Source organism: Pseudomonas sp. YA1 (assembly GCF_058680555.1).
Window position 1 is genome coordinate 1 of record NZ_JBZWBG010000030.1, and the last position, 54,249, is coordinate 54,249.

52 protein-coding genes, 2 tRNA genes and 1 pseudogene are annotated in these 54,249 nt (G+C 65.9%); 27 read left to right on the top strand and 28 right to left on the bottom strand.

Annotated features, from left to right (window positions below; genetic code table 11):
• Positions 1-123: 123 nt before the first annotated feature.
• From AC4OR5_RS29580 to AC4OR5_RS29600, 5 genes are all read right to left on the bottom strand, one after another.
• Positions 124-537, bottom strand: a complete 414-nt coding sequence (locus tag AC4OR5_RS29580) for a VOC family protein (RefSeq protein WP_003094957.1) — start codon at positions 535-537, stop codon at positions 124-126.
• Between the two features lie 268 nt (positions 538-805).
• Complete coding sequence (locus AC4OR5_RS29585) at positions 806-1,096, bottom strand: PA4642 family protein (RefSeq protein WP_003094960.1); 291 nt, start codon at positions 1,094-1,096, stop codon at positions 806-808.
• Positions 1,097-1,178: 82 nt separating this feature from the next.
• Positions 1,179-1,664: a hypothetical protein gene (locus tag AC4OR5_RS29590; protein ID WP_003094962.1), complete on the bottom strand. Its 486-nt coding sequence runs from the start codon at positions 1,662-1,664 to the stop codon at positions 1,179-1,181.
• 62 nt (positions 1,665-1,726) lie between these two features.
• Positions 1,727-2,200: a WbuC family cupin fold metalloprotein gene (locus AC4OR5_RS29595; protein WP_003094965.1), complete on the bottom strand. Its 474-nt coding sequence runs from the start codon at positions 2,198-2,200 to the stop codon at positions 1,727-1,729.
• Position 2,201: 1 nt separating this feature from the next.
• Positions 2,202-2,759, bottom strand: coding sequence for a hypoxanthine-guanine phosphoribosyltransferase (locus AC4OR5_RS29600; protein ID WP_003094967.1), 558 nt, complete (start codon positions 2,757-2,759; stop codon positions 2,202-2,204).
• Between the two features lie 167 nt (positions 2,760-2,926).
• Between AC4OR5_RS29600 and upp the strand changes: the two genes are divergently transcribed.
• From upp to AC4OR5_RS29640, 8 genes are all read left to right on the top strand, one after another.
• Positions 2,927-3,565 carry a uracil phosphoribosyltransferase gene (upp, locus tag AC4OR5_RS29605; protein ID WP_003094968.1) on the top strand — a complete coding sequence of 213 codons (639 nt, stop codon included), beginning with the start codon at positions 2,927-2,929 and terminating at the stop codon, positions 3,563-3,565.
• A gap of 2 nt (positions 3,566-3,567) precedes the next feature.
• Positions 3,568-4,851, top strand: a complete 1,284-nt coding sequence (locus AC4OR5_RS29610; protein ID WP_003094970.1) for a uracil-xanthine permease family protein — start codon at positions 3,568-3,570, stop codon at positions 4,849-4,851.
• A gap of 319 nt (positions 4,852-5,170) precedes the next feature.
• Entirely contained in the window at positions 5,171-5,719 is a 549-nt protein-coding gene (locus AC4OR5_RS29615) for a Csu type fimbrial protein (protein ID WP_003099340.1), read from the top strand.
• Positions 5,720-5,749: 30 nt separating this feature from the next.
• Entirely contained in the window at positions 5,750-6,283 is a 534-nt protein-coding gene (locus tag AC4OR5_RS29620; protein WP_003135089.1) for a Csu type fimbrial protein, read from the top strand.
• The gene (locus AC4OR5_RS29625; protein WP_049321232.1) at positions 6,283-6,825 is read left to right on the top strand and encodes a Csu type fimbrial protein; all 543 of its coding nucleotides are present in this window, start codon (positions 6,283-6,285) and stop codon (positions 6,823-6,825) included. The genes AC4OR5_RS29620 and AC4OR5_RS29625 overlap by 1 nt, the downstream gene beginning before the upstream one ends.
• Before the next feature lie 18 nt (positions 6,826-6,843).
• Entirely contained in the window at positions 6,844-7,632 is a 789-nt protein-coding gene (locus AC4OR5_RS29630) for a fimbrial biogenesis chaperone (protein ID WP_058160596.1), read from the top strand.
• A gap of 16 nt (positions 7,633-7,648) precedes the next feature.
• Entirely contained in the window at positions 7,649-10,021 is a 2,373-nt protein-coding gene (locus AC4OR5_RS29635; protein ID WP_058152328.1) for a fimbria/pilus outer membrane usher protein, read from the top strand.
• Positions 10,018-10,965 (top strand): Csu type fimbrial protein, encoded by a 948-nt coding sequence (locus AC4OR5_RS29640; protein WP_003117435.1) that lies wholly within the window; start codon positions 10,018-10,020, stop codon positions 10,963-10,965. The genes AC4OR5_RS29635 and AC4OR5_RS29640 overlap by 4 nt, the downstream gene beginning before the upstream one ends.
• Position 10,966: 1 nt before the next feature.
• On the opposite strand, the gene AC4OR5_RS29645 is transcribed toward AC4OR5_RS29640, so the two are convergent.
• The 3 genes from AC4OR5_RS29645 to AC4OR5_RS29655 form a co-directional block, all read right to left on the bottom strand.
• Positions 10,967-12,340, bottom strand: coding sequence for a spinster family MFS transporter (locus tag AC4OR5_RS29645; protein ID WP_003099328.1), 1,374 nt, complete (start codon positions 12,338-12,340; stop codon positions 10,967-10,969).
• A gap of 279 nt (positions 12,341-12,619) precedes the next feature.
• Positions 12,620-13,642 carry a ferrochelatase gene (hemH, locus tag AC4OR5_RS29650; protein WP_019485344.1) on the bottom strand — a complete coding sequence of 341 codons (1,023 nt, stop codon included), beginning with the start codon at positions 13,640-13,642 and terminating at the stop codon, positions 12,620-12,622.
• The gene (locus AC4OR5_RS29655) at positions 13,639-14,556 is read right to left on the bottom strand and encodes a TIGR01777 family oxidoreductase (RefSeq protein WP_023436300.1); all 918 of its coding nucleotides are present in this window, start codon (positions 14,554-14,556) and stop codon (positions 13,639-13,641) included. The genes hemH and AC4OR5_RS29655 overlap by 4 nt, the downstream gene beginning before the upstream one ends.
• Before the next feature lie 413 nt (positions 14,557-14,969).
• Here AC4OR5_RS29655 and AC4OR5_RS29660 point away from each other — a divergent pair, with 413 nt between their 5' ends.
• From AC4OR5_RS29660 to phrB, 4 genes are all read left to right on the top strand, one after another.
• A complete protein-coding gene (locus AC4OR5_RS29660) occupies positions 14,970-15,953 on the top strand; it encodes an NAD(P)/FAD-dependent oxidoreductase (protein ID WP_003094987.1) in 984 nt (327 codons plus the stop codon).
• A gap of 152 nt (positions 15,954-16,105) precedes the next feature.
• Positions 16,106-17,062 carry a DUF523 and DUF1722 domain-containing protein gene (locus AC4OR5_RS29665; RefSeq protein WP_031638444.1) on the top strand — a complete coding sequence of 319 codons (957 nt, stop codon included), beginning with the start codon at positions 16,106-16,108 and terminating at the stop codon, positions 17,060-17,062.
• Positions 17,063-17,071: 9 nt separating this feature from the next.
• The gene (locus tag AC4OR5_RS29670; protein WP_058160591.1) at positions 17,072-17,971 is read left to right on the top strand and encodes a MerR family transcriptional regulator; all 900 of its coding nucleotides are present in this window, start codon (positions 17,072-17,074) and stop codon (positions 17,969-17,971) included.
• Entirely contained in the window at positions 17,968-19,413 is a 1,446-nt protein-coding gene (gene phrB, locus AC4OR5_RS29675; RefSeq protein ID WP_058160589.1) for a deoxyribodipyrimidine photo-lyase, read from the top strand. The genes AC4OR5_RS29670 and phrB overlap by 4 nt, the downstream gene beginning before the upstream one ends.
• A gap of 125 nt (positions 19,414-19,538) precedes the next feature.
• Here phrB and pagL read toward each other — a convergent pair whose 3' ends face one another.
• The 6 genes from pagL to hemA form a co-directional block, all read right to left on the bottom strand.
• A complete protein-coding gene (pagL, locus tag AC4OR5_RS29680; RefSeq protein ID WP_009316213.1) occupies positions 19,539-20,060 on the bottom strand; it encodes a lipid A 3-O-deacylase in 522 nt (173 codons plus the stop codon).
• 133 nt (positions 20,061-20,193) lie between these two features.
• The gene (gene murI / locus AC4OR5_RS29685; protein ID WP_058160586.1) at positions 20,194-20,991 is read right to left on the bottom strand and encodes a glutamate racemase; all 798 of its coding nucleotides are present in this window, start codon (positions 20,989-20,991) and stop codon (positions 20,194-20,196) included.
• Positions 20,981-21,739 carry a molybdopterin-synthase adenylyltransferase MoeB gene (locus tag AC4OR5_RS29690; RefSeq protein WP_014603555.1) on the bottom strand — a complete coding sequence of 253 codons (759 nt, stop codon included), beginning with the start codon at positions 21,737-21,739 and terminating at the stop codon, positions 20,981-20,983. The genes murI and AC4OR5_RS29690 overlap by 11 nt, the downstream gene beginning before the upstream one ends.
• Entirely contained in the window at positions 21,733-22,563 is an 831-nt protein-coding gene (gene prmC / locus AC4OR5_RS29695; RefSeq protein ID WP_003114694.1) for a peptide chain release factor N(5)-glutamine methyltransferase, read from the bottom strand. The genes AC4OR5_RS29690 and prmC overlap by 7 nt, the downstream gene beginning before the upstream one ends.
• 1 nt (position 22,564) lies before the next feature.
• Positions 22,565-23,647, bottom strand: a complete 1,083-nt coding sequence (gene prfA, locus AC4OR5_RS29700; RefSeq protein ID WP_003099290.1) for a peptide chain release factor 1 — start codon at positions 23,645-23,647, stop codon at positions 22,565-22,567.
• A 17-nt stretch (positions 23,648-23,664) separates the two neighbouring features.
• Positions 23,665-24,933: a glutamyl-tRNA reductase gene (gene hemA, locus AC4OR5_RS29705; RefSeq protein ID WP_003095001.1), complete on the bottom strand. Its 1,269-nt coding sequence runs from the start codon at positions 24,931-24,933 to the stop codon at positions 23,665-23,667.
• A gap of 143 nt (positions 24,934-25,076) precedes the next feature.
• Between hemA and lbcA the strand changes: the two genes are divergently transcribed.
• The 9 genes from lbcA to AC4OR5_RS29750 all read left to right on the top strand — a co-directional run bounded on the left by lbcA (position 25,077) and on the right by AC4OR5_RS29750 (position 32,182).
• Positions 25,077-26,849 carry a proteolytic complex protein LbcA gene (gene lbcA / locus AC4OR5_RS29710; protein WP_003162407.1) on the top strand — a complete coding sequence of 591 codons (1,773 nt, stop codon included), beginning with the start codon at positions 25,077-25,079 and terminating at the stop codon, positions 26,847-26,849.
• A 4-nt stretch (positions 26,850-26,853) separates the two neighbouring features.
• Complete coding sequence (lolB, locus tag AC4OR5_RS29715; RefSeq protein WP_003095005.1) at positions 26,854-27,471, top strand: lipoprotein insertase outer membrane protein LolB; 618 nt, start codon at positions 26,854-26,856, stop codon at positions 27,469-27,471.
• Position 27,472: 1 nt separating this feature from the next.
• The gene (gene ispE, locus AC4OR5_RS29720; protein ID WP_009316211.1) at positions 27,473-28,321 is read left to right on the top strand and encodes a 4-(cytidine 5'-diphospho)-2-C-methyl-D-erythritol kinase; all 849 of its coding nucleotides are present in this window, start codon (positions 27,473-27,475) and stop codon (positions 28,319-28,321) included.
• Positions 28,322-28,357: 36 nt separating this feature from the next.
• Positions 28,358-28,432: transfer RNA gene (locus tag AC4OR5_RS29725), tRNA-Gln, on the top strand.
• Between the two features lie 55 nt (positions 28,433-28,487).
• Positions 28,488-29,429, top strand: coding sequence for a ribose-phosphate pyrophosphokinase (locus tag AC4OR5_RS29730; protein WP_003099281.1), 942 nt, complete (start codon positions 28,488-28,490; stop codon positions 29,427-29,429).
• Positions 29,430-29,545: 116 nt separating this feature from the next.
• Entirely contained in the window at positions 29,546-30,160 is a 615-nt protein-coding gene (locus AC4OR5_RS29735) for a 50S ribosomal protein L25/general stress protein Ctc (RefSeq protein ID WP_003095013.1), read from the top strand.
• Between the two features lie 41 nt (positions 30,161-30,201).
• Positions 30,202-30,786: an aminoacyl-tRNA hydrolase gene (gene pth, locus AC4OR5_RS29740; RefSeq protein ID WP_003099278.1), complete on the top strand. Its 585-nt coding sequence runs from the start codon at positions 30,202-30,204 to the stop codon at positions 30,784-30,786.
• A gap of 40 nt (positions 30,787-30,826) precedes the next feature.
• Positions 30,827-31,927, top strand: a complete 1,101-nt coding sequence (ychF, locus tag AC4OR5_RS29745) for a redox-regulated ATPase YchF (protein ID WP_003099270.1) — start codon at positions 30,827-30,829, stop codon at positions 31,925-31,927.
• A 178-nt stretch (positions 31,928-32,105) separates the two neighbouring features.
• Positions 32,106-32,182: transfer RNA gene (locus AC4OR5_RS29750), tRNA-Met, on the top strand.
• 150 nt (positions 32,183-32,332) lie between these two features.
• Here AC4OR5_RS29750 and AC4OR5_RS29755 read toward each other — a convergent pair.
• The 3 genes and pseudogenes from AC4OR5_RS29755 to AC4OR5_RS29765 form a co-directional block, all read right to left on the bottom strand.
• Positions 32,333-32,638: a HigA family addiction module antitoxin gene (locus AC4OR5_RS29755; protein ID WP_031638452.1), complete on the bottom strand. Its 306-nt coding sequence runs from the start codon at positions 32,636-32,638 to the stop codon at positions 32,333-32,335.
• Positions 32,639-32,649: 11 nt separating this feature from the next.
• On the bottom strand, positions 32,650-32,928 hold the full coding sequence (locus AC4OR5_RS29760; protein ID WP_003113526.1) for a type II toxin-antitoxin system RelE/ParE family toxin: 279 nt from the start codon (positions 32,926-32,928) through the stop codon (positions 32,650-32,652).
• Between the two features lie 52 nt (positions 32,929-32,980).
• Positions 32,981-33,106 (bottom strand): annotated as a pseudogene (locus tag AC4OR5_RS29765) (phage integrase); the annotation flags it as partial.
• Between the two features lie 150 nt (positions 33,107-33,256).
• Between AC4OR5_RS29765 and AC4OR5_RS29770 the strand changes: the two are divergent.
• Positions 33,257-35,485, top strand: coding sequence for a TonB-dependent receptor (locus AC4OR5_RS29770; protein ID WP_058160584.1), 2,229 nt, complete (start codon positions 33,257-33,259; stop codon positions 35,483-35,485).
• Between the two features lie 70 nt (positions 35,486-35,555).
• On the opposite strand, the gene can is transcribed toward AC4OR5_RS29770, so the two are convergent.
• The 8 genes from can to AC4OR5_RS29810 all read right to left on the bottom strand — a co-directional run bounded on the left by can (position 35,556) and on the right by AC4OR5_RS29810 (position 42,553).
• The gene (gene can, locus AC4OR5_RS29775; protein WP_003095021.1) at positions 35,556-36,203 is read right to left on the bottom strand and encodes a carbonate dehydratase; all 648 of its coding nucleotides are present in this window, start codon (positions 36,201-36,203) and stop codon (positions 35,556-35,558) included.
• 61 nt (positions 36,204-36,264) lie between these two features.
• Positions 36,265-37,503 (bottom strand): C69 family dipeptidase, encoded by a 1,239-nt coding sequence (locus tag AC4OR5_RS29780; RefSeq protein WP_034036794.1) that lies wholly within the window; start codon positions 37,501-37,503, stop codon positions 36,265-36,267.
• Positions 37,504-37,701: 198 nt separating this feature from the next.
• Positions 37,702-38,154 carry a ribosomal protein S18-alanine N-acetyltransferase gene (gene rimI, locus AC4OR5_RS29785; protein WP_003095025.1) on the bottom strand — a complete coding sequence of 151 codons (453 nt, stop codon included), beginning with the start codon at positions 38,152-38,154 and terminating at the stop codon, positions 37,702-37,704.
• Positions 38,151-38,852: a hypothetical protein gene (locus AC4OR5_RS29790; protein WP_003141633.1), complete on the bottom strand. Its 702-nt coding sequence runs from the start codon at positions 38,850-38,852 to the stop codon at positions 38,151-38,153. The genes rimI and AC4OR5_RS29790 overlap by 4 nt, the downstream gene beginning before the upstream one ends.
• Before the next feature lie 259 nt (positions 38,853-39,111).
• Positions 39,112-39,648, bottom strand: a complete 537-nt coding sequence (locus AC4OR5_RS29795) for a DUF6160 family protein (protein ID WP_003141635.1) — start codon at positions 39,646-39,648, stop codon at positions 39,112-39,114.
• A gap of 30 nt (positions 39,649-39,678) precedes the next feature.
• On the bottom strand, positions 39,679-40,698 hold the full coding sequence (locus AC4OR5_RS29800) for a hypothetical protein (RefSeq protein WP_003095031.1): 1,020 nt from the start codon (positions 40,696-40,698) through the stop codon (positions 39,679-39,681).
• A gap of 1 nt (position 40,699) precedes the next feature.
• On the bottom strand, positions 40,700-41,746 hold the full coding sequence (locus AC4OR5_RS29805; RefSeq protein ID WP_003095033.1) for a DUF6160 family protein: 1,047 nt from the start codon (positions 41,744-41,746) through the stop codon (positions 40,700-40,702).
• A gap of 204 nt (positions 41,747-41,950) precedes the next feature.
• Positions 41,951-42,553 (bottom strand): hypothetical protein, encoded by a 603-nt coding sequence (locus AC4OR5_RS29810; protein ID WP_003095035.1) that lies wholly within the window; start codon positions 42,551-42,553, stop codon positions 41,951-41,953.
• A gap of 284 nt (positions 42,554-42,837) precedes the next feature.
• Between AC4OR5_RS29810 and mksB the strand changes: the two genes are divergently transcribed.
• From mksB to AC4OR5_RS29835, 5 genes are all read left to right on the top strand, one after another.
• On the top strand, positions 42,838-44,136 hold the full coding sequence (mksB, locus tag AC4OR5_RS29815; RefSeq protein ID WP_052156642.1) for an Mks condensin complex protein MksB: 1,299 nt from the start codon (positions 42,838-42,840) through the stop codon (positions 44,134-44,136).
• Entirely contained in the window at positions 44,126-44,821 is a 696-nt protein-coding gene (mksE, locus tag AC4OR5_RS29820; RefSeq protein ID WP_023126619.1) for an Mks condensin complex protein MksE, read from the top strand. The genes mksB and mksE overlap by 11 nt, the downstream gene beginning before the upstream one ends.
• Positions 44,818-47,664 carry an Mks condensin complex protein MksF gene (gene mksF, locus AC4OR5_RS29825; RefSeq protein ID WP_003106141.1) on the top strand — a complete coding sequence of 949 codons (2,847 nt, stop codon included), beginning with the start codon at positions 44,818-44,820 and terminating at the stop codon, positions 47,662-47,664. The genes mksE and mksF overlap by 4 nt, the downstream gene beginning before the upstream one ends.
• A gap of 111 nt (positions 47,665-47,775) precedes the next feature.
• Complete coding sequence (locus AC4OR5_RS29830) at positions 47,776-48,783, top strand: iron ABC transporter substrate-binding protein (protein ID WP_058160582.1); 1,008 nt, start codon at positions 47,776-47,778, stop codon at positions 48,781-48,783.
• A gap of 20 nt (positions 48,784-48,803) precedes the next feature.
• Positions 48,804-50,342, top strand: a complete 1,539-nt coding sequence (locus AC4OR5_RS29835) for an ABC transporter permease (protein ID WP_079992437.1) — start codon at positions 48,804-48,806, stop codon at positions 50,340-50,342.
• A gap of 87 nt (positions 50,343-50,429) precedes the next feature.
• Here the strand turns inward: AC4OR5_RS29835 and AC4OR5_RS29840 are convergent, their stop codons facing one another.
• The 3 genes from AC4OR5_RS29840 to AC4OR5_RS29850 are packed head-to-tail and all read right to left on the bottom strand — an operon-like array spanning position 50,430 to position 54,043.
• A complete protein-coding gene (locus AC4OR5_RS29840) occupies positions 50,430-52,736 on the bottom strand; it encodes a PqiB family protein (RefSeq protein ID WP_024914530.1) in 2,307 nt (768 codons plus the stop codon).
• On the bottom strand, positions 52,729-53,349 hold the full coding sequence (locus AC4OR5_RS29845; RefSeq protein WP_003107436.1) for a paraquat-inducible protein A: 621 nt from the start codon (positions 53,347-53,349) through the stop codon (positions 52,729-52,731). The genes AC4OR5_RS29840 and AC4OR5_RS29845 overlap by 8 nt, the downstream gene beginning before the upstream one ends.
• The gene (locus AC4OR5_RS29850) at positions 53,336-54,043 is read right to left on the bottom strand and encodes a paraquat-inducible protein A (RefSeq protein ID WP_011666770.1); all 708 of its coding nucleotides are present in this window, start codon (positions 54,041-54,043) and stop codon (positions 53,336-53,338) included. The genes AC4OR5_RS29845 and AC4OR5_RS29850 overlap by 14 nt, the downstream gene beginning before the upstream one ends.
• Positions 54,044-54,249: the final 206 nt, after the last annotated feature.

Below are 54,249 nucleotides of genomic sequence, written 5' to 3' on the forward strand. Positions count from 1 at the left end.
TACAACACAGAGCGGCCTCACATGGCCCTGAAAAACAAAACGCCCGATGCGGTGCATCGGGCGCTTTGAGACCTATCGGCCTACCTGAGCAGGTGTAAACCTATTTCAGGACTAGACACGGAGTCAGGCGCCGGCCTCGCAATTGATCATCCAGGACACCCCGAAACGGTCCACCAGGGTACCGAAACAGGGCGACCAGAAGGTCTTGCCCAACTCCAGCTCGACCCGCCCGCCGTCCTCCAGCAAGGCGTCATAGCAGCGCCGCGCCTGCTGCGGGTCGCGGGTATTCAGCGAAAGGGAAATCCCGGAGATCGGCTGCAACGCCGGCCCGTGCCCGTCCGAGGCCATGATCTGGCTGTCGCCGATCTGCAGGTTGGCGTGCATCACCTTGTCGCACCAGCCTTCCGGCACCACCACCGGACCGGGCGCCTCGTCGAAGCGGAACAGGAAACTCACCCTGGCACCGATGGCGTGTTCATAGAAACGCAGGGCCTCTTCGCAACGGCCGTTGAAGCAGACGTAGGGCTGGACGTACATGGGAACCTCGGCAGGCTGTTTTTCCTGTGAGTGTAGAAAAGCAGCAGCCGACAGGCAGCCTCTCGCAGAGTGAATAACGCAGTCCTGGCCATTCGCCCCTCCCCGCCGCCCTGGCGATCCACGACCGCGGCGGGGCCCGCGCGGCGTCTATCGACCCTTGCCACCGCCAGCCGCCATTCGGATGCTGGCGTTCTCCGACGGGCGTGACTCGGCGGACCGCGCAACGAAAAAACCCGCCGAAGGGCGGGCTTTTCGCTGCATGGCCGGCTCAGGCGCCCTTGGCCGCCTGCAGCGCTTCGATGTAGGGCGCGGCCTGGCGCTGGTCGGCGACCAGGGCGACGAAGTCGTTGCCCTTGGCGTCGCGCGCGTCGAGATCGTAGCCGGCCTCGCGGAAGAAGGTGAGGAAGCGCTCGAAGTCGTCGATGCGCAGGCCGCGATAGGCCTTGATCAGCTTGTGCAGCGAGGGGGGCGTGTCGTCGGCCGGCTCGACGCCGAGGAACAGCTTGATCGACTCGTCACTGATCTCTTCGCCAATGATCTGTTTCTTGTCTTTGCGCATCGCTTTCTCTCAACGGCTCTGGGGCCGGGCTCGCCCGGCGCGGGATAAGGCCAGGCAGTTTACTCCCGGCGCGCGGCGAGGCTCAACGCGCGCGTACCGCGCCGGTGTGCAGGTCGGCCCAGACATGGCCGTTGGGATAGGCGAGGAACTGGCAATAGACCGTTTGGTTGCGCAGCAGGTCGAGCAACGCCGGGTACTGCGCCAGCGGGTAGTTGAGCGTGAGGGTGCGGGTCCCGGCATCGTAGACCGGCTTCTTCAGGCTCTTGCCTTCGCTGTCGAACTGGATCAGCACCTGGGCCAGGGTCGCGCCCTTGCTCAACGGCTTGCCCTTCAGGCGCAGCAGGGTCGGCGTGGTGATCGGGATCGGCTGCTGGTTGGACTGCCGCTGGTTGCCCAGCACCACGCTGTACTCGGTGATCTGGATCAGTTGCTGCTGCTCCGGCGCCTCCTGGCGCAACTGGCCGTCGTCGGGCGGCAGGAAGCGCGCGTGCATCGGGGGATTCTCGGCGGCCAGGCCGGCCAGACTGACGAACAGGAGCAGGGAGCCGCACAGGCTACGGGCGAACATCGGGACCTCCGGACAGGGCGAGCCGGCACTCTAGCATGGCTGCCGACCCGCCGCCGAAGCGCTCAGGCGAACTGGGCGCGCATCCAGTCCCGGTAGGCCGGCGCATCGGCGCTGCCTTCGGCAGGCGCCCAACTGGCGAACTCGCCTTCGCCGAGCGGGCGGTAAGGCCCGGCCTTGCATTCGAACAGGATGCTGTCCGGCTCCAGCACCACCAGGGCATGGAACACCCCGGGCGGCAGGTCGACACCGGGGCAGTCCCCAGCGGCGCTCAACTCGCGCTTGTCGAGGAGTTCCCCGTCTTCGGCGAAGACCAGCAGGCCGAGACGGCCCTTTAGCACGATCAGCGCCTCGGCCTTGCCCGCATCCAGGTGCCGGTGCGGCGGGATGTAGGTATTCGGCTGGAGGCCCACTGCCATGCGGTGGCAGGGCTCCTCCATGCGGTGGAAGTTGTGATGCTGGCGACCACGCGGCGCGTTACCCGCCCCGCTCGCCAGTTCGGCGAACAATTGCTGGTCGAGGTAGCGCGGTCCGGCCATCTCAGAGCCCCTTGACCGCGAAGATGCCCGCGGCGTTGCGCCAGTAGCCCTTGTAGTCCATGCCGTAGCCGAACACGTAGCGGTCGGCACAGTAGAGGCCCGTGAAGCTGGCCTTGAGGTCGGGCCGGGCCTTGCGCTCGTGTTCCTTGTCCACCAGTACGGCGGTGTGCACCGCGCGTGCGCCGGCATGCTTGCAGAAGTCGATGATCGCCGAGAGGGTGTGCCCTTCGTCGAGGATGTCGTCGATGATCAGCACGTCACGGTCGATGAAGGAGATTTCCGGCTTGGCCTTCCAGAACAGTTCGCCGCCGGAGGTCTCGTTGCGGTAACGGGTCGCATGCAGGTAGGACAGTTCGAGGGGGAAGTCGAGCAGCGGGAGCAGCTTGCCGGAGAAGATCAGGCCGCCGTTCATCACGCAGAAGACCACCGGGTTGGTCTCGCCGAGATCGCGGTTGATCGCCTCGGCGACGCGACCGATGGCTGCCTCGACCTCGTCGTTGTTGAACAGGCAGTCGGCTTCCGCCATGACTTGGCGGATGTGCGCGAGATCGACGGACATGGTGCTTCTCCCTGGCTGGGCTGAGAAAAAGTCGGCAAAGGTACTCATCCGGTCGCCATCGGGCAACCCCCGGCGGTCGAGTGCGAATCAGAATAATGGTCCAGACTGTGCGGAATGCATTACGCTAGCGCAATTTTTTTGCCCGCCCCCGTTGGAGACAGTCGCCCATGCCCGTACATGAGATCCGCCACCCCCTCATCCGCCACAAACTGGGCCTGATGCGCCGTGCCGATATCAGCACCAAGAACTTCCGCGAACTGGCCCAGGAAGTCGGCGCCCTGCTGACCTACGAGGCGACCAAGGACCTGCCCCTGGAACAGTACGAAATCCCCGGATGGGCCGGCCCGGTGACGGTGGAGAAGATCTCCGGGAAGAAGATCACCGTGGTGCCGATCCTGCGCGCCGGCATCGGCATGCTCGACGGCGTGCTCAGCCTGATTCCCGGCGCCAAGGTCAGCGCGGTCGGCGTCGCCCGCAACGAAGAGACCCTGGAAGCACGCACCTACCTGGAAAAACTGGCGCCGGACATCGCCGAGCGCCGCTCGCTGATCATCGACCCGATGCTCGCCACCGGTGGCTCGATGGTCGCCACCATCGACCTGCTGAAGAAGGCCGGCAGCAAGGAAATCCGCGCCATGGTGCTGGTCGCCGCCCCCGAGGGCATCGAGGCGGTACGCAAGGCCCACCCGGACGTAATCATCTATACCGCCTCGATCGACGAGAAGCTCGACGAGAACGGCTACATCATTCCGGGCCTGGGCGACGCCGGCGACAAGATCTTCGGTACCAAGCAGAAGGAAGCCTGAACATGGGCGATGCCTTCCAGGAGCCGCTCTGGCGCCAGGTGCTGTCAGGCGCGCAGATGCTGTTCGTCGCCTTCGGCGCGCTGGTGCTGATGCCGCTGATCACCGGTCTGGATCCCAACGTCGCGCTGTTCACCGCCGGCCTCGGGACCCTGCTGTTCCAATTGGTGACCGGGCGCCAGGTACCGGTGTTCCTCGCCTCCAGCTTCGCCTTCATCACCCCGATCATCCTCGCCAAGGGCCAGTTCGGCCTGGCCGCGACCATGGGCGGGGTGGTCGCCGCCGGCTTCGTCTACACCTTCATGGGCCTGGCGGTGAAGATCAAGGGCACCGGCTTCATCGATAAACTGCTGCCGCCGGTGGTGATCGGCCCGGTGATCATCTCGATCGGCCTGGCGATGGCGCCGATCGCGGCGAACATGGCGATGGGCAAGGCCGGCGACGGCAGCGAGCTGCTGCCGTACCGCACCGCGATGATGATCTCGATGCCGGCGCTGCTCACCACCCTGGTGGTGGCGGTATTCGGCAAGGGTATCTTCCGCCTGGTGCCGATCATCGCCGGCGTGCTGGTCGGCTTCGCCCTGTCGTTCGTCTTCGGCGTGGTCGACACCGCCGCGATCGTCGCCGCACCCTGGCTGGAACTGCCGAAATTCACCGCGCCGGAATTCAACTGGCAGGCGATCCTGTTCATCGTCCCGGTGGCCCTGGCCCCGGCCATCGAGCATATCGGCGGGGTCATCGCGGTGGGCGGCGTCACCGGCCAGGACTACCTGAAGAAGCCCGGCCTGCACCGCACCCTCCTTGGCGACGGCCTGGCCACCTCGGCCGCCGGCCTGTTCGGCGGACCGCCCAACACCACCTACGCGGAAGTCACCGGCGCAGTGATGCTGACCAAGAACTACAACCCGAAGATCATGACCTGGGCGGCGGTGATCGCCATCACCCTGGCCTTCGTCGGCAAGTTCGGCGCGATCCTGCAAAGCATCCCGGTACCGGTGATGGGCGGCATCCTCTGCCTGCTGTTCGGCACCATCGCCTCGGTCGGCATGAACACCCTGATCCGGCACAAGGTCGACCTCTCGGAAGCGCGCAACCTGGTGATCGTCTCGGTGACGCTGGTGTTCGGCATCGGCGGCGTGCTGATCGGCAGCGGTACCGGTCCCGACGACATCGGCCTGAAGGGCATCGCCCTGTGCGCCATCGTCGCCATCGTCCTCAACCTGCTGCTGCCGGGCAATGACGGCTGGCAGAACAAGGCGCTCGACGAACAGCACAAGGATTCGCACTGAAACCAACGGGCGGAACACTTCGCTGTTCCGTCCGTATTCCACCCGCCTCGTTATTTTCAAATCATGTAGTCAATCGCTTATTACTTTGTAATTAAACTTCCTTGCATTTCCCAAATAACCACGCCATCTGACTGGCAGAGATCTACTCGCGCTGCTATATAGCCAGTCAAGCATGACTGGCGACCGCTCTGCGCCGTGCCATCCATGAACTTAGAGTTTTACGGACATATAAGGCCGATCATTTAAAGTCGTGGGAACTTTATTTATCCGCCAACATCGTCCTGCGCCACCGACATTCATTATCGACAGGAAGTTAGAGATGAATAAACGCATTCCGGCAGTCTTGTTGTTCTGTGCCTGCGCCAGCCTGCTGGGCACCGCCCAGGCCGCCGGTACGCTGATCGGCCAGGTCGGCGTGCAGATGGTCATCGGTGCCGGCTGCACCATCATCAACGGCAGCGTCAGCGGCGGTATCAACCAGTGGGGAACCCTGGACTTCGGCAGCCATTCCGACCTCACCAACGTGGTCGACGCGCAGACCGTCGGCACCAGCGGCAATATCCAGATCCAGTGCAGCACCGGCCTGACCCCGAGCCTGACGGTGAACGCAGGCCTGCACGCCAGCGGCGGCCAGCGCTACATGCAGAACACCACCACCACCAGCAGCACCATCGCCTACAACATCTATTCGGACGCCGCGCGCAGCGCGCTGATCCAGGCCAACACACCGGTGGACATCTCCTCGGTCTCCACCGGCACCGCGGTCAACATCCCCCTCTATGGCCGCGTGGTGCCCACCGGACAAAGCACGCCCACGCCGACGGCGGGGACCTACACCGACACCCTGCTGGTCACCATCGCCTGGTAAGACGCGCCGCCAGGCGCGGCGCCAGGCAGCATGGTCCTGGGGGGACCGATGAGCCTGAACCGCTACTTCACCGGAGGACTGCTCTGCCTGCTCGGCTGCAACCCGGCAAACGCGCAGACCGCCACCATCGTCCTGAGCGCCACGCTGCTCCCGGCCTGCGAGGCAGGTAGCGTCGGCAGCGGCGGCGCGATCACCTTCGGCACCCTCGACTTCGGCCAGTACGCCTCCCTGAACAACGCCATCAGCGCCACCAGCCAGCAAGGCGCAGGCTCCATCCGGGTCAAGTGCGTCAGCGGCCAGACCTATGCGATCACGCTCGACGGCGGGCTCTACGGCAGCGTCGCCACGCGGCGCATGGCGAACATCGCCAACACCGCCCTCACCCTGACCTACAACCTGTACAGCGACCGCCCCGGCGGCATCGTCTGGGACAACACCACCGGCGTTGCCGCCACCGGCAACGGCAACGACCAGTGGTACCCCATCTACGGCCTGGTGCCGGCACAGACCACGCCGGTCGCCGGGACCTACCGCGACACCGTCAACGTGACCATCAGCTGGTGATGCCGATGTCCAGCCGGCGTCTACTCCTGTCGCTTCTCCTGCTCCCGCTGCCGAGCCTGGTCGCGCATGCCGATCCATCGCCGATCAGCCGCGCCTTCCAGGTCCAGGCGGTGGTCGCCAACGGCTGCGCCTTCGGCACCGCCATCAGCAACAACGCCTATGACCTCGGCACCCTGAGCTTCGGCACCCTCGGCAACCTGGCCAGTCCGGTTAACGTCGCCAGCAGCTCCGGGGCCGGCTCCATCGTCCTGACCTGCACTCCGGGAATGACCGTCTCCGTCGCCCTCGACTACGGGGTCAATGGCGGCAGCAGCAGCCAGCGCTACCTGAAGCGGGTGAGCGGTAACGAGACCCTCGCCTACCAGCTCTACCAGGATGCCGCCTACTCCCAGGTCTGGGGCAACGGGGCACTCGCGCGGACCATCGCCAACTTTCCCGCCAGCACCCAGACCTACACGGTATACGCACGCCTGTTCGCGGTCGGCAGCCTGCCGTCCGCCGGCAACTACCGCGATACCGTCACCGTCACCCTTTCGTTCTGAGCCGTCATGGAGGATCACATGCCCAGTCCACACCTACCTCTCCGCCCCGGCCGCTGGCTTGCGGCGCTGCTGGCGCTGTTCCTGGACGGCCCGGCACAAGCCGCCAGTGCGGTGCTGATCTGGCCGATCAACCCGGCCATCGAAGCCGACCAACCGGCCACCGCGCTGTGGCTGGAGAATCGCGGCAAGCAACCGGTGACCCTGCAGGTGCGCGTGCTCGGCTGGTCCCAGGCGGATTTCCAGGACGTCTATCGCAACCAGCAGGCAGTGATTCCCAGCCCGCCCTTCGTCAAGGTCGAGCCGGGCCGCCGGCAGCTGGTCCGGCTGATCCGCCAGGGCGGCCAGCCCAGCACGCCGGAGGACGCCTACCGGGTGCTGATCGATGAAGTGCCCGACGGCAGCGCGGGGCAGACGCAACGAAGCCCCGGTCTCGCCCTGCAGTTCCAGATGCGCTATTCGGTGCCGCTGTTCGTCAGCGCCGACGGCGTCTGGACCCAGCCCCGCAGCGATGTCGAGCGCGACCCGGCCGACGCGACCCGGCCGAAGCTGGCCTGGCGGCTGGTCGAGGAACAGGGCAAGCGTTACCTGCAGGTGCGCAACGAGGGTAGCGTGCACGCCCGCCTGAGCCATGTCCGCTGGGAGGGCAACGGCCGCAGCCTGGCACTGCTGGACGGCCTGCTCGGCTACGTGCTGCCCGGCCGGCAGATGCGCTGGCCGCTGCCGCCGGGGCTGTTGCCGGACGCCGGCATGACCCTGAAACTGCAACTGGCGGACAACGACGCGCCGATCAGCGTTCCCGGGTACTGAGGCGGACGTCGGTCCCGTGCCTCGCCCGTGTCAGCGGCGCTCTCGCCGCCACCGCTCGCTACTGATCGGCCTGGCGCTGCTCTCCCCTGTCCATGCGGCGGACTACCTGGCCGGACTGCCGCCGCCGCAACCCGCTCCGTCCGGCGGCGGCAACGTCCTCTACTACCTGGAACTGGTGATCAACGGCCGCGACAGCGGCCAGGTGGTGCCGGTCAACGCCGCCGATGGCCATTACCTGCTCGACGCCGCGGCCCTGCGCGAAGCCGGCGTGCGCCTGCCTGGCAACCCCGCCGGACAGGTCGCGGTGGACGCCCTGCCCGAGGTCCGGGCGGACTATGACAGCGCCAGCCAGCAACTGCACCTGCAAGTGCCGCCGGACTGGCTGCCGGAGCAGCGCTTCGACGATCCCGGACTGGTCGCCCGCGCCCCGGCGCGCAGCAGCCTCGGCGCGCTGTTCAACTACGACCTGTACTACTCGGACCCCGCCGACGGCGCCACGCCCTGGCTTTCCGCGCTGCTCGAGCAACGTCTGTTCGACGGCTTCGGGGTGATCTCCAACACCGGCGTCTACACCCGCTATTTCGGCGACGCCGACAACCTCGACAGCCGCTACCTGCGCTACGACACCTACTGGCTGTACAACGACGAACGCAACATGCACAGCTACCAACTGGGCGACTACGTCAACGGCGCGCTGAACTGGACCACCCCGGTACGCATGGGCGGCTTTCGCTTCGCCCGCAACTTCGGCGTACGTCCGGACCTGGTCACCTATCCGCTGCTGCGCTTCGACGGCCAGGCCGCCGTACCCAGCACCGTCGACCTGTTCATCAACGGCTACAAGGCCAGCAGCGCCGACCTGCAGCCCGGTCCCTTCGCCATCAGCAACGTGCCGTACATCAACGGAGCCGGCGAAGCCACGGTGGTGACCACCGACGCCCAGGGCCGACAAGTGGTGACCAGCCTGCCGTTCTACGTATCCAACACCCTGCTGGCGCGCGGCCTGAGCGATTTCGACCTGTCCGTCGGGCGCCTGCGCGACGACTACGGCCTGCGCAACTTCTCCTATGCCGACAACGCCGTCAGCGGCATCTACCGCTACGGCGTCAGCGACCGCCTGACCCTCTCCACCCACGCCGAGGCCGCCAGCGACCTGCGCCTGCTCGGCATCGGCGGCGACATCGCCGTGGCCACCTTCGGCACCCTCAGCCTGGCGGCCAGCGGCAGCGACGGCCAGGGCGACAGCGGCCAGCAATACCTGCTCGGCTACTCCTACTATTCGCGACGGCTCGGCCTCAGCCTGCAACACATCGAGCGCAGCGCCGGCTATGGCGACCTCGGCACCCTGGACGGCGAGTACCAGTTGAGCCGGCGCACCGACCAGGCTACCGCCAGCCTGACCTTCGACGAGCAGGGCACCATCGGTGCCGGCTACTTCGACATCCGCGCCCGCGACGGCAGCCGCACGCGCCTGGCCAACCTCTCCTACAGCCGCCCGGTCGGCAGCCGTAGCAGCTTCTACCTGGCGCTGAACAAGGATCTCGACGGCGACGGCTACAGCGCGCTGATGCAACTGGTGATTCCCTTCGACATCAACGGCCTGCTGAACATCGGCGTCACCCGCGACAGCGACCGGCGCTACAGCGAGCGGGTGATCTGGAGCCGCTCCACGCCGAGCCAGGGCGGTCTCGGCTGGAACCTCGGCTATGGCGGCGGCGCCAGCCGCTACCAGCAGGCCGACCTGACCTGGCGCATGCAGAACGTGCAACTGCAGGGCGGCCTCTATGGCGAGACCGGCAACTACACGCGCTGGGCCGATCTCAGCGGCTCGCTGGTATGGATGGACAACGCCGTGTTCGCCAGCAACCGGATCAACGACGCCTTCGTCCTGGTCAGCACCAAGGGTTATCCACAGGTGCCGATCCGCTACGAGAACCAACTGATGGGCAGCACCGACGACAACGGCCACCTGCTGGTGCCCTGGGTCGCGGCCTACTACCCGGCGAAGTTCCAGATCGAGCCGCTGGACCTTCCGGCCAACGTCAGCGCGCCCGAAGTCGAGCAGCGCGTGGCGGTACGCCAGGGCAGCGGCCTGCTGCTGGATTTCCCGATCCGTGCCGTGGTCGCCGCCAGCATCAGCCTGGTGGACGAGCGCGGCGAACCGCTGCCGCTGGGCAGCCAGGCCGAAGAAACCGGCAGCGGCCAGCGCGCCAGCGTCGGCTGGGACGGCCAGGTCTATTTCGAAGGATTGCAAAGCGACAACCAGCTACGCGTGGTCCGCCCCGACGGCCGGGCCTGCCAGGCACGCTTCCGCCTGGACACGCGCAAACCCACCGTCAGCCAGGTCGGCCCGCTGACCTGCTCGGCCCCCATCGGAGATACGCCATGAGCCGCCACTCCACGTCCGCCTGCCTGCTCGGCTTCGCTACGCTCTGCGCCAGCCCGTTGCTGCTCGCCGCCTGCACCACCAGCTCCGGCACCGGCAATTTCGGCAGCCTGAGCTCGTTCACCGTGGCCAGCACCGCCCAGACCATCACCGGCACCACCGGCTTCAAGTGCACCGGCAGCCTGTTGTCGATCCTCAGCACCAACACCATCGACGCGACCATCGCCAGCACCGCCAATCCGCTGGGCACCACGCCGCGGCTGTACAACGCCGCCAGCGGCACCTACCTGCCCTACAGCATCTGCAAGGACAACGGCTGCGGCACCGTCTACAACGTCGGCTCGACGGTACGCTGGAGCAGCACCACCTTCCTCGGCATCCTCGGCCTGTTCAACGCCACCGACGGCAGCCTGCCGCTGTACCTGCGCACCGCCACCGGGGTGACCCTGCCGGCCGGCACCTATACCGATACCATTGGCCTGAACTGGGCCTGGCACCTCTGCGCCGCCGGTGCCCTGGGACTCTGCGTGTACGACGACGGCACCGCCAGCAGCAGCGTCAACGTTACCCTGACGGTGCTCAAGGACTGCTTCATCGACAGCGCTCCGGACCTCAGCTTCGGCAGCGCCGCGCTGGTCTCGGCCTTCACCGCGGTGAACCAGAACATTGGCGTGCGCTGCACCCTGAACGCCACCTATACCATCGGCTTCGACAACGGCAACAACTTCAGCGGCGGCTGGCGGCGAATGCTCAGCGGCGCCAACGCGATCCAGTACAACCTCTACAAACCGGGCGACTCGACGGTCTGGACCACCAGCAACACCCAGGCAGGCACCGGTAGCGGCGCCGCGCAGAACGTGCCGTACCGGGCCATCGTCAACCCGGCACAGGGCAACGTCCCCGCCGGTACCTACAGCGATACCGTGCGGGTCATCCTCACCTACTGAGTCAGGCCGGCTGCCGGGACGCCTTCCAATCCTCGCCGCCCTCGCCTTCCCGTCGCAGGCTCCAGTCCTTCAGGTGCTCCAGGCTGGCGCGATAGGGCTTGAGGCCGATCCCCAGCAGGACCACCGCGCCGAGCACCGCGGCCAGGGTCACCAGCAGCAGCGAGTAGCGCAGCGCCATGTCGTCGGCGAAGACGAAATCGGTGACCAGCGCCACCGCCGTCGGGCCCACGCCGAGACCGAACAGGGTGACCACGAACAGGTAGATCGCCGAGGCCTGGCCGCGCATCGAGTTGGGCATGATCTCCTGGATCGCCGCCGGGGCCACGCCGAACGGCATGCTCAGGAAGAACACCGTCGGCGCCATCAGCGCCGCCGCCCAATTGGCGTTGTCCAGCAGCGGATAGACCAGGGTGAAGGGAATCACCGCCCAGGCGGCGAGCAGCCCGACGCGCATGTTCGCGTCGCTGCGCCCGCGCTTCGCCCAGTAGTCGGCCAGGCGCCCGCCGAAGACGATGCCGAGACAGCCGAACACCGCGACGATGCTGCCGTAGACCACCCCGACATGACCGGCGTCCCAGCCGTGGGTGCGGACGAAGAAGGTCGGCACCCAAGCGCCGCTGCCGTAGCCGGCGAAGGACAGGCAGGCGAAACCGAAGTTGTGGCAGAGCACGGTCTTGCGGTTGGCCCGCAGGTAGGCGCCGACCTCGCCCAGCGGCACCGCCACGCCTGCGCCGACTCCGCGCCGGGCCGGCTCGCGGATCGCCAGCAGCAACAGGCAGAAGAGCACGCCGGCGGCGCCGAGGATGAGGAAGATCAGTTGCCACGGGCGCACCTCGCCGAACAGCGGCAGATGCACGTCGCCCTGGGCCGAGGCGAACTTGATCACCAGCCCGCCGAGCAGGAAGGCCAGCCCCGAGCCCAGGTAGATGCCCATCGAGTAGACGCTGATCGCCGTCGCCCGACGCTCGCGCGGGAAGCTGTCGGCGATCAGCGAATAGGCCGCTGGCGACAGCGCCGCCTCGCCGACCCCGACGCCGACCCGGAAGGTGAGGAATTGCCAATAGCTGCGCGCCAGACCGCAGGCCGCGGTCATCGCGCTCCACACCAGCACGCCGAACAGGATCAGGCCGCGCCGGCTGCGGTTGTCGGCCATGCGTCCGAGCGGGATACCGCAAAGGGTGTAGAACAGGGCGAAGGACAAGCCCATCAGCAGGCTCATTTCCGTGTCGCTGATGGCCAGGTCGCGGCGGATCGGGCCGACCAGCAGGTTGAGGATCTGCCGGTCGATGAAGGACAGCACATAGGCGACCATGAGGATCGCCACCGTGGTCCAGGCCGCAAGGTTGGAGGGATAGCCGTTATTGTTGTTATGCATGCCGAACTCCTGGACGCCGCCGAAGCGGCGGATGCGAAGGGAGGGTCGACAGGCAGGATAAGCCGGCAACATCCGAGCTTATACCCAGGGCAAGGGACTATAGAACTGCTGAATGCGGGAAGCGGGTTCCGGCGAATGACCGCCAGGTCATTCGCCGCCGCGCGCGCTCAGAGCCTGTCCAGCATCTCGCGAGCTGGGCGAGGAAGCGGAGCTGACGAGCGGCAAATGAGCACTTCAAAGCCGTCATACCGCGCCGCGCAGCGGATCATGAACAGGCTCTCAGAGCGGCCTGGCCAAGCGCCCGCTCATCTCGGCCAGGGCGCCGACCCAGGCGGGGTGGTCGTTGAGGCAGGGAATCAGCACCAGGTCCTCGCCGCCGGCACTGATGAACTGCTCGCGGCCGCGCATGCCGATTTCCTCCAGAGTCTCGATGCAGTCGGCGACGAACGCCGGGCACATCACCAGCAGGCGCTTCACCCCACGCTGCACCAGTTCGTCGAGCTTGGCGTCGGTATAGGGCTCGATCCACTTGGCGCGCCCCAGGCGCGACTGGAACGCCACCGACCAGCGCCCCTGCTCCAGGCCGGCGCGCTCGGCGAAGGCCTCGGCGGTGCGCAGGCACTGGCTGCGGTAGCAGAGGGCGAGGGCTTCGGGGCTGACGTTGCGGCTGTTCTCGGCCAGCAGGTCGTGGGCAGGATCCTTCACCAGCTTGCGGATGTGCCGCTCGGGCAAGCCATGGAAGCTCAGCAACAGATGGTCGTGGGGCTGCTGCAGGTACGGACGCACGCTTTCCACCAGGGCATCGAGGTAGACCGGCTGGTCGTAGAACGGCGGCAGCGTGCTGACCTCCAGCTCCAGGCGATGGGCGGCGATCACCCGGCGCACCTCTTGTTCGGCGGTGGTCGTGGTGCTGTCGGCGAACTGTGGATACAGCGGCGCCAGGGTCACCCGCCGGATACCGCGGCGCGCCAGGTCGAGGAGGACCTTCTCGATGGCCGGCTGGCCGTAGCGCATCGCCAGTTCCACCGGTCCATGCGGCCAGTGCGGCTTCATCGCTTCCTGCAGGCGACGACTGAGGACGATCAGTGGCGACCCTTCGTCCCACCAGATCGAGCTGTAGGCGTGCGCCGATTCGGCCGGACGCTTGATCAGGATCAGCGACACCAGCAGGCGCCGCAGCGGCCAGGGCAGGTCGACCACGTAGGGATCCATGAGGAACTGGTCGAGATAGCGGCGGACATCCTCCACCCGGGTCGAATCCGGGGAGCCCAGGTTGAGCAACAGCAGGGCATTCTCGGTCATGCCTGATCCTTTCGTCGGGCGTCCAGGACATCGGCCAGCGCCACGTCCAGGTCGGTGAATTGAAAACGGTAGCCGGCATCCTGCAAGCGTTGCGGCAAGGCTCGCTGGCCGCCGAGCAGCAATCCGGACATTTCTCCCAGCCCGAGGCGCAGGACGAACCCGGGGGTCGGTATCCGCGCCGGCTTGTGCAGCGCCCGGCCCAGGGCCTTGGCGAAATCGCGGTTGCGCACCGGGTTGGGAGCGCACGCATTATAGGGACCGCTGGCATCGGGCCGCCGCAAAAGAAAATCGATCAGCTCGATTTGATCCTCGATATGAATCCACGGCATCCATTGCCGGCCGTCACCCAGCGGTCCGCCCAGGCCGAGCCGGTAGAGCGGCAACAGGCGCCCGAGGAAGCCGCCCTCGGGGGCCAGCACCAGGCCGGTGCGCAGCAGCACGACACGGGTGCCGAGCTTCTCCGCCTCGCGGGCGATCTGCTCCCAGGCGAGGCATAGCTCGCTGGCGAAATCCTCGCCGGCCGCCGCCCCCTCCTCGGTCACCGGGCGCTCGCCGCTGTCGCCATACCAACCCACCGCAGAACCCGATAACAGAAGGTCCGGACGCTGCTCGCGAGCGTCCAGCCATTCCACCAGGCGCTCGGTAAGGCGTACCCGGCTTTCCCACAGCAGCGCCTTGCGCTTGTGGCTCCAGGGTTTGTCCGCGATCGGCTCGCCGGCCAGGTTGACCACCGCGTCGAGCGGCTGGTCGCCGTACTCGTCGAAACGATCGATGCCGCGCACGCCGGCGCCGCACAGCGATTCCACCTGCTGCGGCCGCCGGCTGAACACGGTCAGCCGGTGCCCGGCCTGTCGCCAGCGGGCGCACAGGCGGCGTCCCATCAGGCCGGTACCGCCGGTCAAGAGAATGTGCATGGCTGTCTCCTCGTTTTGCCTGCGTGCCCTTTCAGTCTGGACCCTGGACATCGATCTGCCCGATGACCGTGCATCCTCCCCCCATTCCGGCGTTATCCTGTGAATGGAAGATCCGTCGGCTCCGGCCGGGGAACCCTGGCGTCGTTTTCGACTCAGCCAAGGAACAGGGCTTGCATCGCATTGGTGCCTTAGTGAACGGCGCCAGCCGTCTATTCTTCAGATAACTCGGTTGATACTTCCGAACGGAACGTCTGAAGGTTCGACAGGCCAGGAAGCGAGCCGTGCGCCGCAAGCGCGCCATCAGCGCGACGCAAGGTGCGCCTCGAAGCACGCGCAACACTGTACATTAAATCAAGCTTGTACAAGAAACCTGATTCGCCTGTCCAGACGCTACACAACCAGAGAGGCATGTCATGAGCGTCCCCATCGCCATCATCGGTACTGGCATCGCCGGGCTTTCCGCCGCCCACGCATTGAGATCCGCCGGCCAGACCGTACAACTGTTCGACAAGGGCCACGGCAGCGGCGGCCGCATGGCCAGCAAGCGCAGCGAGGCCGGCACGCTGGACCTCGGCGCGCAATACTTCACCGCCCGCGACCGGCGCTTCCTCGACGCCTTGCAACACTGGCGCGAGGAAGGCTGGGTGGACGAGTGGAAACCCGCTCTCTACCAATACCGCGACGGCCAACTGAGCCCCTCCCCGGACGAGCAGCCACGCTGGGTCGGCATCCCGCGAATGAGTGCGATCACCCGCGCCCTGCTCACCGATCTGCAAGTGGTCTTCTCCTGCCGCATCACCGAGGTCTTCCGCGGCAAGCAGCACTGGCACCTGCAGGACGCCGAGGGACAGAACCACGGTCCGTTCAACCAGGTCCTGATCGCCATCCCCGCTCCCCAGGCCACGCCGCTGCTGGCCAGCGTGCCGAAACTGGCGGCCACCGCCGCGAGCGTGGTCATGGAGCCGACCTGGGCGGTGGCGCTAGGCTTCCGCGAGGTACTCGACACCCCGGTGCAGGGCTGCTTCGTGCACGGCAGTCCGATCGCCTGGCTGGCCTGCAATCGCAGCAAGCCGGGGCGCGACACCGCCCTCGATACCTGGGTGCTGCACGCCACCAGCCAGTGGAGCCGGCAACACATCGACATGGCCAAGGAAGACGTGGTCGAGCACCTGCGCTGCGCCTTCGCCGAAGTGATCGGCTGCGCCGTGCCGGAAGCCGCCTTCAGCATCGCCCACCGCTGGCTCTATGCACGCCCGGCGGAGGCTCACCAGTGGGGCGCCCTCGGCGATCCCGACCTGGGCATCTACGCCTGCGGCGACTGGTGCTCCAGCGGCCGCGTCGAAGGCGCCTGGCTCAGCGGCCAGGAAGCCGCGCGGCGCCTGCTGGAACATCTCTGAGGGGATCGGGCCGTCGCCTGGCGGCCCGATGTGACAAGAAAATACCTATACAAATAAATTGACCTGTACAAGATAAGTTCTAGGATGTGTCGTATGACCGCCCGGCTGTCGAGCTGCGCGCAAACCTCCTTTCCCCTCGGGAGACGACACCGATGCACGAATCTCACCCTTCCCTGACGCCCCGACTCGGCATCAGCGCCTGCCTGCTCGGCGAACCGGTGCGCTTCAACGGCGGCCACAAGCGATCCGCGCTTTGCGAGGAACTGGCGCGACACGTCGAATTCGTCTCCTTCTGCCCGGAACAGGCCATCGGCCTGGGCACGCCGCGCCCGGCGATTCGCCTGGAAGGCACTCCGGAAGCCGCCGAGGCGCGGAGCCACGACGGCCTGGCGGTCGGCGGAGCGCTCGCCGAATATGCGCGGCGAGTGGCGCAACGGGCGGATACGCTGGACGGGTTCATCTTCATGCAACGTTCGCCGTCCTGCGGGCTGCAACGGGTCAAGGTCTACCCTGAAGGCGGCGGCGCGCCGCGCGCCGAAGGCCGTGGACGCTTCGCCGCAGCCCTTTGCGAAGCCTTGCCGGAGCTACCGGTGGAAGAAGAAGGCCGTCTGCACGATCCGGTCCTGCGGGAGAACTTCCTCACCCGCGTGTTCGCCCATGCCCACTGGCAGGCCCTGTGCCAGCGCGGCCTCAGCCATTCGGCCATCGTCGCCTTCCATAGCCGCTACAAGTACCAGTTGCTGGCGCATTCGCCGGAGCACTACCGCAGTCTCGGCCGCCTGCTCGGCGAAGCCGGCCACTACCAGCCGGAAGCCCTCGGCACGCGTTACTTCGGCGAGCTGATGCAGGGCCTGCGCCGCTGCGCGACCCGCGGCAGCCATGGCAACGTGTTGCTGCACCTGAGCGGCTACCTGAAACGCGACCTCGCAGCCGAAGACAGGCGTGAATTGCGCGAGCTGATCGAGCAATACCGGCATGGCAGCGTGCCGCTGGTGGTACCGCTGACCCTGCTAAAGCACCACTTCCGTCGCCACCCGCATGCATACATCGCCCAGCAGGCCTACCTGCAACCGCACCCGACCGAACTCGGCCTGCGCAACGCGCTCTAGGATTTCCCGATGAACTCGCCCCACCTCGAACGCGGCGGCCTGCCGATCCGCGAAGTCACTCGTCTGACCGGCGTCCATCCGGTCACCCTGCGCGCCTGGGAGCGCCGCTACGGCCTGGTGGTGCCGCAACGCACCGGCAAGGGTCACCGGCTCTACAGCGAAGAGCAGGTCGAGCGCATCCGCCGGATACTCGTCTGGCTCGAGCGTGGCGTCGCCATCAGCCAGGTGCGCGCGCTGATGGAGCGTCCGGAGGAAACCCCAGCGGCGGATGTCGAATCCCCCTGGGAACGCCTGCACGAACAACTGCTGGACGCCATCGCCGCGCTGGCCGAGCGACGCCTCGACGATCTGTTCAACCAGGCCGCGTCGCTCTATCCGGTAGCGACCCTCTGCGAAAAGCTTCTGCAACCCTTGCTGCAGCACCTCGAACGACGCTGGCAGGGACAATTCGGCGCGCGCATGGAGCGGGCCTTCTTCTTCTCCTGGTTGCGCAGCAAGCTGGGCGCCCGCCTTTATCACCAGCAGCGGCTGCAACAGGGCGCGCCGCTGCTGCTGGTCAACCAGTCCGAGCTGTCGCTGGAACCGAACCTCTGGCTGTGCAGTTGGTTGCTCGGCAGCGGCGAGGTGCCGCTGCAGGTCTTCGACTGGCCGCTGCCACCGGCCGAACTGGCCCTGGCCTGCGAACGCCTGGAAGCTCGCGGCGTGTTGCTGTACGCCAGTCATCGCCTCAACCCGGAGCACCTGCCGCGCCTGCTGGCAGGGGTGAGCTGCCCGGTGGTGCTGGTCGGACCGGCCGTGGAGATCCAGCGCGAAGCCTTCGAAACCCTGGCGCTAACTGGCCTGCTGCTGGCGAGCACGCCCCTGGAAGCCCGCCGCCTGCTCGGCGAACGAGGCCTGTTGAACCCATGAACGGACTTCCGATGAACCTGATCTGGTTTCGCTGCGACCTGCGAACCACCGATAACAGCGCGCTCCTCGCCGCCGCCGATGGGCGCCCTTGCGTGGCCCTCTACCTGCTCAGCCCGGCGCAGTGGCGGGAACACGACGATGCGCCCTGCAAGGTCGACTTCTGGCTGCGCAACCTGGGCGAGCTGCAACGCCAGCTCGCCGCGCTGAACATCCCGCTGCTGGTGCGCGACTGCGGCCACTGGCGGCAAACCCCGGAAGTCATCAGCCGGCTCTGCCGGGAGCTGGGAATCGGCGCGGTACACGTCAACCAGGAATACGGGGTGAACGAGGAACGCCGCGACCAGGCCGTCGGCCAACGCCTGCGCGAACAGGGCGTGGCCTTCCACAGCCACCTCGACCAGCTGTTCTTCGCCCCCGGCTCGGTGCTGACCCGAACTGGCGGCTATTTCCAGGTGTTCAGCCAGTTCCGCAAGGTCTGCCACGAACGGCTCTACCAGGCCCTGCCGGGTGTCCGCCCGCGTCCGCAGCCCCAGCCACCGCATGCGCTGGCCAGCGACCCGCTGCCGGATGCCGTGCCCGCCTTCCCGCGGCCGGCCGATAGCTTGCGCCGCCTCTGGCCGGCAGGCGAAAAGGTAGCGCAGGAACGCCTGCGCGACTTCGCCGACCAGCACCTGGCCGACTACCATGAACGGCGCGACTTCCCGGCGCTTCCCGGCACCAGCCAACTGTCGCCCTACCTGGCCGCCGGCGTACTCTCGCCCAGGCAATGCCTGGACGCCGCGCTGGTCGCCAACCGCGGCGAGTTCAGCGGCGGCCAGCAAGGCGCCGCGACCTGGATCAACGAGCTGCTCTGGCGCGAGTTCTACAAGCACATCCTGGTCGGCTACCCACGGGTCTCCCGGCACCGCCCCTTCCGCGAGGAGACCGAAGCCCTGCGCTGGCGCCAGGCCCCGGCGGAACTCGAAGCCTGGCAACAGGGGCGCACCGGCATACCGATCATCGACGCGGCAATGCGCCAGTTGCTCGCCACCGGCTGGATGCACAATCGCCTGCGGATGGTGGTAGCGATGTTCCTCAGCAAGAACCTGCTGATCGACTGGCGCGAAGGCGAACGCTGGTTCATGCGCCACCTCATCGACGGCGACCTGGCGGCGAACAACGGCGGCTGGCAGTGGAGCGCATCCACCGGCACCGACGCCGTCCCCTACTTCCGCCTGTTCAATCCGCTCTCACAGTCCGAACGCTTCGATCCACGCGGCGAGTTCATCCGCCACTGGCTGCCGGAACTGGCCGGCCTGGAGCGCAAGGCGATCCACGATCCGTCCAGCCTGGGGCTGTTCGCCGGGGTCGACTATCCACGGCCGATGGTCGACCTGAAGGCCAGCCGCGAACGGGCGCTGGCGGCTTTCCGCAACCTGCCGCCGCGCGATGGTCGCGCGTAGGGCGCGTCAGCGAGCTATCGCCTCCCGCCAAATGGCTCGCTCTTTCCATGGGGCGATGCGGCGTGGCGGAAGAATCGCAGGCATGAAAAAGCCGGGATGAACCCGGCTTTTTTAGACCGTGCCGACTAGATCGGGATCTTGTAGAACAGGCTGTAGGACTCGATACCGTCGTTCGGCTGTTTCAGGCCGGCGTTGGAATAGTGGATCGCCCGAACGCCGACCGACTGGCCGTTGGCGAACTTCAGGCCGGCACCGATGCGGTCTTCGAAGTTCAGGGAGGAACCCAGGTTCTGGTCGCCGACACGGGTGCCGGAGAACGCCGCCACGCCGATACCGGCCTCGATGAATGGCTTGATCGAGTCGCCGGCGAACTCGTAGACGAATACCGGAGCGAACGACAGCGAATGCTTGCCGGCGCCTTCATCGCCACCTTCCCAATAGGTGTAGCCCGCATCCCAGTAGCCGGTCAGGCGCCCGGTGGAGGACTGCCACCAGCTCTTGTCCCAATCCCAGCTCAGGCCCAGGCGATAGGTCATGCCCGACTGGCCGGTCGCACCGACGGCGGCCGAGACGTCCGCCGCCTGGGCGGAGGCCACGTGGACGGAGGAAAGTGCGGCCAGAACGGCCAGCGGAAGTAGTTTCTTCATTGAAACGTCCTTTTCGAAAGTTGCATGAAAGCCCCCGCATTCAAGCTGCGCATTATAAGAGCGCACTTACTAAAGCAGATACTAGACCAAACGCTTTAGTTCAAAAAATCGCTGTCACGTCTGCCAGGAACGACTAAACGACTAATTTTCCTACGCTTTCCGGGCTTCCCCAGAGGATCGGCAGGATCCTTTCCATCTCCTCCGGCAGCGCGCTGGTCCAGAAACGCGGCGTCGCGGCCTGGCCAGAGGCCAGTAGCGCCCGCGCCGACAATACGCACTCCAGCTGCCGGGCGACAGCCGCTCCCGTATCGATCACCGCCATCTCCGCCGGGATCAGCTCGGCCAGCAGGGGTTTGACGAAGGGATAATGAGTACAGCCGAGGATCAGCGTATCGCAGCCCTGTTCGAGGATGGGCGCCAGCAGGCGTTCCAGCAGTGCCCGGGTTTGCGGCCCATAGAGATCGCCGGCTTCGATGCGCTCGACCAGCCCCGGGCAGGGCTGGGTGAAGACCTGTACGTCGCTGGCGAAGCGGTCGAGCAAGGCGGCGAAACGCGCGCTCTTCAGAGTTCCGGTGGTGGCCAGGACGCCGACCCGACCGTTGCGGGTGGCCGCCGCGGCCGGCTTCACCGCCGGCTCCATGGCCACCAGCGGCACCTGCGGATAACGTTCGCGCAATTCCGCCGCAGCCGCTGCCGTCGCGGTATTGCAGGCCAGTACCAGAGCCTTGGCGCCCTGCTCCAGAAGGAAATCACCGATCCGCTCGCAGCGTTCGCGGATGTACTCCGCGCTCTTCTCGCCGTAGGGCACATGGGCGTTGTCGGCGACGTAGAGCAACGATTCGGATGGCAGGCGCGCACGAATCTCACGCAATACGCTGAGCCCGCCGACCCCGGAATCGAAAACGCCGACCGCGGCCGACTCAACCGCCATGGCGTTGCCCGCAGACGGCACAGGAAGGATCGCGACGCACCCGCAATTCGCGGAAGCGCGTGCCGAGGGCGTCCACCAGCAGCAGGCGGCCCACCAGCGGTTCGCCGAAACCGGCCAGCAGCTTGAGCGCCTCCAGCGCCTGCAGGCTACCGACCAGCCCCACCAGCGGACCGATCACGCCGGCCTCGCTGCAGGTCAGCTCGGCCTCGCTGCCGTGCCCGTAGAGGCAGTGGTAGCAGGGGCTTTCGTCGCGGCGGGTATCGAATACCGAAAGCTGGCCCTCGAGACGGATCGCCGCGCCGCTGACCAGCGGCTTGCCGGCGCGCACGCAGGCGACGTTGACCGCCTCGCGGGTGGCGAAGTTGTCGGTGCAGTCGAGCACCAGGTCGACCGCCGCCACGGCGGCATCGAGGGAGTCCTCATCCAGCGCGGCGCTATGGCTGACCAGGCGGATCTGCGGATTCAGCGCGCCCAGCCGGCGCATCGCCGACTCCACCTTGCCGACACCGACGCTGGCGCCATCGTGGATGACCTGCCGTTGCAGGTTGGTCAGGTCGACCGTATCGAAATCCGCCAGGTGCAGCTCGCCGACCCCGGCCGCGGCCAGGTACAGCGCCACCGGCGAACCCAGGCCGCCAAGACCGACGATCAGTGCGCGGCTGCGCTTCAGGCGCAGCTGGCCCTCGACGTCGACCTGCGCCAGCAGGATCTGGCGACTGTAGCGCAGCAGTTCCTCGTCGCTCAGCATGCCCATTGTCCGAGTGTGATCCGCTCGTTGCCGCCGAGGTCGCGCAACGTATGTACCCCGGCGAAGCCGCGGGCGCCGAGCAGTTCGCGCACCGCCGCCCCTTGATCATAGCCGTGCTCGAGCAGCAGCCAGCCTTCGTCCAGCAAATGCCGCGGCGCCTGGGCGACGATCTGGCGGATGTCGTCGAGGCCATCGCTACCCGCGACCAGCGCGCTCTTCGGCTCGAAACGCACGTCGCCCTCGCTCAGGTGCGGGTCGCTGGCAGGGATGTACGGCGGATTGCCGACGATCATCCGGAAGCGCCGGCCATCGAGGGCGGAGAACCAGTGGCTGCGGCGCACCTCGACGTTCTCCAGGAGCAGCCGCTGGCGATTGCGCTCGGCCAGCGCCACGGCCTCTTCCACACGGTCCACCGCAGTCACTGTCCATAGCGGCCGCTCGCTGGCCAGGGCCAGGGCGATGGCGCCGGTGCCGGTGCCCAGGTCGAGCACCGTAGCGGTGTCCGCCGCGAGGGTCGCCAGCGCGGTTTCCACCAGCAGTTCGGTGTCCGGGCGCGGGATCAGGGTGTGTGGCGCGACCTCCAGGTCCAGGCTCCAGAAGCCCTGGTGGCCAAGGATGTAGGCCACCGGTTCGCCGTTGCGCCGACGGGCGATCCAGTCGTCGAACCGCTCGTTGGCCTCGCGCGGCACGATGCGCTCCGGCCAGGTACGCAGGAAGCTGCGCGGCTTGCCCATCGCCGCCGCCAGCAGCAACTCGGTGTCGAGCCGGGCGCTGGGCGAATCGGGCAGTTGGGAATCCTTGAGAAGGGTACAGATAGTGGTCATGTCAGTCGCCCAGGGCCGCCAGTTGATCGGCCTGGTATTCCTGCAGCAGCGGCTCGATCACCTGTTCCACCGCGCCCTCCATCACCTCGCCCAGGGAGTACAGGGTGAGGTTGATGCGATGGTCGGTGACCCGCCCTTGCGGGAAGTTGTAGGTACGGATGCGCTCCGAGCGGTCGCCCGAGCCCACCAGCAGCTTGCGCGTGCTGGCGATCGCCTGCTGCGCCGCGGCCTGCTGCTGGTCGTTGAGCTTGGCCGCCAGCCAGGCCATGGCCTTGGCGCGGTTCTTGTGCTGCGAGCGCTCTTCCTGGCACTCGACCACGATGCCGCTGGGAATGTGGGTGATGCGCACCGCCGAGTCGGTCTTGTTGACGTGCTGGCCGCCGGCGCCGGAGGAACGGTAGGTGTCCACCCGCAGGTCGGCCGGGTTGATCTCGATCGCTGCCTGCTCGTCCGGCTCCGGCAGCACCGCGACAGTGCAGGCGGAAGTGTGGATCCGGCCCTGGGATTCGGTTTCCGGCACCCGCTGCACGCGGTGCGCGCCGGACTCGAACTTGAGCTTGGCATAAACGTTGTCGCCCTCGACCCGGGCAATCACTTCCTTGTAGCCACCGTGCTCGCCCTCGTTCTCCGACAGCGTCTCGACCCGCCAGCCCTGGCGCTCGGCGTAGCGCGAATACATGCGGAACAGGTCGCCGGAGAAGATCGCCGCCTCGTCGCCACCGGTGCCGGCACGGATCTCCAGGAACACGTTGCGGCTGTCGTTGGGATCCTTCGGCAGCAGCATGCGCTGCAGGCTGTCGCCGAGGGCGGCGAGGCGGCCGCGCGCTTCGGCGACCTCCTCCTCGGCGAGGTCGCGCAACTCCGGGTCGCTGTCCTTGAGCAACGCCTGGGCGCCCTCGAGGTCGGCCTGCACCTTGCGGTAGTCGCGGAACGCCAGGATCACCGGTTCGACCTCGGCGTACTCGCGGGAATAGGCGCGGAAGCGGGTCTGGTCACTGATCACCTCGGCGTCGCCGAGCAGCGCCGTCAGTTCTTCGTAGCGATCGCTGAGGACATCCAGCTTTTTCAGCAGAGAAGCTTTCATGCAGGCATAGGTACCGGTCAGTGGCGCGGCGCGCCCTCGTCGAGGGCGAACAGCTCCTGGGCCAGGGCCAGCGCGTCGATGCGGCCCTCGGCGGACATTTTCTTCATCTGCACGCTGGGCGCGTGCAGCAGTTTGTTGGTCAGGCCGCGGGCCAACTGGGCCATCACCTCGGCCGGGTCGGCACCGTTGGCCAGTTGCCGCTGGGCCTTGCCCAGTTCTTCATCGCGCAGGCGCTCGGCCTGCTGCCGATAGGCGCGCAGCACGTCCACCGCAGCCAGTTCGCGCAGGCGCTGCATGAACTCGGCGACGCCGCTGCCGACCAGTTCCTCGGCGGCCTGGGCAGCGCCCTGGCGGCTCTTGAGATTCTCCGCCACTACTTCGTGGAGGTCGTCGACGCTATAGAGGTAGACGTCGTCCAGTTCGCCGACTTCCGGCTCGATGTCGCGCGGCACGGCGATGTCGACCATGAACATCGGCTTGTGCTTGCGCTGCTTCAGCGCGCGCTCCACGGCGCCCTTGCCGAGGATCGGCAACTGGCTAGCAGTGGAGCTGATGACGATATCGCTGTTGGCCAGTTCCTCGGGTATCTCCGAAAGCAGCACCGCATGGGCGCCGAACTGCTCGGCGAGCAGGCTGGCGCGCTCCAGGGTGCGGTTGGCCACCACGATGCGCTTCACGCCTTGCTCGAACAGGTGGCGCGCGACCAGGGTGATGGTCTCGCCGGCGCCGATCAGCAGCGCCTGGCTGCGGTGCAGGTCGCTGAAGATCTGCTTGGCCAGGCTCACCGCGGCGAACGCCACGGACACCGGGTTCTCGCCGATGGCGGTATCGGTGCGGACGGTCTTCGCCGTACTGAAGGTGGCCTGGAACAGGCGGCCGAGCAGCGGACCGACGGTGCCGGCCTCGCGCGCGACGGCGTAGGCCGACTTCATCTGGCCGAGGATCTGCGGCTCGCCGAGGACCATCGAGTCGAGGCCGGAGGCCACGCGCATCATGTGGCGCACCGCGTCTTCGTCCTGGTGCACATAGGCGCAGGCGCGCAACTCGTCGAGGGTCAGACGATGGTAGTCCGCCAGCCAGGCGAGCACGTCGTCCGCGGTCGGATGGTCGATCTCCAGGTAGAGTTCGCTCCGGTTGCAGGTCGACAGGATGGCCGCCTCGCGGCTGGTGGTCAGGCGGCAGAGCTGCTGCAGCGCCTCGACCATCTGTTCCGGAGTGAAAGCCACGCGCTCGCGGACAGCCACCGAGGCGGTCTTGTGATTGATGCCGAGGGCAATGAAGGCCATGCAGGATCGCTGAGCTAATCGGGGAAACGCGCAATTCTCCTACTTCGCCAAGGGCAGGACAACCATTGCCGATGTATTGACCCCATAGACAGCTTCGTCGACGCCCGTCCCGGCCCCCTTGGGCTTGCCGGACGGCTTATGTCATGATGGCGCCACCCTCGCAGGTTCAAGGCCGGCTTTCTTCCTCTATGAACAAATCCCTTGCGCTGCTGACCGTCACGCTGCTGCTCGGCGGCTGCCAGTCACTTATCCACAAGACTCCCGATGGCACCCCGCCGGTGGAAGACACCGCGGTCGAGACCAAGGCCAAGCCGGAAAAGTACGGCTCCTTCAGCGAGGACAGCCTGTATTCGCTGCTGGTGGCCGAACTGGCCGGGCAGCGCAACCGCTTCGACATCGCCCTGAGCAACTATGTGGTGCAGGCGCAGAAAACCCGCGACCCCGGAGTTTCCGAGCGCGCCTTCCGCATCGCCGAATACCTCGGCGCCGACCAGGAAGCCCTCGACACCTCCCTGCTCTGGGCGCGCAGCGCGCCGGACAACCTCGATGCCCAACGCGCCGCCGCGATCCAGTTGGCCCGCGCCGGGCGCTACGAGGAGTCCATGGTGTACATGGAGAAGGTCCTCAACGGCCAGGGCGACACGCACTTCGACTTCCTCGCCCTGTCTGCCGCGGAGACCGACCCGGATACCCGCGCCGGCCTGCTGCAGAGCTTCGACCACCTGTTGAAGAAATACCCGAACAACGGCCAGTTGCTGTTCGGCAAGGCCCTGCTGCTGCAACAGGACGGCCGCCCGGACGAAGCCCTGACCCTGCTCGAGGACAACTCCGCAAGCCGCCACGAAGTGGCCCCGCTGCTGCTCCGCTCGCGCCTGTTGCAGAGCATGAAGCGCAGCGACGAGGCCCTGCCGCTGCTCAAGGCCGGGATCAAGGAACACCCGGACGACAAGCGCGTGCGCCTCGCCTACGCGCGCCTGCTGGTGGAGCAGAACCGCCTGGACGACGCCAAGGCCGAGTTCGCCGGACTGGTCCAGCAATTCCCCGACGACGACGACCTGCGTTTCTCCCTGGCGCTGGTCTGCCTGGAAGCCCAGGCCTGGGACGAAGCCAGGATCTACCTGGAAGAACTGGTCGAGCGCGACAGCCACGTCGACGCCGCCCACTTCAACCTCGGCCGCCTCGCCGAGGAACAGAAGGACACCGCGCGCGCCCTCGACGAGTATGCCCAGGTCGGCCCGGGCAATGACTTCCTCCCGGCGCAACTGCGCCAGACCGACGTCCTGCTCAAGGCCGGTCGCGTCGACGAAGCCGCCCAGCGCCTGGACAAGGCGCGCAGCGAGCAACCCGACTACGCCATCCAGCTGTACCTGATCGAAGCCGAGGCGCTGTCCAACAACGACCAGCAGGAAAAGGCCTGGCAGGCCATCCAGGAGGGTCTGAAGCAGTACCCGGAGGACCTCAACCTGCTCTACACCCGCTCGATGCTGGCGGAGAAGCGTAACGACCTGGCGCAGATGGAAAAGGACCTGCGCTTCGTCATCGCCCGCGAGCCGGACAACGCCATGGCCCTCAACGCCCTCGGCTACACCCTGGCCGACCGCACTACCCGCTACACCGAGGCGCGCGAGCTGATCCTCAAGGCGCACAAGTTGAACCCGGACGACCCGGCGATCCTCGACAGCATGGGCTGGATCAACTATCGCCAGGGCAAGCTGGCGGACGCCGAGCGCTACCTGCGCCAGGCGCTGCAGCGCTACCCCGACCACGAGGTCGCCGCGCACCTGGGCGAAGTCCTCTGGGCCCAGGGGCGCCAGGACGACGCCCGGGCCATCTGGCGCGAATACCTCGACAAGCAGCCCGACAGCGACGTGCTGCGCCGCACCATCAAGCGCCTGACCGGCGCCGAGACTCCTTGAAATCATGCGTCTACGTCTTTTCCTCGCCGCCTCCGCGCTGGCCCTGCTCAGCGGCTGCGCCGGCCTGACCTCCCACGAAGCCCTGGAAGGCCAGGGCGATGCGCAGACCTGGAAAACCCACAAGCAGCAACTCAGCGAGCTGGATGCCTGGCAGATCGACGGCAAGGTCGGCATCCGCGCCCCGCGCGACTCCGGCAGCGGCACCCTGTTCTGGCTGCAGCGCCAGGGCTACTACGACATCCGCCTGTCCGGCCCGCTCGGCCGCGGCGCAGCACGCCTGACCGGGCGTGAAGGCGCGGTGAGCCTGGAAGTCGCCGGGCAGGGCCGCTACCAGGCGGAGTCCCCGGAAGCCCTGCTGGAAGAACAACTAGGCTGGCGCCTGCCGGTCTCGCACCTGCTCTGGTGGGTACGCGGCCTCCCGGCGCCGGACAGCAAGAGCCGCCTGACCCTCGACGCCGACAGTCGCCTGGCGCGCCTGGAACAGGACGGCTGGCAGATCGAATACACCCGCTACGCCGAACAGAACGGCTACTGGCTACCCGAGCGCCTGAAGCTGCACGGCCAGGACCTCGACGTCACCCTGGTGATCAAGGACTGGCAGCCGCGCCAGCTCGGCCGCTGACATGAGCGTGCGCCTCAGCCTGCCAGCCCCGGCCAAGCTCAATCTGTTCCTGCATATCCTCGGCCGCCGCGACGATGGCTATCACGAGTTGCAGACCCTGTTCCAATTCCTCGACCACGGCGACGAGCTGCATTTCGAAGCCCGCCAGGACGGCCAGGTACGCCTGCACACGGAAATCGCCGGGGTGCCGCACGACAGCAACCTGATCGTGCGCGCCGCGCGCGGGCTGCAGGAAGCCTCCGGCAGCCTGCAAGGCGTCGACATCTGGCTGGACAAGCGCTTGCCCATGGGGGGCGGCATCGGCGGCGGCAGCTCCGACGCCGCCACGACGCTCCTGGCCTTGAACCATCTCTGGCAACTCGGCTGGGACGAGGACCGCATCGCCGCCCTGGGCCTGCGTCTGGGCGCCGACGTGCCGGTCTTCACCCGCGGACGCGCGGCTTTCGCCGAGGGCGTGGGCGAAAAGCTCACCCCGGTGGACATCCCGGAGCCCTGGTATCTCGTCGTGGTTCCGCAAGTACTTGTCAGCACAGCAGAAATTTTTTCAGATCCACTGTTGACACGCGATTCTCCCGCCATTAAAGTGCGCACCGTTCTCGAGGGGGACAGCCGAAACGACTGTCAGCCGGTAGTCGAGAGGCGTTACCCAGAAGTTCGTAACGCTTTGATCTTGCTAAACAAATTTGTTTCAGCTAGATTAACCGGCACTGGAGGTTGTGTGTTTGGGAGCTTCCCAAACAAAGCTGAAGCTGATAAAGTCTCGGCCCTTCTTCCAGACCACCTTCAGAGGTTCGTCGCCAAAGGAAGCAATGTCTCGATGTTGCACCGGAAGCTGGAAACTCTGGTCTGAGAAAGGAATGCCGAAACGGTATTCGAGCAATACCACAGGGGCGTCGCCAAGCGGTAAGGCAGCAGGTTTTGATCCTGCCATGCGTTGGTTCGAATCCAGCCGCCCCTGCCATTTTCCTCTTCTGTATTTCATCCGGATCCCTTCGGTCGACACAGGTACCTGTAGCGTGTCCAAGATGATGGTCTTCACGGGGAACGCTAACCCCGATCTTGCACGACGCGTCGTGCGTCAGCTGCACATTCCTCTTGGCGATGTTTCAGTTGGCAAATTCTCCGATGGCGAAATCAGCGTCGAAATCAACGAAAACGTCCGCGGCAAGGACGTATTCCTGATTCAGCCGACCTGCGCGCCGACCAACGACAACCTGATGGAACTGGTGGTGATGGCCGATGCCTTCCGCCGCTCCTCGGCCACTCGTATCACCGCTGTCATCCCCTACTTCGGCTATGCCCGCCAGGATCGCCGTCCGCGCTCCGCCCGCGTGGCCATCAGCGCCAAGGTAGTGGCCGACATGCTGACCGTCGTCGGGGTCAACCGTGTCCTCACGGTCGACCTGCACGCGGACCAGATCCAGGGCTTCTTCGATATCCCGGTAGACAACATCTACGGTTCCCCCGTGCTGGTGGACGATATCGAAGACCAGCGCTTCGAGAACCTGATGATCGTCTCCCCGGACATCGGCGGCGTGGTGCGCGCGCGCGCCGTGGCCAAGTCCCTGGGCGTTGACCTTGCGATCATCGACAAGCGTCGTCCCAAGGCCAACCAGTCCGAAGTGATGCACATCATCGGTGACGTCGAAGGCCGTACCTGCGTACTGGTAGACGACATGGTCGATACCGCCGGCACCCTCGGTCACGCCGCCAAGGCACTGAAAGAGCACGGCGCCGCCAAGGTCATCGCCTACTGCACCCACCCGGTGCTGTCCGGCCGTGCCATCGAGAACATCGAGAAATCCGTACTGGACGAGCTGGTGGTGACCAACACTATCCCGCTGTCCGCCGCTGCCCAGGCCTGTGGCCGCATCCGCCAGCTGGACATCGCTCCGGTCGTTGCGGAAGCCATGCGCCGGATCAGCAACGAAGAATCGATCAGCGCGATGTTCCGCTGAGGCCCAGCCTCGGCGAACGCGCCTGAACGAAAACGCCCCGCTCCGGCGGGGCCTTTGAAATCGCCCGAACGCTGGTCGCAAGCGTTCGGGCGCATTGTTATTTTTGGAGATACACAATGGTCGACTTTATTCTGAATGCCCAAGTGCGTTCCGATCTGGGGAAAGGTGCGAGCCGCCGCCTGCGTCGTAACGCCGGTCTGGTTCCTGCTGTCGTTTACGGCGGCGACAAAGAGCCCCAGTCCGTAACCCTGGAACTGCGCGAAATCGCCAAGCTCCTGGAAAACGAGGCTGCCTTCAGCCACGTGATCGCCCTGAACGTTGGCGGCGCCAAGGAAACCGTACTGATCAAGGCCCTGCAGCGCCATCCGGCGAAAGGCTTCGTGATGCACGCCGACTTCCTGCGCGTGGTCGCCGACCACAAGCTGACCGCCCACGTACCGCTGCACTTCATCAACGAAGAAGTAGCCGTTGGCGTCAAGCAATCCGGTGGTGAGATCTCCCACACCATCTCCGAAGTCGAAGTTTCCTGCCTGCCGAAAGACCTGCCGGAATTCATCGAAGTCGACATGGCCAAGGTCGAGCTGGGCCAGATCGTTCACCTGTCGGACCTCAAGGCTCCGAAAGGCGTCGAGCTGGTACAACTGGCCCACGGCAACGACCTGGCCGTTGCCAACATCCACGCTTCCCGCGTGGTGAAGGAAGAAGGTAGCGAAGAAGGCGCCGCCGAGTAATTCATTACTCGATCGCCTTTTTATAGAGAGGGGCTCCCGTCGTGACTGCCGTACAACTGATCGTTGGCCTGGGAAACCCGGGTCCTGAATACGACCAGACCCGGCATAACGCGGGGGCCCTTTTCGTTGAGCGCCTGGCGCATGCCCAGGGCGTCAGCCTCGTGGCTGACCGCAAGTATTTCGGCCTGGTCGGCAAGTTCAGCCACCAGGGCAAGGACGTTCGTCTGTTGATCCCGACTACCTATATGAACCGCAGCGGCCAGTCCGTGGCGGCGCTGGCGGGATTCTTCCGGATCGCCCCGGACGCCATCCTGGTGGCCCACGACGAACTCGACATGCCCCCTGGCGTCGCCAAGCTCAAGACCGGCGGCGGACACGGCGGGCACAACGGGTTGCGCGACATCATCGCCCAGCTCGGCAATCAGAATTCTTTCCATCGCCTGCGGCTTGGCATCGGCCATCCGGGGCACAGCAGCCTGGTTTCCGGTTACGTGCTCGGCCGCGCCCCGCGCAGCGAGCAGGAACTGCTCGACACCAGCATCGACTTCGCCCTCGGCGTGCTGCCGGAAATGCTCGCCGGGGACTGGACCCGGGCGATGCAGAAGCTGCACAGCCAGAAGGCCTGAACCACTTTTCTAGCGCCTGTCTGAGCGCGAGGGACATAGCATGGGATTCAACTGCGGCATCGTCGGCCTGCCCAACGTCGGCAAGTCCACCCTGTTCAACGCCCTGACCAAATCCGGTATCGCGGCGGAAAACTTCCCGTTCTGCACCATCGAGCCGAACAGCGGCATCGTGCCGATGCCCGACGCGCGCCTGAACGCCCTGGCCGAGATCGTCAAGCCCGAGCGCGTACTGCCGACCACCATGGAGTTCGTCGACATCGCCGGCCTGGTGGCGGGCGCCTCCAAGGGTGAGGGCCTGGGCAACAAGTTCCTCGCCAACATCCGCGAGACCGACGCCATCGCCCACGTGGTGCGCTGCTTCGAAGACGACAACGTGATCCACGTGTCCAACAGCGTCGACCCCAAGCGCGACATCGAGATCATCGACCTCGAACTGATCTTCGCCGACCTCGACAGCTGCGAGAAGCAACTGCAGAAAGTCGCCCGCAACGCCAAGGGCGGCGACAAGGAAGCCCTGGCCCAGAAGGCCCTGCTGGAAAAGCTCATCCCCCACTTCACCGAGGGCAAGCCGGCGCGTTCGCTGCTGAAGAACCTCGGTGACGAGGAGAAGCGCCTGGTACGCAGCTTCCACCTGCTGACCAGCAAGCCGGTGATGTACATCGCCAACGTCGCCGAGGACGGCTTCGAGAACAACCCGCACCTGGATGTGGTGAAGGCCATCGCCGAGGAAGAAGGCGCGGTGGTGGTGCCGGTGTGCAACAAGATCGAAGCCGAGATCGCCGAGCTGGAAGACGGCGAAGAGAAGGACATGTTCCTCGAGTCCCTCGGTCTCGAGGAACCCGGCCTGAACCGTGTGATCCGTGCCGGCTACGGCCTGCTCAACCTGCAGACCTACTTCACCGCCGGGGTGAAGGAAGTCCGCGCCTGGACCGTCCGCGTCGGCGCCACCGCCCCGCAGGCCGCCGGCGTGATCCACACCGACTTCGAGAAAGGCTTCATCCGCGCCGAAGTGGTCGCCTACGACGACTTCATCCAGTTCAAGGGCGAACAGGGCGCCAAGGAAGCCGGTAAATGGCGCCTGGAAGGCAAGGACTACATCGTCAAGGACGGCGACGTGATGCATTTCCGCTTCAACGTGTAATCCCCTTCCCGTCCCAGGAAAGCCCCGGCCAAGCGCCGGGGCTTTTCGTTCCTGCCCCTCCCCATCGCCCTCTCTCCGGCGATCCGACCCCTTCCGTCTAAACGATTGAAAGATCAGAAAATTATCTAGGCCCAGGGGTTGACAGCCCCGCCCGAGATACGGAAAATGCGCGCCACTCGGCTACATAGCTCAGTCGGTTAGAGCGCAGCATTCATAATGCTGATGTCCCAGGTTCAAGTCCCGGTGTAGCCACCATATTTTTCAAGGGGTTAGCGCAAGCTAACCCCTTTTTGTTTTGGTCGGCAGACTACAAACCGACTACAAACCGTCTACGCCCCCCTTTACCGATTGACGGTTCGCATAAAAAAGCCCCGCATCTGCGGGGCTCTACGATCAACGTCACCGCTATCCGTGGGCAAGCAGCGGCTCAATCTCGTGTTCGATCTGCTCGCCATTCGCCGCATAAGCAGTTGCTAACGAGTACTCACTCTGGAGATTCATCCAGAACTGAGCGGACGTATCAAAGTAACGCCCCAGACGAATCGCCATATCTGCGGAGATACCACGCTGCTCACGAACGATATCGTTCACTGTCGGAGCGGAGACTTTCAAAGCGCGTGCTAGAGCAGCTGGAGAGATACCCAACTCCATCAGAAACTCATCGCGCAATATTTCCCCAGGATGGATGGGGCGCATACCATTGGTAGCCATGGTCCACCTCCTCAGTGGTAATCAACTATTTCGACTTCTTCGGGACCCGCATCCGTCCAGACGAAACAGACACGCCACTGGTCATTGATCCTGATGCTATGTTGGCCCGCCCGCTTTCCCTGCAACGGCTCCAACCGGTTTCCAGGTGGAGAGCGCAAGTCTCGAAGCTCCGTAGCCGCATGAAGCATTGCGAGCTTACGCGTAGCGACTGTGAGGATCGCTCCCCACCGCCTCGAAAGACCCGTCTCAAAAAGCTGACGAGTCTCGTCGCAGCGAAAGGTCAGAATCATTCATTAACCCTTAACGTTAAGCGTTAACTTCACTACAGATTATCACAGATCCTCATGTGGTCAATTTGTAGCCAGACTGAGTAATCGGAGAAAAGCGCATCGCCGATTCCAAGTGCCCCGGCGTTAGGTGCGCATACCGCATCGTCATCGAGGAATGCTCGAGGATCCGCTGTAGGGCCACGCCATGCGCAGCGCCCCGTGTCAGGCATTTCATCTTGCTTTGGAAGCCAGGCATGCCGCATTGAAACAGTTCGAATCATTTGATAATCATTATCGATTTGTTTAGCTTTGCCGCCCATCAAAACAACAGCAACTCGGACATCTCCTCATGCCCCGCTCCATCCCTTCGCGCCCGGCTCCCCTGGCGCTTTCCCTGTCCCTCTTCGCTTCGTTTTCCGCTCCTGCGCTGGCTGCCGATCCGGTGGAGCAGCAGATGGTGGTGATCGGCTCGCGCGCGCCGACCAGCATCAGCGAGTTGCCCGGCACGGTCTGGGTGATCGAGCGCGAGCAACTGGACCAGCAGACCCAGGCCGGCGTGCCGCTGAAGGAGGCGTTGGGACAATTGATCCCGGGCCTGGATATCGGCTCCCAGGGTCGTACCAACAACGGCCAGAACCTGCGCGGACGCAGCGTACTGGTGATGATCGACGGGGTGTCGCTGAACAGTTCGCGGGGCATCAGCCGGCAGTTCGACTCCATCGACCCATTCAACATCGAGCGCATCGAGGTGATGTCCGGCGCCAGCGCGGTGTACGGCGGCGGCGCCACCGGCGGGATCATCAACATCGTGACCAAGAAGGGCGTCGGCGGCGACACTCGCTTCAACACCGAGCTGGGCGCCCGCAGCGGCTTCCAGAGCCATGAGGACCACGACCTGCGCGCGGCGCAGTCGATCAGCGGCGGCAACGACCTGTTCAACGGCCGCCTGGCCATCGCCTACCAGAAGAACGGCGCGGCCTACGACGGCAGTGGCGACCAGGTACTGACGGACATCACCCAGACCGACCTGCAGTACAACAGGTCGGTGGACCTGATGGGCAGCCTTGGCTTCACTTTCGCCAATGGCCACAGCCTCGATCTCGGCCTGCAGTACTACGACTCCGGCTACGACGGCGACCGCGGCCTCGATCTCGGGCGCAACTTCGACGCCCTGCGTGGACGGGCACCCTATTCGATCAAGGGCGGCGTCGACCTCGACCGCGAGCCGGAGAGCAAGCGCCATCAGTTCAACGCCACCTACCACGCGCCGGAAGTGCTGGGTCACGACCTCTACCTGCAGGCCTACTACCGCAACGAGAAGATGGCCTTCAACCCCTTCCCCACCATCCGCTACAGCAATAGTGGCGCAATCAACTACGGCACCTCCTACTACTCGGCCTCGCAGCAGGACACCGACTACTACGGGATGAAACTGGCCCTGGTGAAGACCTGGGAGCGCGCCAGCCTGACCTACGGGGTGGACCTGGACCGGGAAAAATTCACGTCCGACCAGATGCTCTTCAACCTGCCGCTCGCCGCCGCCAGCGGCGGGCTGGTAGCCAGCGAACAGGCCAAGCTGGGCCGCTACCCGGACATCGATACCGACAGCCGCGCATTCTTCCTCCAGGGCAGTTGGAAGGCCACCGACGACCTGACCCTGAGCGCCGGCGTGCGGCGCCAGTCGATGAGCACCGACGTCAGCGACTTCGTGGCGGCGAACCAGCAGATCCTCATCGCCAACGGCCTCGGCAAGTCCGCCGACGCGGTTCCGGGCGGGAGCAAGGACTACGACGTCAACCTGGTCAACGTCGGCGCCATCTACAAGCTGAACCTGCAACAACAGGTCTGGGCCAACTACAGCGAAGGCTTCGAGCTGCCGGACCCGGCCAAGTACTACGGTTTCGGACGCTACGGCGCAGCCGACGGCAATGGCCACTACCCGCTGCTACAGGGGGTCAGCGTGAACGACTCGCCGCTGGACGGGATCAAGACCAAGCAGGTCGAGCTGGGCTGGCGGCATACCGACGGTGCCCTGGATACCCAGGTGGCGGCGTTCTATTCCTGGTCGGACAAGAGCATCAAGTACGACTCGAAGACCCTGGCGGTGCTGCAGCAGGACACCAAGAAGCGCAACTACGGCCTGGAGGGCCAGGCTACCTACTGGCTGGACGATCACTGGCAGGTCAGCCTCAACGGCCTGGCCATCCGCTCCCAGGAGAAGGTCGACGGCCGCTGGCTGAAGCAGGACGTGACCTCGGCCAGCCCGTCCAAGGCCGGCGCCTTCGTCGGCTGGAAGGACGATCAGCGCAGCCTGCGCCTGCAGGGCGTGCGCACCTTCAACCTGAACGACGAGTCGGGCAACAAGATCGACGGCTACGCGCTGTTCGACCTGCTCGGCACCCAGGCGCTGCCGGTGGGCACCCTCACCGCGGGCATCCAGAACCTGCTGGACAAGGACTACACCACGGTCTGGGGACAACGCGCGCAGGTCTACTACGGCGGGCTCGCACCAGCGGGACTGTTCGACTACAAGGGACGGGGACGGACCTACAGCCTGACGTATAGCGTGGAGTTCTGAAGCCCGTCCTCGACAGTTCCCCTGTCCCTCCAGGGACAGGGGAACTCGTGGGAAAGAGCTTCCGCCTCTCTCAGCAGCAACCGCCCAGCGGACTCAAGCGATACTGCGGCGGCAACTGGTCGAGGCCGCTGACGGTGACGTTGAGGTTCTTCCACAGGCCATCCTTGATCCCGTAGATGCAGCCATGCACGGACAGCGACTGGCCGCGGTGCCAGGCGTTCTGGACGATGCTGGTGTGGCTGACGTTGGCCACCTGCTGGATCACGTTGAGCTCGCAGAGGCGATCGACGCGCTCCTCCTCGGTCGGCAACTGCTCCAGGTGCTCGCGGTATTCGTAGGCGAGGTCGCGAATGCTGCGCAGCCAGCCGTCGATCAGGCCGAGCTGGTCGTTGTGCAGGGAGGCGCGCACGCCACCGCAGCCGTAGTGGCCGGTGACCAGGATGTGCTTGACCTTGAGCACGTCGACGGCGAACTGGATCACCGACAGGCAGTTGAGGTCGGTGTGCAGCACGACGTTGGCGACGTTGCGATGGACGAACAGGTCGCCGGGCAGCATGCCGACGATTTCATTGGCCGGCACCCGCGCGTCGGAGCAGCCGATCCAGAGGTACTCGGGGGTCTGCTGGCGGGCCAGCTTGGCGAAGAAGTCCGGGTCTTCCTGCTTGATCGCTTCGGCCCAGCGGACGTTGTTCTCGAACAGTTGCTGCAAGTCGCTCATGGCATGCCCCTCGTTTGACCGGTGCAGCACCTTACGGAAGGCGATGCCCGTTTGACAAGAGTCACAGCGCGGCGTGGCTACGCCACCAGCGCTGCTGCGCCAGCGGCTGCATGGCGACCTGATCATGCCAACAGGCGTGCCAGGCTGCGGCGTCCTCTGCCAGGCGCGGCCAGTCGGGCTGTTCGAGGTCGGCGAAGAGTTCCCGTTCCAGCCAATCGCGGCCGCTGCGCAGGAGCCGGCGGAAGGCGCGGTCGGTGAGCGCGCGGCGGTGCACCGCCTCGAAGCGCCACCAGGGGGACTCCTGTACCACCTCGCGCGGCTGGCTGAGCACGGCGGTGCCGGAGGCCGGATCGAAGGACAGCGGCTGGAACAGTCCCAGGCACGGCGCCGAAGTACCGGTGGCGGCCAGCAGCGGGCCGTCGTCGCGCAAGCGGGCGACCAGACTGGCGGTGGTCTGCGAAGGCCGCCAGAAGCTGCCGGCGTGCATGCATACCTGGCGGTTGTTGTGGCGGCGGAAGTGGTCCCCGCGCGGGCCATGGTGGCGCAGCGCGGCGAACAGCGCGTGCCAGTCCGGCTCGCCAGGCAGACTGTCGAGGAAGCGCTGGTTGATCCGACAGCGCCGGTGCGCACCGCCGACCCAGGGTAACAGGCGGGTGTCGAAGACCCGCGCGAAGTGGAAGTCGCCGCGACCATCCCAGCAGCCCTGGCGGCGTGCCTGGTCCTCGAGGTCGCGGCTGCACAGGTCGAATTCGTGGCCAAGGGTCAGGGCGTTGGAGATGGCCCAGCGCTCGACCTTCTTCGCCGCCCACAGGTTGCCGGCGGTTTCCAGCACCCAGGCTTCGCCGGGGTCGGCGATGAGGAAGCTGTTGTCGTAGCGGATGCGCTTGTCGCGGTAGCCGGCCGGGCCGCCCTGGCCGTAACGCTGCAACAACCCGGTGATCACCTCTAGCGCCTCGCGGGCGCTGGCGCCGCGCTCCAGTCCCAGGCGCAGCAGGTCCATGCCGAGCAGCGCGGTGCCGCGCTGACGGGTCAGCTTGGTGAACACCGCTTCGTTGCCGATGGCCACGCCGTGCTCATTGACGCCCATTTCCGCGCCCCAGATCCAGCTCGGCTGGCTGATCACCAGCGCATGTCGCTGGGCGGCCTGGGGAATGTCGAGGTAGGTGGTGCGCAAGCGCGCTTCCGGATCGTTGCGCACCGCCGGCAGGCGCAGCAGACGCTGCGGTTCGGCGGGCTCGCGGTCGCTGTTCTTGGCGAACCAGGTCTGGCCCTGGTGGCGAAGGATCAGGGTGTCGCACATGGGGGGCTCCAGTCTGCGCATCCTGCCACCGGCCGCTGTCGACCTGACTTCGCACTCCCGCGAAGGGTTACCGCATGAAGGGACCTGCCTGCGGTATGCAGGCGAGAATCGGAATGCTGGTAAGGGTACGGCGGTGCCAGAAGGCCAGCCAGCTACTCCAAGTGATAGCTAGTTGCCGGCAGGGAAGCGGAGCAAGCCTCAGTCGAACAGGGTACAGGCCATGACCAGGGCGTCTTCGCGCCCGCCGACGGCGGGGTAGTAGTCGCGACGGCGGCCGATCTCGTTGAAACCGTAGCGTTCGTAGAGGCGGTAGGCGGCCTGGTTGGAAGCGCGCACTTCGAGGAAGCATTCGCGAGCCTGGTGGCCGGCCGCCTCGCGCATCAGGTGTTCGAGCAGGCGCAGACCGAGGCCACGCCCCTGGCTTTCGGGCTTCACCGTGATATTCAGCAGGTGCGCCTCGTCGAGGATGATCTGGATGACGCCATGGCCGACCTGCTGGCTACCCTCGAACATCAGCCAGCAATGGTAGTTCTTCAGGCCTTCGCTGAAGATGCCACGGGTCCAGGGGTGACTGAAGGCGGCATATTCGATTTTCAGCACGGCATCGAGGTCCGCCTCGGTCATCGGGCGGAAGGAAATCGCATCGCTCATTGAATCTCGCTCGACCAGCGCTGACGGACACGGCGCATGGCGCGCCACAGCTCGCCCTTGAGGGCGGGTTCTTCCATGAGGGCTTCCAGGCCTGGCACGGCCCAGGTTGCGCCCAGACCGTCCACCTGCAGTTCGCGGAACAGGCTGCCCTCGTCGCCCTCGCCGGCGAAGCGGATCGCCGGCAGGCCGACCAACCACAGGCAGCGGCTACGCTCGCTCTCCTCCATGCGCGCGGCGACGAAGCTCTGGACGAACTCCAGGGCCGCCTGCGGCCCCTGGTCGAGGTTGCCGCGCGCCAGCAGCGGCCAGCGTACCGGTTCGCCGATCAGCCGCGGGCTGTCCGGCAGGCCGGCGGCGCGCAGCAGGTCGCGCAGCAGCAGGTAACCCGGATCGCGGCTGGCGAAGGGTTCGCCGGTGGGCAGTTCGACCAGCAGGGTGCAGGAGCCCGCCTGCAGCAGTTGCAAGGCGAAGCGCGGCGGCGGGGCCTGGACCGCCGGCGGCTCGGCCGGGGCCTCTTCGACCGGCGCGACCGGCTCGGCTTTCTTCGCCGCCGGGGCGCCCGGCTTCGGCAGGCTGATCGGGATCCCCCGGCCTTCCACGGGCGCGGCGGGAGCCACGCTCGGTGCGCTGGCCGGCGCCTCGGCTTGCGGGACGCGGGCCTGCGGCGCATCGATCGCGGCGCGCGCACGCACAGGCACCGCCGGCTCTTCCCGGGGCGGGGTCTCCAGCAACTCCGGCCGCGAGGGTGCGGCGAACGGCAACGGCTGGCGGGGCAGCCAACTGGTTATCTGCATCGCGCCCAGGAAGGCGCGGCGACGCTGTTCTTCGATCAAATCTCGGGCACCGGCAATTAGGCGATGCGCGGGGACGGTTTCGCCCCCGGCGTTCAGGCAGGCAATGATAGCGGTTCTTCGACCTCGGCGGAGCGGCTTTGTCCCGCCATGCGACGGTTCGCCCTCAACGCGGGGCGACGGTGAAGATGTTGACGTTGCCCTGCAGCTTGAGGGTGCCGTCGATGCGTGCGCTGACCAGGTTGGTCTGCACCAGCCCAGGATCGGTACCGCGCGCCTTGTTGGCGCCAGCGATGGTGAAGCGCAGGTCCTGGAAGCTGGTGTCCTTCAGGCCGACGCGCAGCACCGGGCGGTTGAAGGCGGCGCCGTCGCCGCCGAAGCCGTCCTTGATGGTCACCACGTCCAGGGTGACTTCGTCGAAGCTGAACTTGCCGCTGATATCGTCGATCACCAGGTAGTTGTTGCCGCTGCCGGCCGGCTGGATCGCCAGGCGCGCGCCGCAGCCGCCGGCGCAGCGCGTCTGCGAAGGATTTTCCTGGAGATTGAGCGAGGCGCTGATGCTGATCCCGGCCTGGCCGACCACGTCGTCCAGATCGCTATCGCCCAGCGAGCGCAACTCGGCCCCGGCCGAAGCGCTGAACAGCAGCGCCAGCGCCGCGAGGATGCCGATGCCGCCTGCCAGTGGATGAGTCTGCTTGGCCATGTGCTGCGTACCTCGTTTCGCGCCGCCACCTCAGAGGTTGTGCGACGTCACCTTCAGGTAGTTGAAGCTGAGCCCGGATATCTCGTTGCGGCCCATGTTGTAGCCGCCGGTCGGTACCTGCCCGTAGCCTGGCCGGGTACCGCCGATGTTGAGGTTTTCGATCACCAGGCTGGTGCGCGGCGCATTGGCGTAGAAGTCGGCGGCGTTGGCCAGGGTCAGCTTGGGCAGTTCGAAAGTGAAGTTGCCGTCGGCGGTGACCGAGAACAGCAACGGCTGCGACTTCCCGTAGCCAAGCGCGACGCTGGCATAGGCGTTGGTCAGGTAGACGGTGCGCGCGGCCTGCTCGGCGGCGCTGACGCAACTGGGCGAGCCAGCACCGCAGGACATGATCTCGAAAGTCTTGGCGTAGAGGTTCAGGCGCATCTCGCCAACCAGTTGGCTGCGCGCGTTGGCGCCCCAGAAGCGCAGGTAGGACCCGTCCATCGCCAGTTCGGAGAAGTCCAGGTTGAGCACATCGGTGCGCGTGGAAGTAACGCCGAAGTCGAAGCGGATGCCGGCGTCGACCTTTTCGCTGGCCCGACTCGAGCAGTTGCTGCCGGCACCGGCGTAACCAGCGATGCACGGCTGGCCACCGGCGCCGCTCACCAGGCTGGGGAAAGCCAGCTCGATCACGTCCGCGGTGTCCGGCAAAGTGCTGACCACCCGCCCGTCGTCGAGCTGGGTGGTCAGCACCGAACCCTTGGCCAGATTCAGCTTGAACGGGAAATTGAGACGGCCGAGAGTCACCGGCGCCAGGGTGCTGCCCTTGTTGCTGCCAGTGGCGGCGACGTACAGCTCCTTTACCGTGATCGGCACGTTCTGCCCGGTGGCGGTGTTGGTCACGCCATTGATCGCGATGGTGGCCTTGTTGCCGTCGACCATGGCGCTGTCGAGGACGAAGCCGATGCCGGCACCCTGCACGTCCGACAGTTGCTCGTCGTCGAGCGCTGTCATCTCGGCATGGGCGAAGGGGGCGGCCAGCAGGGCCGCGAGCAGGCAGGCGCGACTCATCTCAGCAGCCCTTGTTCAGGCCGCCCAGGCAGGTGTCCTGCCGTGGAATGCCATTGAAAGCCTGACCGAAGTCGACCTTGATCGGCGCCGTTCCATCGGCGTTGCGCGACATGTTGAGGAAGGCACCGGCCAGCGCGGCGACCAGCTTGGAGGGATCCTGTTGGTCGCGCCACTGGACGTTCTGGCTCTGCATCGAGATGAAGAAGCCTTTCGACGAGTCGATGAAGTTCTGCGCGTTGTTCGGATCCACGGTGCCGATCGGGAACGACTGGTACTGGGCCAGGTTGAAGCAGGTCTGGGCGCCCATCAGCTTGCAGTCATTGGAGGTGAGGAAGGGCAGCAGGACGTTCACCAGGCTGCCGATGATGGTGCTGTCGTGCATGTCCAGGGCTGTGCCGTTCTTCAGGCCGATCATGGCAGCGCGGATCGGGTCGGGGTTGCCGGAGCTGTTCACCAGTTCGGCCTGGGCGGTGTATTGGGAACTGCCGGTGAGGGTGATGGCGGTCTTCGCCGCCAGGCAGTCGAGGGCCAGCAGGCCGCAGGAAATGCTGCCGCCCAACTGGCTGCCGGTGCCGTACAGGTCCACCGGCACGTTGCCGGTGAGGGTCTTGATATCGCCCGAGAGGTAGCCCTTGGCTTCGCCGAAACCGATACGGATGCCGACCATCTTGCTGCCGTCGTAGGCGAACTCGATGTAGGGATTGCTGATGAGGAACGGGTTGATCGCGCCGGTGGCGTCGTTGACCGTGCCCAGGGCGAAGTTGTCGATGGCGATGTCGGCACTGCCGGCAAGCTCGCCGCTGCGGTTGTACTGGCCCAACTGCAGCTTCTTCATGTTCAGTTGGGTCTCGATGTCGGCGCCGAAGTTGATGCGGGTGAAGTTCAGTCCGTTGGCGGCGTCGGTGGTGAGGTTGATGAAGGCCTGGCCGACCACGTCGGAAAGCTGGTCGTCGTCCAGCGACTCCATCCTCGCCTGGGCGGTGGCAGCCAGCAGACCGGCGCCGCAGAACAGCGCACAACGCAGCAGGAAGGGCAGACGACGGGACATGGGCTCACCTCTTGTTCTTCTCGTGGCCGACGGCAGAGACACTGCGACCTGTAGTCACTATAGAAAGCCCCGGGCGAATCGGGGCCGACCCATAGTCGAGAAAAACCGCCGAACGACGCGGTCGCCGCGCTCGCTGCAGCGGATGAGCGGTCGCTCGGCCAGGATGGATGTTACCCATCGTCACACGGGGGTAACGTCAGCCCTTCACTGCTGGCGGAACAGGCCGATCAGATGGTCGGCAATGGCGCCCTTGATGGCGTTGAGGCTGAGCAGGGAGTGTGCGCTGAGGCGGGCGGGGTTGATCCGGTGCAGGTGCAGCGAGGGCATGCGCGCTTCGTACTCGCGCAGGTCGCCCTTGACCAGGATCGGCAGGAACACGTCGTCGTGAGCCTGGTAACGCTGGATCAGCAGTTTCAACCCTTCCTGGAACGGCAATTCCTTCGACGCCACCAGGCGGTGCTCGCCGGGAATCTTCAGGTAGAGCCCGCGATAGCCCATGGTCTCGCCCGGCAGGATATGGATCCCGGTGGGCTCCACCGCGGCCAGCGGGATATCGTGGAAGGTGTCGTGCCAGGCCTGCTCGCTGGGCAGGATGGTGATGCCGCCATGGTCGCTCTCGGGAATCACGAAGCTGTAGTTGCTGTAGAGCTTCTCGACATAGGCCGAGTAGATGCACAGGCGGTTCTCGAAACGTTTGAGGAAGGCGATCGCCTCGCTGCGGTTGGTGATGGCATCCAGGTCCCAGGCAAGGTCACCCTGGTTCTGCAGTTCGGCCCAGCGGGCCTCGGCGTAGGCGGCGTCGTTCAAGAGTCGGCATTCATTTGGAATAGACAGGCCAGGGGACTTCAGCAGAAAGCGTGCCAGCCCCTGGAAGCCCCATTCCCCGGACCAGGCGGGGCAGGAAAGTCCTTACGCAGTCATAAACTGCCGCTTTTCGACACCTCAGTGATAGCCAGATGCCATCCACCGATACCGGGCCCGTACCTGCGCCGCAGACGTGTCGACGGCCTGCATCGCACTCATCGGCGGCGTCTGCGTCGCCCGTGCCTTTGCAGTACAATCGGCGCTTTTTCCACGGACCGGCCCTCCCGATGATCGACCCCCGACGCGTACTGCGTGCGCTTGCCGAACACTGGGCCCTGCTCGAGCCTCTCTGCGAGCGCTTCGATGCCGGCACCCTGAGCCTGGCGGAACTGCGCAGCCAGTTGAACACCCAGTTACCGGAAAGCAACCCGGCGGAAATCACCGCCCTGCTCGACCAGTGGATCCGCCTGGATATCCTGGTCCCGGTGGCCAAGAGCCCCAACCGTTTCGAGCTGAACGCGCAGATCCACGACTTCCTCGCCTACCTGCGCCACGAGCATCGCCTTGGTCTGTGCCTGGAGATCGAGGCCTACCTGCGCCATCTGGAGCGCCTCGCCGGGTACATCCAGGACGCCTTCGAGACTCGCGACAGCCAGGACCTGGCGCGCCAGCTGCGACTGCTCGACATGCGCGTGCGCGATGTACTGAAGAAGCTCGGCAATGACGAGCAGGCACTGATCGGCGTGGCCGAGCGGGCCAAGACCAGCGACCGGCAGATTCCCCTGGCGCAGCGCTACGCGGAGGTCCTGGCGACCTGGGACGAGTACGTCGAGCCGATGATCCAGCTGGTCAGCGCCGACGGCGCCTTCGAACAGGGCGTGCGGCGGGTCGAACAGGTCCTGCTGCGCCTGCTCGGCGAACAGCAGCGCCTCGGCCACCTGGTCGACGACGACCTGGTGCTGCGCACCCACGCGCGCATCCTCGAGATGCAGACCAACGCCCAGCTGACCCTGCGCCGCGCCCGCGAATTATTGCTGCCGCTGCGCGAGGAAGCGCGCCGGCACAACGCGGTGACCCGTGGCGCCGCCCTGGCGCTGGCGGCGATCCGGCGCAAGGGCCTGGACGCCGTGCCGCAGGCGGCGATGCCGCTGTTCACCCGGCCGCAGAGCACCTTCCTCGGCACCGCCTCGCAGGTCGAGAGCTACGTCTTCGCCCTCGCCCGCTTCGAGCCGAAGCCGGCGCAGTTCCCCAAGTCCAGCGGCACGCGCAAGAGCAACGGGACGGCGCGACCACCGCGGACCGCGCGGGAAATGATCGAGCGCTGCCAGGCGGCGCTGCCGCTGCCGGACCTCATGCAATGGCTGCTGGCCCAGGAACCGGACGGCGCCACCGACGAGTTGCTCTACTGGTTCTCCCGGCTGTCGCGCGACGCGCGCTTCCAGCGCGAACGCCTGCAACGCCGCGAGTACGAAACCACCGAACATTGCGTCAGCCTCTGCTCCTTCGCCCTGAACCCCGCCGCCAAGGACAAGGGCCAGGCCAGGGACGCAGACACCCTTTCCGCGAGCGAAACCCATGCATCTTGATCTCTCCGAACTGACCCAGCTCGCGCCGATCTTCCGCGAGCTGTTCAAGGGCTACCACATCAGCCACCGCGACCCCGAGCTGTACACCCAGCTGTCCTCGCACCAGGACCAGTACCGCGGCCTGTTCCGCGCCATGGGCTTCGAGCTGGTCTGCGACACCCGCGGCTTCTACTACTTCGTCCCGGAGCAGGTCGGCGCCCAGGTGAACAAGACCGCCCAACGCCTGGCGCTGTTCACCTTCATCCTCGTCGAGCACCTCGCCGACCAGGGCCGCGACCCGCTGTCCGTGCTGGACGGCGGCAGCATCGGCCGCGAAGAGCTGCCGCCGCTGCTGGAGAAATACCGCGACCTGTTCCTCCAGGCCGAGGTGCAGACCCAGGAAGAACTGGAAGAGAAGGTCATGCGCCGCCTGACCCAGCTCGGCTTCGCCTCCGAGGACAGCGGCGTGTACCGCTTCATGCCGCCGATGCACCGTTTCCTCGACGTCTGCCTGTCGGTGCAGCAGGACCGCAACCTGTCCGCCAGCCTGCACGCCGACCTGCCGTTGCAGACGCCGGTGCTGGTCGATGACGGCGAGATCGAACCGCTGATGGCCAGCGACGAAGAACTGGCCGAAGAGAGCGAGGAAGACGCCCTCGCCCGCGCCATCGCCGAAGAACACGCGCAACAGGAGGCTGACGCATGAGCCAGACCCGCTACGGCATCCGCCGCTTCGCCCTGCTCAATACCGCCGGCTACAGCCTGGGTATCTTCCCGCTGGAAAACCCGCTGTCGATCTACGGCGCCAACAACCTGGGCAAGAGCGCCTCGATCAACGCCCTGCAGTTCCCGATCCTTGCCCGCCTGTCGGACATGAGCTTCGGCAAGTACAGCATGGAGCAGTCGCGGCGCTTCTACTTCGCCTCGGACACCAGCTACATCCTCCTCGAACTGATGCTGCCCCACGGTCCGCACGTGATCGGCGTGGCCGGGCGCGGCCCGGGCGGCGGCTTCGGCCACCAGTTCTTCGCCTACGCCGGCGAGCTGAGCCTGGACCACTACCAGAAGAACGGTACCTGCCTGCGCCAGCGCGAGCTGTTCGCCAACCTCGAGCGCGAAGGCATCAAGGCCTACGAGGTGAAGCCGGAAGAGCTGCGCCGCCTGCTGGTCGGCGGGCACACGTCGATCCCGCTCGACCTGACCATGATCCCGCTGCGCTCCACCAGCGAGCAGAGCCTGAAGACCTTCCGCTCGCTGTTCATCAACCTGCTGCACATGCGCGAGATCACCGCGGCCAAGCTCAAGCAGCTGTTCCTCGACGCCTTCGAGCACAGCCTGCGCTCGGGTAACGTCGACTACATCGCCGCCTGCGAGGAGGCCTTCCGCGACGTGCGGCGGATGGAGCAGGACTACCAGGCGCTGGTCGCCGCCGGCCCGCTGGTGGAAGCCCTGGCCAACGGCGTGACCCAGCGCGACGTACTGCGCGGCAAGATGCACCGCCTTTCGCCGCTGCTCGACAGCCTGCTCGGCACCTGGCACGACTACGCCGGGGCGCGCCGCGAGGAACTGCTGATCCAGCACGAGCAATACCGCGCCGAGCAGGACGGCCTGCAGAACGAACAGCGCGGCGGCACCCAGGAGCTGATGCGTCTGGAGCGCGAGATCGCCGGCATCCAGCGCTGGCTCGGCGAGCTGTCGGTGCTCAAGACCCGCTTCGCCCTGGTCGACGACGCCAAGGTCCTCGAACAGCAGTTGCTCGCCGCCAAGGATGCCCACGACGAACTGGCCGGCGCCCTGGCCCATTCGCGGCAGTTCTCCAGCGAAGACCTGGAAGAGCGCCTGCGCGACCTGGAAAAACGCCTGAAGAACGTCCGCCAGCAGCTCGAACACGCCGACAACAACAGCTACGCACGCCTGCGCGAGGAGTTCAGCCAGCAGGACGTGGAACGCCTGATGCGTCTGTTCAACGGCGCGCTGTTCAGCCTGCCGCTGGGCGAGAACGGGGTGAACCTGGATGACGGCGACGTCTGGGTGAAGAGCGTCGAAGCCATCCTCGACCACTTCAAGGGCGAGCATTTCGAAGCCCCTGGCCTGAGCATCGACCTGTCGCACATCGAACCGCCGGCGTTGCAGGCCCTGGCCGACCGCGCCGCCCTGCGCGACCAGAAGGAGCGCCTGGAGAAGGAGCTGAAGCAGCTCAAGACCCAGCAGAGCGTCGCCGCCGACCGCGCCGCGAGCAAGGCCCAGGCGGAGAAGCTGTACCAGGACGTGCTGGATGCGCAGAAGGCCCTGGAAGACTTCCGCCGCACCCAGACGCTGACCGCCGAGGAGCCCGAGAAGCTCGCCGAACTGGCCCAGCTGGAGGCGTCCCAGGACGAACTCAAGCGCTCCAGCGACGCCTTCGCCGAGCGCGTCCAGCAGCTCTCCGCGCGCCTGCAACTGGTGGCCCGGCAACTGGGCGACCTGGAGGCCAAGGAGCGCACCCTGGAAGATGCCCTGCGCCGCCGCCAGCTACTGCCGGCCGACCTGCCCTTCGGCACGCCGTTCATGGAGCCGGTGGACGACTCGCTGGACAACCTGCTGCCGCTGCTCAACGACTACCAGGACACCTGGCAGGCGCTGCAGCGCATCGACGGTCAGATCGAGGCGCTGTACGCCCAGGTGCGCCTGAAGGGCGTCGCCAAGTTCGATAGCGAGGACGACACCGAGCGCCGCCTGAAGCTGTTGATCAACGCCTACGCGCATCGCCAGGACGAGGCCCTGACGCTGGCCAAGGCGCGCCGCGCGGCGGTCACCGACATCGCCCGGACCCTGCGCAACATCCGCAGCGACTACGACAACCTGGAACACCAGTTGGCCCTGTTCAACCGCGAGATCAACAAGCGCCAGGTGTCCAACCTGCAGAGCTTCCGCATCGTCCTCGCGCCGAACAAGGATGCGCTCAAGCACATCGACCAGATCATCCACAGCGCCGGCCAGTACGAGGAAGGCGAGAACCTCTCGGTGTTCGACCTGACCCAGAGCGCCGAGCAGGACGCGAAGAACGAGGAGGCCAAGGAATACCTGGCCCGCCTGGTCGCCGCCAACCACAACCAGTTGGGCCTGAAGGACCTGTTCGAACTGGCCTTCGAGATCACCAAGGTCAACGGCCAGCCGATCATGCACACCGACATCGACGGCGCCGCCTCCAACGGCACCACCATGACCATCAAGGCGCTGACCAACATGTACCTGTTGCTGCACCTGATGGACCGCGAGCAGGCCGGGCGCGTGCGCCTGCCCTACTACCTGGACGAGGCGGCGGACATCGACGAGCGCAACCAGGCCGCGCTGCTGGAGACCAGCCTGCAACTGGGCTTCGTGCCGATCCTGGCGAGCGTGAAGCCGCAGGTTTCCGCACACGTGGCGATCGACCTGGAAGGCGGTAGCGGCCCGAACGGCATCTATATCGACGAAGCCGACTGGAAATACATCCGTCGCCGGGATGCCGCCGCCAGCGGCGAAACCCGCGCAGCCAGCGAGCCGGAGGAAGCCGGCGAACCGGCGTGAAGCGTCTGCCACGGCCCTGCCTGACAGGGCCGTGGACTTTTCCGATAGGCCCGAAGCTCCCGCGAAGATATAATTGGTTACATTCGCATTTGTAACCCACGGGGAGAATCCATGCCTGCTCGACTTCTCAACCGTTTCCGCCACGCCGCCCTGGCGTGCCTGCTCGGTTCGCTTTCCCTCAATGCGGCGGCCGATCCCGTCACCCTTACCCTCTACAATGGCCAGCACGCCGCCACCGGTATCGCCATCGCCAAGGCCTTCCAGGACAAGACCGGCATCCAGGTGAAGATCCGCAAGGGCGGCGATGGCCAGCTCGCCAGCCAGATCACCGAGGAAGGCGCGCGCTCGCCGGCCGACGTGCTCTACACCGAGGAATCTCCACCGTTGATCCGCCTGGCCAGCGCCGGCCTGCTAGCCAAGCTGGAGCCAGAGACCCTGGCCCTGGTCGAGCCGGAGCACGCCGGCGGCAACGGCGACTGGATCGGCATCACCGCCCGCACCCGGGTACTGGCCTACAACCCGAAGAAGATCGACGAGAAGGATCTGCCGAAGAGCCTGATGGATCTTTCCGATCCGTCCTGGTCCGGCCGTTTCGGCTTCGTGCCCACCAGTGGCGCCTTCCTCGAACAGGTCGCCGCAGTGATCAAGCTCAAGGGCCAGGAGGAAGCCGAGGATTGGCTGACCGGCCTGAAGGCCTTCGGCTCGATCTACACCAACAACGTCACCGCCATGAAAGCCGTGGAGAACGGCGAGGTCGACATGGCGCTGATCAACAACTACTACTGGTACACCCTGAAGAAGGAAAAGGGCGAGTTGAACTCGCGCCTGCACTACTTCGGCAACCAGGACCCGGGCGCGCTGGTCACCGTCTCCGGCGCCGCAGTGCTCAAGTCCAGCAAGCACCCCAAGGAAGCCCAGCAGTTCGTCGCCTTCATGCTCAGCGAGGAAGGCCAGAAGGCGATCCTCAGCCAGTCCGCCGAGTACCCGATGCGCAAGGGGATGCAGGCCGATCCGGCGCTGAAGCCGTTCGCCGAACTGGACCCACCGAAACTGACCCCGGCCGACCTGGGTGAGGCCAGCGAGGCCCTCAGCCTCGAACGCGACGTTGGCCTGAATTGATCGGCGCCGCCTCCACGCCCGTGCGCCTGCGCACGGGCTCGCGCCGGCGAACGCCATTCTGGCTGTTCCTGCCGGTCCTGCTCCTCGCCCTGCTGGCCAGCCTGCCGCTGCTCTACGTCGCGGCCAAGGCCTGGGACGCCGGCTGGCACACCGCCTGGCAACTGCTCTGGCGCCCCTACGTATTCCGCTTGCTGGGCAACACCCTGTGGCTGATGTTCGGCGTGACCCTGCTCAGCGCCCTGCTCGGCCTGGCCCTGGCCTGGTGCGTGGAGCGCAGCGACCTGCCGGCACCGCGCTTCTGGAACGTGGTGCTGTGCCTGCCGTTCGCCATCCCCGCCTTCGTCAGCAGTTTCACCTGGGTTTCGCTGAGCCCGATGTACGAAGGCCTCGGCGGCGCCATCCTGGTCATGACCATGTCCAAGTATCCGCTGGTCTACCTGCCGGTAGCGGCGACCCTGCGCGGCATCGATCCTTCCCTGGAGGAGTCGGCGCGGATGCTCGGTCTGTCACGGCGCCAGGTGTTCCTGCGGGTCACCCTGCCGCTGCTGCGCCCGACCCTGGCCGCCACCGGGCTACTGGTGGCGCTGCACATGCTGGTGGAGTTCGGCGCGCTGTCGATCCTGCGCTACCAGACCTTCACCACAGCCATCTACCAGGAATTCGAACTGGAGTTCAGCAACGCCACCGCGGCGATGCTCTCCTCGGTACTCCTGGCGCTGTGCTTCCTGCTGCTCTGGCTGGAGTTGCGCCTGCGCGGCCGCAGCCGCCTGGTCCGCACCGGCCAGGGCAGCGCGCGGCGGGCCGAACGGGTCCGCCTGGGGTTCGGCAAGTGGCCGCTCCAGGCGCTGCTGGCGACGCTGGTGCTGGTCGGTACCGGTATCCCCCTGGTGATGCTCGGTTATTGGCTGTACGAAGGTTCCTCGGCCAGCTTCCCGCTGATGGAAATCACCTCGACCCTGCTTTCCTCCCTGTCGCTGGCCTTCGGCGGGGCCCTGCTCAGTTGCTTGCTGGCGCTGCCGGTAAGCATCCTGGTGGTGCGCTACCCCGGCGCCCTGGCGCGCTGGACCCAGCGCCTGCCGTACCTGCTGCAAGCGTTGCCGGGACTGGTGATCGCCCTCTCGCTGGTGTACTTCTCGCTGCACTACCTGCCAGCCACCTACCAGACCACCGGCTTGCTGCTGGTCGCCTATGCCCTGCTGTTCATGCCGCTGACCCAGGCACCGATCCGCGTGGCCCTGGAAAAGGCCTCGCCGCAGTTGGAGGAAGCCGCCCGCACCCTCGGCCAGACGCCCTTGATGGCCTTCCTGCGGATCACCCTGCCGATCATCTCGCCAGCCATCGGCGCCGGCTTCGTGCTGGTGTTCCTCGACACCATGAAGGAACTGACCGCCACCCTGGTGCTAGGCCCCACCGGGCTGTCGACCCTGGCCACCTCGGTCTGGGTGCACACCGCCAACCTGGAGTACGCTGCCGCCGCACCCTACGCCGCGCTGCTGATCCTGATCTCCGGCTTGCCGGTGTACCTGCTGACCACCCGGGCGCATCTCAGCACTCACTGACACCCACTCCCCACCAGCAGGCATGCGTGCATGAACGAAAACGCCGCTTACCCAGGTAAGCGGCGTTTCTTTTTGCCGGTCCGACAATCAGCGGCGGGCGGTTTCCTTCAGAGGAATCTTCGGCGCCCACTCCAACCATTCGTCATTGGCCGAATCGAACAGGGCGAAGGTCTGCCCCGGCTTGGCGGGCTCGCCCATCTGCGCATTGTTCGGGGTGGCAAAGGCAATGCCGCCCTCCATCAGCGCCTCCATCGACTCGGTGCGTAGCGACAGGCCCTTGAACAGGCTGGCGTCGACGCCGAAGCCGCTAGCATTCCAGAAACGGCTGCCGGTACGCACCAGCGGTACATAGCGCGGTTCGATGAGGATGCCGATCAGCACCCGGTCGGCCTGTTCGCCCAAGGCCAGGTCGACGACCTTGCCCACCGGGATCTGCCGGTAGGTCACCAGGTTGCCCGGCTTGATCGAGCCCTTGCGCGGCGCACTGAGGGTCAGCCGCAGGCCGTTTTCCCGACCCAGCAGGTTGGGCGCTTCGGCGAGAGTCTGGAAGCGTGCCTGGCGCTCGCCCGGCGTGCTCGACGGCAGCGCCTCGATGTAGGGGCCGCTGACCAGGGTTCCGAGGTTCTCGGTACGCAGCAGGCCGAGCGCCGGACGCACCACCCAGAAGCGGGTTCCGCTGCGGGCGACGCGCTCGCCGGCGGAAGTCAGGCGGGCCTTCATCAGTACCCCGGAGAGGTCCGGGTTCAGCTCGACGCTTTCGATCTTGCCGATGTCCAGGCCCTTGAAGCGGATCGGCGTGCCTTCGCGCAGGCCGTCGGCATTGTCGATGCTCAGCTGGATTTCCACGCCACGGGCCATCGCCGCCTCCTCGCTGTCGAAGAGGGTGAAGCGACGCACCTTGGTCACGGTCGGCGCCTTCGGATCGAGGGTGTCGAAGGAAATCCCGCCGGTGATCAGGGTCTGTAGCGACTCGCTCTTCACCTGCACGCCGCTGAGGTTGCCGGTCAGGGTGATCCCGCTGGAGTTCCAGAAGCGCGTCGAGGTATTCACCAGGTGCGCGTACTCCGGCTCGATGTGCACACCCACCACCACTCGCTGGCGGTCGCGCGATAGCTGGTAGCTCTGCACGCTGCCGACGCGGACCTGGCGGTAGAGGATCGGCGCGCCGATATCGATCGAGCCGAGCTTGTCGCTGGTCAGCACCAGGTGCAGGCCGGGCGCGTCGGTGTTCAGCGGCGGCGCTTTCGGGCGGATGGTGAACTCGCGACTCGGCGCGCCGCTCTTGGCGAAGCGCACGTCGATATAGTTACCTTTCACCAGGGCCTCGAGGCCGGTGATGCCGGCCAGGGAGATGCTTGGCTTGACGGTCCAGAATTCGGTGCCTTCCAGCAGCATGTCCTCGACCCGCGGATCCATCGCCAGGTCGGCAGTGGCGCTGCTGTAGTCCTTGCCCATGTCGATCGACTTGACCAGGCCGACCTGCACGCCGTTGAACATCACCGGGGTGCGGCCCGGATCGATACCACTGACGTCGTTCATCTTCAGCTTCACGCGCAGACCGGCCTGGGCCGCGTCGTAGTCGTCGTACAGGCGGAACGGCTTGCTCGGATCGGTCGGCGGGCTGTCGGTGCGGTTCTCCGGGGTGGAGAAGGCGATACCGCCGGCGACCAGGGTCAGCAGCGACTCGCTGTGCACCTTGAAGCCGGACAGGCCGCCGGAAATGGAGATGCCGCTGGCGTTCCAGAATCGCGTGTGCTTGCGCACCAGGTCGGCGTAGGCCGGCTCGATGTGCACCTTGATCTCGATGGTCCTCTGGTCATCGCCCAGCTGGAAGCTCTTCACCTGGCCGACCTGGATCTGCCGGTAGAACACCGGGCTGCCCTGCTCCAGGGAGCCCAGGCGATCGGCCTTGAGGGTCAGGTGCAGGCCGGGCAGCTTGTCGGAAAGGGGTGGCGGCTCCTTCAACGCGGTGAAGTAGCGCTCTTCCTTCTCGCCCTTCACCGGATCGACCGCGATGTAGACGCCGGAGACCAGGGTTTCCAGGCCGGTGACGCCAGCCAGGGAAACGCGCGGCTTGACCAGCCAGAAGCGGGTGTCCTTGCTCAGGTACTCCTGGGCTTCCTTCTTGATCTCGATGGTCGCGACCACGCCCTTGATGTCCTTGCTGACATGCAGGTCGGTCACCTTGCCCACCGAGATGCCCTTGTACAGCACCTCGGTCTTGTTGGCCTGGATCCCGTCGCCGCTCTCGAAGCGAACCTGGATGTCCACGCCGGCCTGGTCGAAGGCACGCCACGCCAGCCAGGCACCGATGGCCAGGGCCACCAGCGGCAGCACCCAGATCGCCGACCAGTTCGAGGTCTTGTGTTTCTTCGGACTTGGCAGATCACTCATTCTCGTCATCCAGATTGGTGTTGTCCCAGATCAGCCGGGGGTCGAACGTCACGGCGGCGAGCATGGTGAGCACCACCACGCTGGCGAAGGCGGCGGCGCCGAGGTTGGCCTCGATGCTCGCGAGGTTGCCGAAATTCACCAGCGCCACGAGGATGGCGATGACGAAGATATCGAGCATCGACCAGCGCCCGATCCATTCGATGAAGCGATACATCAGGATACGCTGGCGGGCCGACATCGGCTGGTGCCGCTGTACCGAATAGAGCAGCAGGGCGATGCCCACCAGCTTGAAAGTAGGAACCAGGATACTGGCGACGAACACCACCATGGCGATGGGGAACATGTCGGCATGCACCAGTTCGACCACGCCCTCCATGATGGTGGCGGGCATTCCGCTGCCGAAGAGGTTGACCGTCATGATCGGCAGCAGGTTGGCGGGTATGTAGAGGATCGCCGCGGTGATCAGCAACGCCCAGGTGCGCGTGAGGCTGTTTGGGCGCCGGGCGTGCAGAACCGCACCGCAGCGACTGCAACGCGGATGCTCGTCCCCGTCGGCGCGATTCAACTGGTGGCACTCGCCGCACACCAGAATTCCGGCATCAAGCGCGCGCATCGTCGTCCTCGCCGCCCAGCGCTTCCCATACCTGGTGCGGCGACATGGTGACCTCCAGCCAGACCTGGGTGAACAGCAGCGCCACGAAACAGGCCAGGCCGACGCCCAGGCTGAGGTCGGCCATGTCGATCAGCTTGACGATGGAAACCAGGATACCCATGAGGTAGACCTCGAGCATCCCCCACTCGCGCAGATGGTGATAGCCGCGGTAGAGCAGCATGCCGATGTGACGGGCGATGCCGAAACGCACGCTGATCATCACCAGCAACTGGCAGAGCAACTTGACCAACGGGATCACCATGCTGCACAGGAATACCAGGATGGCGACGCCCTGCATACCACTGTCGTAAAGACCGAGCACTCCCGTCCAGACCGTATCGCTGCGGGTCTGGCCGAGCAGGCTGAGATTCATGATCGGCAGGAAATTGGCTGGGATATAGAGGAAGAGCGCCGTCAGAACCAGCGCGAAGCAACGGCGTTTCCATTGATGGCGATGCGCGGCCAACTCGAAACCGCAGCGCGGACAATTGGCTTTCTCGCCCGGTCCCAGGGGTTCCCGGCGCATCAACAGGTCACACTCATGGCAAGCAACCAGTTCTTCCAGGGGAAGATCCTGCAGGCCACGGACATCGGTATCGGACATGAATGAGCTCGGCTGGATTTGTCGGCTATTGTAGACGAGCGCACAGTGCAAATCGCGTCTCCCATACCCTCGGAAGTACGCCGCCCGGCAGCTCTCGAAGTTTTTCGATTATCGTCCGCAGCGCTGCTGGCTTGCCACTTTTCCGCGCGCAAAAGCAAAACCCCTGGTCATCGCTGACCAGGGGTTTTGGGATAGGAGCTTGACGATGACCTACTCTCACATGGGGAGACCCCACACTACCATCGGCGATGCGTCGT

What these genes read in the sequence shown, in the direction of transcription:
- AC4OR5_RS29580 (WP_003094957.1), bottom strand. Translation starts at nt 537, where the DNA reads ATGTACGTCCAGCCCTACGTCTGCTTCAACGGCCGTTGCGAAGAGGCC.
- AC4OR5_RS29585 (WP_003094960.1), bottom strand. Translation starts at nt 1,096, where the DNA reads ATGCGCAAAGACAAGAAACAGATCATTGGCGAAGAGATCAGTGACGAG.
- AC4OR5_RS29590 (WP_003094962.1), bottom strand. Translation starts at nt 1,664, where the DNA reads ATGTTCGCCCGTAGCCTGTGCGGCTCCCTGCTCCTGTTCGTCAGTCTG.
- AC4OR5_RS29595 (WP_003094965.1), bottom strand. Translation starts at nt 2,200, where the DNA reads ATGGCCGGACCGCGCTACCTCGACCAGCAATTGTTCGCCGAACTGGCG.
- AC4OR5_RS29600 (WP_003094967.1), bottom strand. Translation starts at nt 2,759, where the DNA reads ATGTCCGTCGATCTCGCGCACATCCGCCAAGTCATGGCGGAAGCCGAC.
- upp (WP_003094968.1), top strand. Translation starts at nt 2,927, where the DNA reads ATGCCCGTACATGAGATCCGCCACCCCCTCATCCGCCACAAACTGGGC.
- AC4OR5_RS29610 (WP_003094970.1), top strand. Translation starts at nt 3,568, where the DNA reads ATGGGCGATGCCTTCCAGGAGCCGCTCTGGCGCCAGGTGCTGTCAGGC.
- AC4OR5_RS29615 (WP_003099340.1), top strand. Translation starts at nt 5,171, where the DNA reads ATGAATAAACGCATTCCGGCAGTCTTGTTGTTCTGTGCCTGCGCCAGC.
- AC4OR5_RS29620 (WP_003135089.1), top strand. Translation starts at nt 5,750, where the DNA reads ATGGTCCTGGGGGGACCGATGAGCCTGAACCGCTACTTCACCGGAGGA.
- AC4OR5_RS29625 (WP_049321232.1), top strand. Translation starts at nt 6,283, where the DNA reads ATGCCGATGTCCAGCCGGCGTCTACTCCTGTCGCTTCTCCTGCTCCCG.
- AC4OR5_RS29630 (WP_058160596.1), top strand. Translation starts at nt 6,844, where the DNA reads ATGCCCAGTCCACACCTACCTCTCCGCCCCGGCCGCTGGCTTGCGGCG.
- AC4OR5_RS29640 (WP_003117435.1), top strand. Translation starts at nt 10,018, where the DNA reads ATGAGCCGCCACTCCACGTCCGCCTGCCTGCTCGGCTTCGCTACGCTC.
- AC4OR5_RS29645 (WP_003099328.1), bottom strand. Translation starts at nt 12,340, where the DNA reads ATGCATAACAACAATAACGGCTATCCCTCCAACCTTGCGGCCTGGACC.
- hemH (WP_019485344.1), bottom strand. Translation starts at nt 13,642, where the DNA reads ATGACCGAGAATGCCCTGCTGTTGCTCAACCTGGGCTCCCCGGATTCG.
- AC4OR5_RS29655 (WP_023436300.1), bottom strand. Translation starts at nt 14,556, where the DNA reads ATGCACATTCTCTTGACCGGCGGTACCGGCCTGATGGGACGCCGCCTG.
- AC4OR5_RS29660 (WP_003094987.1), top strand. Translation starts at nt 14,970, where the DNA reads ATGAGCGTCCCCATCGCCATCATCGGTACTGGCATCGCCGGGCTTTCC.
- AC4OR5_RS29665 (WP_031638444.1), top strand. Translation starts at nt 16,106, where the DNA reads ATGCACGAATCTCACCCTTCCCTGACGCCCCGACTCGGCATCAGCGCC.
- AC4OR5_RS29670 (WP_058160591.1), top strand. Translation starts at nt 17,072, where the DNA reads ATGAACTCGCCCCACCTCGAACGCGGCGGCCTGCCGATCCGCGAAGTC.
- phrB (WP_058160589.1), top strand. Translation starts at nt 17,968, where the DNA reads ATGAACGGACTTCCGATGAACCTGATCTGGTTTCGCTGCGACCTGCGA.
- pagL (WP_009316213.1), bottom strand. Translation starts at nt 20,060, where the DNA reads ATGAAGAAACTACTTCCGCTGGCCGTTCTGGCCGCACTTTCCTCCGTC.
- murI (WP_058160586.1), bottom strand. Translation starts at nt 20,991, where the DNA reads ATGGCGGTTGAGTCGGCCGCGGTCGGCGTTTTCGATTCCGGGGTCGGC.
- AC4OR5_RS29690 (WP_014603555.1), bottom strand. Translation starts at nt 21,739, where the DNA reads ATGCTGAGCGACGAGGAACTGCTGCGCTACAGTCGCCAGATCCTGCTG.
- prmC (WP_003114694.1), bottom strand. Translation starts at nt 22,563, where the DNA reads ATGACCACTATCTGTACCCTTCTCAAGGATTCCCAACTGCCCGATTCG.
- prfA (WP_003099290.1), bottom strand. Translation starts at nt 23,647, where the DNA reads ATGAAAGCTTCTCTGCTGAAAAAGCTGGATGTCCTCAGCGATCGCTAC.
- hemA (WP_003095001.1), bottom strand. Translation starts at nt 24,933, where the DNA reads ATGGCCTTCATTGCCCTCGGCATCAATCACAAGACCGCCTCGGTGGCT.
- lbcA (WP_003162407.1), top strand. Translation starts at nt 25,077, where the DNA reads ATGATGGCGCCACCCTCGCAGGTTCAAGGCCGGCTTTCTTCCTCTATG.
- lolB (WP_003095005.1), top strand. Translation starts at nt 26,854, where the DNA reads ATGCGTCTACGTCTTTTCCTCGCCGCCTCCGCGCTGGCCCTGCTCAGC.
- ispE (WP_009316211.1), top strand. Translation starts at nt 27,473, where the DNA reads ATGAGCGTGCGCCTCAGCCTGCCAGCCCCGGCCAAGCTCAATCTGTTC.
- AC4OR5_RS29735 (WP_003095013.1), top strand. Translation starts at nt 29,546, where the DNA reads ATGGTCGACTTTATTCTGAATGCCCAAGTGCGTTCCGATCTGGGGAAA.
- ychF (WP_003099270.1), top strand. Translation starts at nt 30,827, where the DNA reads ATGGGATTCAACTGCGGCATCGTCGGCCTGCCCAACGTCGGCAAGTCC.
- AC4OR5_RS29755 (WP_031638452.1), bottom strand. Translation starts at nt 32,638, where the DNA reads ATGGCTACCAATGGTATGCGCCCCATCCATCCTGGGGAAATATTGCGC.
- AC4OR5_RS29760 (WP_003113526.1), bottom strand. Translation starts at nt 32,928, where the DNA reads ATGATTCTGACCTTTCGCTGCGACGAGACTCGTCAGCTTTTTGAGACG.
- AC4OR5_RS29770 (WP_058160584.1), top strand. Translation starts at nt 33,257, where the DNA reads ATGCCCCGCTCCATCCCTTCGCGCCCGGCTCCCCTGGCGCTTTCCCTG.
- can (WP_003095021.1), bottom strand. Translation starts at nt 36,203, where the DNA reads ATGAGCGACTTGCAGCAACTGTTCGAGAACAACGTCCGCTGGGCCGAA.
- AC4OR5_RS29780 (WP_034036794.1), bottom strand. Translation starts at nt 37,503, where the DNA reads ATGTGCGACACCCTGATCCTTCGCCACCAGGGCCAGACCTGGTTCGCC.
- rimI (WP_003095025.1), bottom strand. Translation starts at nt 38,154, where the DNA reads ATGAGCGATGCGATTTCCTTCCGCCCGATGACCGAGGCGGACCTCGAT.
- AC4OR5_RS29795 (WP_003141635.1), bottom strand. Translation starts at nt 39,648, where the DNA reads ATGGCCAAGCAGACTCATCCACTGGCAGGCGGCATCGGCATCCTCGCG.
- AC4OR5_RS29800 (WP_003095031.1), bottom strand. Translation starts at nt 40,698, where the DNA reads ATGAGTCGCGCCTGCCTGCTCGCGGCCCTGCTGGCCGCCCCCTTCGCC.
- AC4OR5_RS29805 (WP_003095033.1), bottom strand. Translation starts at nt 41,746, where the DNA reads ATGTCCCGTCGTCTGCCCTTCCTGCTGCGTTGTGCGCTGTTCTGCGGC.
- mksB (WP_052156642.1), top strand. Translation starts at nt 42,838, where the DNA reads ATGATCGACCCCCGACGCGTACTGCGTGCGCTTGCCGAACACTGGGCC.
- mksE (WP_023126619.1), top strand. Translation starts at nt 44,126, where the DNA reads ATGCATCTTGATCTCTCCGAACTGACCCAGCTCGCGCCGATCTTCCGC.
- mksF (WP_003106141.1), top strand. Translation starts at nt 44,818, where the DNA reads ATGAGCCAGACCCGCTACGGCATCCGCCGCTTCGCCCTGCTCAATACC.
- AC4OR5_RS29830 (WP_058160582.1), top strand. Translation starts at nt 47,776, where the DNA reads ATGCCTGCTCGACTTCTCAACCGTTTCCGCCACGCCGCCCTGGCGTGC.
- AC4OR5_RS29840 (WP_024914530.1), bottom strand. Translation starts at nt 52,736, where the DNA reads ATGAGTGATCTGCCAAGTCCGAAGAAACACAAGACCTCGAACTGGTCG.
- AC4OR5_RS29845 (WP_003107436.1), bottom strand. Translation starts at nt 53,349, where the DNA reads ATGCGCGCGCTTGATGCCGGAATTCTGGTGTGCGGCGAGTGCCACCAG.